We start from the raw sequence: 54697 nt of genomic DNA on the forward strand, positions 1-54697 counted from the left end.
AAAAACTCCGGGGATGCCGGAGCTTTTTCTAAATCGAATCGTCGATTACTTAGCGGAGTTTTCAGCTTTGTCAGCGTTGTCAGCAGCAGCTTGTGCGTTGTCAGCAGCAGCTTTTGCGTTGTCAGCAGCAGCGTTAGCTTTTGCAGCGTTGTCAGCTTTGTTAGCAGCTTCGTTAGCAGCGTTGTTAGCTTCTTGAGCAGCGTTGTTAGCAGCGTTCTTAGCGTTGTTTGCAGCGTTTTCAGCTTTGTCAGCTTTGGGTTGGCAAGCAACGAGACCGAACATAAGGGTACCTACTGCCATAGCGCTAGCGATTTTCTTTAAGTTTTTCATTTCGAAATACCTCCTAAAAGATTCATATCATTGATGTAGCCTTAGTATAACCGCCTCATGTGATAGAATCGTGAAGGAATGGTCAAAATTTTCGGATTCGATCGAAGAAAGGTCTAAGGGATCTGTTTCTCGTCGGGACCTTTTCATGTATACTAATAGCCGGAGGCGATTATGCAAGCACTGTACAGAAGGTATCGGCCCAAGACATTCGACGACGTCGTCGGCCAAGAGATGACCATTACCGCACTGAAAAATCAAATAAAAGAAAACCGCGTTCACCACGCCTATATTTTTTCCGGTACCCGAGGCACGGGAAAGACCTCGGTGGCGAAAATTTTTGCCCGCGCCGTGAACTGTTTGTCGCCGGTAGAGGCCAATCCATGCAATGAATGCAAGGTCTGCCGCGGCATTTTAGACGAGAGCCTCTTCGATGTTATGGAAATCGATGCGGCCAGCAACAATTCCGTGGACGACATACGGGAGATTCGCGAACACGTGGCCTATGCGCCGGCGGTGGCGAAGAAAAAGGTCTACATTATCGACGAGGTCCATATGTTGAGCAAGGGGGCTTTTAATGCCCTCTTGAAAATTTTGGAAGAGCCCCCGGCCCACGCCCTGTTTATTTTGGCCACGACGGAGCCGGAAAAAATTCCCGCCACGATTTTGTCCCGCGCCCAACGCTTTACCTTCTTCCGTTTAAAAGAAGAAGCCATTCAAGGGGAGCTCGCCCGGATTTTGGATCTGGAAGAGAGAAGCTACACCGACGAAGGCCTGGCGGTCATCGCCGCCCACAGCGACGGCAGTATGCGAGACAGCCTGTCTATTTTGGATCAGGTCCTTTCCATGGGGGAAGGCGTCGTGGACGGGGAATTGGTACAAAACGCCCTGGGTCTTACGGAAGAAGAGGGGATTTTCCGCATTGTCGACGGCCTCATTGCTTCGGACGGCGCCCTCATCGTCGATGCGCTGAACAGCGCCTACGACCGGGGGAAGAATTTTTCTCTTCTCCTCGACGCGTTGATCGACTACTTCCGCGACCTTTTGTTTTACGGCTACACCCACGCCATTCCCAAAGGCCTTAGCGAAAAGGAAGGGGCGGCTTTCGAAGCCCACGCAAAGAATTTAGAGGAAGGCTACGGTTTTCAAGTCCTTCAGCTTTTTCAACAGGGGCGGGAGCAGTTTCGCTATGCCAAGGATCCCAAGACCGTGGTGGAAATTCTACTATTAAAAGCCCTTCACTTAAAAGAAGGGGGACAATTGCCCGATGAGGCGGCCCTTCGGCTGACGCCGCGAAAACCGGCGGCAGTGAAAGCCGATGAAGAGAAGAAAGAAAGAGCCCCAGTGAAGGAAGAAACGCGCCCCGAAGCCCCCGAGGTCGAGCAAGGCGAAGCGGAAGAAGCTTTGAGGGATGATGGGGGCCGTGATATAATCGAAGGCGAAAAGACGGCCCTTTCGGCAGAGACCTGGCAAGGGGTACAATCGGCGGTGCGCGAGAAAAGCGTGGCCTGCGCGGCCCTCTTAAAAGATGCGCAAACCACGAAAATGGAGGGGAGCCAGCTCACCATTCTCTTCGAGCCGAAGTTTACATTCCATTTGCAGATGCTGAAAAAAGCGGCCAACGAAAAAGCTTTGCTTGAAGGCGTAAAAGAAGCCCTCGGGCCGGAGACCACGGTGGCGGTGGAAGCCATCGGCGATGATGACGACGAAGTGCTTCGGTCCATTGAGCGCGTATTTAAAGATGTAATTATTGAAAAAGAATAAGGAGGCATTATGGCTAAGGGATTTCCCAATATGGGCGGAAAAAACATGAACAATATGATGAAGCAGGTACAAAAATTCCAAAAGGATATGGAAAAAATGCAGGCGGATCTGGACAAACAGGAATTTGAAGCCACATCAGGCGGCGGCGTCGTTACCGCCGTGGTCAACGGAAAGCAAGAGCTCCTGCGCCTTTCCATCGATCCCGACGTGGTGGATCCGGAAGACGTGGAAACCTTGGAAGACTTGATTCTCGCCGCCATTCGCGAAGCCATGAACAGTGCGAGAGAAAAGACGGAAGGGGAAATGTCCCGCTTAACCGGCGGCCTCAATATGCCGGGCCTGTTTTAGCGATGGATAAGCCCCTGGAAGAGCTGATCTATCGCTTGAGCCGTCTGCCGGGGATCGGCACGAAAACGGCCAGGCGCCTCAGCTACTTTTTGTTGGATTCTCCGCCGGAGGAGGCGGAGCAGTTGGCTCAGGCCATTCAGGAAGCCCGCGAAAAAATAAGGGAGTGCAGCATCTGCCACGACTACACCGATTCCGATCCCTGCCGCATTTGTAAAAGCGACCACCGGGACCGCACGGTGATTTGCGTGGTGGAGCGGCCACAAGATGTACAGGTCATGGAAGCCACAGGCAAGTACAACGGCCTGTACCACGTGCTCCACGGCGTCATCGTGCCGGAGCGAGGCATTGTGCCCAACGACCTGAGGATTAAAGAACTTCTGGAGCGTCTCAAGCACGAGCCCATTAAGGAGCTCATACTCGCCACCAATCCCACGAAAGACGGCGACATGACCGCCCGCTACATTACTCGCACCTTGGCCGATGTGGACATCCACATTACCCGCATCGCCCACGGCATCCCCGTCGGCGGCGATTTGGAGTATTACGACGAGCTCACCGTGGCCACGGCCCTCGCCCATCGCACGGATTACAGAGAAAAATAAACAGAATTTTCAGATTCTCTTACGAACAAGTCTCCGAAAAAGGGGGCTTGTTTTATTATGCAGAAGCGCATTAAACAAATTATTGCAATGAAAAAGCGGATTCGTGGTATAGTGAAGTCAAATGAGAGGAAGACATTTTTAAGACTTATGGAGAAACGCCATGAAAGAAAAAATCCTTATCGTCGATGATGAGAAAGAAATTTGCGAACTGCTTGCGATTTATCTTCGTAACGACGGCTACGCCGTGGAAACGGCATTTGACGGCAAAGATGCCCTCGAAAAAATCAAAGCGAATCCGCCGGACGCCATGATTTTGGACATTATGCTGGAAGATTTAGACGGTTTCAGTCTGTGCCAAAGGATTCGGGAAAACTACTTTTTTCCTATTCTTATGCTTACGTCGAAAATTGATTTTGGGGATAAAATTCTGGGCCTCACTGTCGGGGCCGATGATTACATGACCAAGCCCTTTAACCCCTTGGAAGTGGTGGCCCGAGTGAAGACGCAACTTCGCCGAAGCGGCCGATACAATCAGGGGATCGGCGGGCCGGAGGAAGAGATTTCCGTTCGCGGCTTGGTCATCAACAAAAGGGAGCACAAATGCACCCTAAATGAAAAGCCCCTTTCCCTGACGCCCATCGAATTTGAAATCGTGTGGTATTTGTGCGAGCACATGGGAGATGTCGTGTCATCGGAGGCGCTTTTCGAAGCCATTTGGCGGGAAAAGTACATGGATAACAACAACACGGTGATGGCGCACATCGGGCGGATTCGAGAAAAGATGCATGATTCCGGTCGCCATGCCAAGTACATTAAAACGGTTTGGGGCGTAGGCTATGTCATCGAAAATTAACAACGACTTTTTGCTCCGCGGAATTTTTAAGCGCTACGTGATCCGAGTTGTTGTCATAACCGCCGCGGTGTTTTTCGCCACAATATTCATCAGCGTCTGTTTGCGTCGATGGCTGAACGGCCATGATCCTTTCAATTACTTATATTACCGGGACCTTTACTTGCTCTATCCGGCGCTGGGCATTTGGGTGCTTTTAATTGTGCTTGCCACTTACCGTTTATTTAAGCAATTGGTTCACTACGTCGATGAATTGCAGGAAGCCACAAGCCTTCTTTTCGATAAAGAAGCAGGCGCCATTGAATTGTCGCCGGAACTCGCCGCCATTGCCGAAAAAATCAATGCACTAAAGGCGGAATCCATTCGAAACGAAGCCTTGGCAGCGCAGAGGCAGAAGCAGAAAAATGATTTAATCGTGAATTTGGCCCACGATTTAAAGACGCCTTTGGCATCCATTGTGGGCTACTTAAATCTATTGTGCGGCGATGTAAAATTGTCCGACGAGGAGCGGGAGAAATACCTCGATGTCGCCTTGAGAAAGAGCCGGGCCCTTTCCGATTTAATCGATGAATTTTTTGAAATGACGAAATTTAATTTGTCCGATTTAAAGCTGGAGGTTGCCGAATGCAATTTGAGCCTTCTCTTGGAGCAGATTATTTTTGAATTTAAACCCCTCTTCGACGAAAAGGGCATGGAATGTAAACTCCACGTACCGGGAAAAGTATACCTTTCCTGTGACGGCGACAAAATGTCTCGGGTCTTCGGCAATCTATTAAAAAATGCCTATTTGCATGGCGATCAGGACAGCACCGTTCAAGTGACCGTCGAAGAAAGTGAGGCGGGGGTGACCATCGACTTTATCAACGCCTGTAAGACCATTCCCGAGGACGCGTTGGAGAATCTTTTCGAGCCATTCTACCGCATGGATCCGTCGCGACACGCCGCCGGCGGTTCCGGTTTAGGCCTTGCCATTGCGCGGGAGATTCTCCGCGCCCACGGGGCGGCGATCACAGCGGAAAGCGCAGATAACAAAGTGTGTTTTCGATTGACGTTCAGAAAGTAGGAAAAAAGTAAGAATATCGTAGAAGGGAATTAAAAACTCTCAACGGGAGCCATGCTATTCTTTGAGATGTAGAAATGCTTTTACATTGAAAAGGAGATTGATATGAGAAAAACATTTAGGCGAATCCTGTGCGTGTCCTTTATCCTCGCCCTGGCTCTCGGCCTTTGCGCCTGTCATAGAGGCAATCCGGAAGGCCTTCATTCCTACGATGTTGCAAACAAGGAATTTAAAGAAACGGTAGCCGATTTAAATTGGCCCGACAATTACACCTTGCCGACGGAATTAGACGGCGAGAAAGACGCCGAATATCAAGCGGGCTATGGCGACACGCGGGCGTCCCAATATTGGGAAGAAGCCTGGGAAAAGGAATGGTTGGATAATTACAAGACGGACAAAGCACGGGCCGACAAAGCCATCGAAGAATTGGAAAAGGCACCGACGATGAACTACATGAGCCCGAAAAAATGCGACGACGCGACGCGAAGCTTTTTCAAGGAAATGCTGGACAAGGCAAAGACGGGCGATCCGTCGGCGGTGGAAGAAAATTTAAAACTCAACGGACCGACGTCTTAAAGCCACGGGGGGAATCCCCTTGGCTTTTTTCGTTGGAGAATTTTTTGCGATTCGTGACCCTTTGAAGACGCAAAAAAAGAGCCCGGTTTTCGCCGGACTCAAGGGTTCTTTTCGATTACAGATTTTTCGTAAAGGGTTCGGAAATATCCACGTGGCCCATAAGGCTTTCGGCCTTTTCGCCATTGATGGTAAATTCCACGGCCTTAATGCCGTCCACGGAAAGCAAACTGTTGACGATGGAACGTGCCAGCACGTCCTCTTCCAGGGAACCGCCGGCAACATCGCCTGAAAGATCCACGATAGCGGTGGTGCCGTCTAATTTGGATTTGGAGAAATCAAATTTATCCAAGCCTACGGATTCGGCGCCTTCGGCCTTCGGGCTTTGGGCCAATTGTTTCAATACTTTCGTAACGATGTCGTCTTTCGACGCCTTGATCGTCGCTTGTTCCGTGACTTTTTTATTTTCTTCGTCGCCGTTGACGATGTAGTCGGAGGAGGGGTAGGTCAAGGTGACTTCATAGCTTTTTTCTTCGCCCTTCTTGTCCTTGTCCTCTTTGCCTTTCGCCTCTTTTTCTTTGGCTTCATTGGCCTTGTTTTCGGCGGCTTCTTTGTTTAAATCTTCCGATGTCTTTTGGTTTTCAACGACTTCCACCTGATTATTCGCTTCTTCCGCTTGTGCAGCATTTTTGGCACAACCCGTGGCCACGAGAAGCAGGCCCAGGCAGGCGCCTGTGATGGCGGTTAATTTTAATTTTTTCATCTTTCCTCCTCAGTCATTAAAACGTTGTTGTTATTGGTTATTTTACCACAGCGGCAGGGGATTGAAACAAATCGCGGTGCCAACGGGGTATTTCTTTACGAGACTTTACTATTGCCCTCAATGGCAAAGATGATGATAAGTTTTTTGTACCGACGCTTAAAGATCCGAAGGCTGTGGTAAGATCTATCCATCGCCGGATTGCATAATTTATTCATAGATGGATATACATAGAAGATAGAATGATTGGAGGAGTCGATGAAAAAAGATATAAATAAACCGATGTTTATATATTACGCCATCGGAATTGTACTGGTCTTTTTGATCTCGTTTATGCTGATGCCGAAGATGTTGCGGGATCCGGTAAAGATCAAAAGCGTCAGCTACAATGAATTTTTGTCCGATGTGGATCAAAAGAAGGTAAAGGAAGCCCATATTGCGGATAAGCAAATCGCCTTTACCATAAAAGGGGAAAAGGATGTGCGCTATGAAACGGCCCGTTTCCCCGACGAAAGTCTGGTCAATCGCCTCTACGACAATGGCGTGGAATTTGATCGCAAGTTCCCCAGCGAAATGAATCCGATTTTGCAAAGCCTCTTGAGCTTCGCCCTGATGGTGGTGGTTATGGTGGCCGTGGGACAGATTTTCCTGCGCTCCATGACGAAATCCATGGGCGGCAAAGGGGGCGTGGGCCCCATGAGCTTCGGCAAAAGCAATGCGAAGATTTACGATCAGAGCGTGGAGGGAATTACCTTCGCCAATGTGGCGGGGCAGGACGAGGCCAAGGATGATTTAACGGAGATCGTTGATTTTCTCCACAACCCGAGCAAGTACACGGAAATCGGCGCCAAGCTTCCCAAGGGAGCCCTTCTCGTCGGCCCGCCGGGTACGGGGAAGACCCTCCTGGCCAAAGCTGTGGCGGGAGAAGCCAGCGTGCCCTTTTTCTCTATTTCCGGCTCGGAATTTGTGGAAATGTTCGTGGGACTCGGCGCCGCCAAGGTGCGTGACCTGTTTGAACAGGCGAAGGACAAAGCGCCCTGCATCGTCTTTATCGACGAAATCGACACCATCGGCAAGAAGCGCGACGGCGCCGGTTTTTCGGGCAACGACGAGCGGGAACAAACGCTGAATCAACTCTTAGCCGAAATGGACGGTTTTGAAGGTAACGGCGGCGTGGTCATTCTCGCGGCCACGAACCGCCCCGAGTCCTTGGACCCGGCCCTCTTGCGTCCCGGCCGTTTCGACCGCCGCATTCCCGTAGAGCTGCCGGATCTCGCCGGCCGCGAGGCCATTTTGAAGGTTCACGCGAAAGATGTAAAGAAGGAAGAGGCCATCGACTACAATGCCGTGGCCAAAGCCACTGCCGGCGCCAGCGGGGCGGATCTCGCCAATATGGTGAATGAAGCGGCCCTTCGCGCCGTTCGCTGCGGTCGCAGATTAATGAGCGAAGAAGATTTAATGGAAAGCGTGGAAGTGGTTATCGCCGGCCACCAACGGAAAAACAGTGTCATCAGTCAAAGGGAAAAAGAAATCATCGCCTACCACGAAGTGGGCCACGCTCTGGTTGCCGCCATGCAAAAGGAATCGGCGCCGGTGCATAAGATTACCATTATTCCCCGAACCAGCGGCGCTTTAGGCTACACCATGCAGGTGGACGAAGAAGAAAAATTCCTCATCAGCAAGGAAGAGGCCTTCAACAAAATCGTCACCTTTACCGGCGGTCGCGCGGCGGAAGAATTGATCTTCAATACCCGCACCACCGGGGCATCTAACGACATCGAGCAGGCCACGAAAATTGCCCGCTCCATGATTACCCGCTACGGCATGACCGACGAGTTCGGCTTCGTGGCCATGGAAACCCTAACCAATCGCTATTTAGGCGGCGACACCACTTTGGCCGTTTCCGACCGCCGTGCCTTCGACATCGACATGGCCGTAAGCGCCATCATCACCAAGGCGCAGGAAAAGAGCCACAAGATCCTTACGGAAAATGTGGACAGCCTTCACGCCATTTCCCACTACCTTTTGAAGAAAGAAACCATTACCGGCGCGGAATTTATGGAAATTTTAGAAAAAAATCGCGGCGGAAATGGGGCGGAAGATGCACCGGAAAGGTCGAAAGAGGAAAAAGGGGAAGAAGATCTTCATTGACAGCACCGCTTTTTTCTAGGAAAATAAATACAATGCATGCCCTGCTTTTGCAGGGCTTTTTTTTCGAGGATGCCCACGAGGGTAGAGAGGCCGCTGCCGAACTTCTCTGATTGCCCGAGGGCAGTATCATGATTAGACAAACGGAATTAGGACTATACAAGAGCAGGTGATTCGATGACTTTTGCAGAAAAAGTAAAAACCCTTCGCACGGAAAAAGGCTGGATTCAACAGGAACTGGCCGACGCCTTGGGGGTAAGTGTCCGCACGGTAAAGAACTACGAATCCGGCGACAGCTACCCGAAAAACCAGCTCATTTACAAAAAAATGGCCCATGTTTTTTCCGTGGATGTGAATGATCTGCTCCACGAAGACGAGGAATTCGCCACGCCGGAAAAAGACGATGCGGCCTACGACGATTACAAAATCTTGCGCCAGTCCTTTAACGGCATGAAAAAAGCCCTGGCTTCAGAGAAGATCGGGCAGCGGGACAAAGATATTCTGATGAAAAGAGTGTGGGACCTCTATTGGAAAAACAAAGACAAAAGCGACGTGTAACCGTTGCTTTTTTTGTGGGAAAAAGACATAAAAAAACGGAGCCGAAGCTCCGCGTATCTGGTGCATCTTCAGGGACTCGAACCCTGGGCCCACTGATTAAGAGTTCTATAATTAAAACAAAATTATTTTTTCGGAACGGCTTGTTTTCAGTGTTTTCAATGCTTCGAGCCGTTTTCTATTTTGCGAATGTTCGTGGGCGGTGGTGGAAAATCGTGTGCGTAGCACCACAATAGCACCACAATATATAGGCCGCGCCCCGATTGTTATTTTGCGTTTAATACACTTATCGCGTCTTGCAGTGATTTTGATATATCCCCGGTGTAATACTTATTCGTCGTCTCAAAACTTGCGTGCCCGGCGATCCGCTGCAGGGCGATTTTATCAATACCCATATTTTGATAGAGGGTTATTCCCGTTTTGCGGCAGGCTCGTGGCGTTAGGCGTGTGATCCCCAAGCCCTCTATGACCTCGTAATATCTATCTAAAAAATAGCGATACGTGACGGGCTTGCCATTAAATGTGACTAAATATTCGGACCTTGATTTTTTGTAAAAGTACGTTATCAGGGGCTTTACATCTCTATAAATCGGGATATAGCGATCCGTTCCCGCGTCGGTTTTACAGCCCGCGATGATATAATTGTCGTCTAGGTGTACATTAAATTTTAGCGTCTTTAAAAGCTCGGAAGGGCGCATAACTGTATAAATTAAAGCGACGATCATTTTAGCCCAAACGTTCGTTCTGGATGCCGCCTTTAGTTTTTCGATTTCGTTTGCGGTAAAGGTGCGATTGTCGGGCTTCGGCTTTTTCGGGAGGGTGACAAACTCGGCGTAATTTTTACCCACGTAGTCGTCGGCAAGGGCCATTTTGTAAAGTTGCGATGCCAAGACCTTTGTTTTTTGTGCGGTGGAATAGCTTAGCCCGCGATCCTCGTATAGTTCATCGATAAGATCCTGGATGTGGCGTGATTTTATATCTGTTATTTTTTCGTCGGCAAGGTCCGCGTAGTAGGTCCATGACGTGACATACATAAGCCGCGTTTTTTCCGTGTTAAATTTTTTCGTCCGCATTAAGCGGTCATAAAGTTCGGCAAGCGTGGGCGCCTCAAAAGGTTTCGGGTTACGGTCATAATCTAAAAGCAGCTGTTCGCCTTCTTTTTTCGTGGCGACATAGCCGAGGTTCGTGCGCTTCGGCGGCGGGCCGATTACCCGCCACGGCTTGCGCAGCTTGCGGCCCTTGACCTTGTAGACAGTCCCGGCGCCGTTCGGTTTTTTCATGGTATCGCCCCCTTATATCTTGCTTAATTTGTAAACAGCTTTCCCAAGGATAGACACCGCCGAAGAATCGTCTAGTTCGATCGTTTTAAATCGTGGATTTTCCGCCCGAAGCTCTATTCGATCACCAAATTTATGGACCTTTTTTAGTGTTGCCCGCTCGTCGATTAAAACGGCGGCAATCTCCCCATTTTCCACGTCCGGCTGGCGCCGAATAAAAACAACATCGCCATCAAAAATATGGGCCAATACCATGGAATCACCGGAAACGCGGAGGCAAAAATCCGCGTTTATTTTTTTGTCTAGGTTTATATACTCTTCGATATTTTGTTCGGCTAAAATTGGGACGCCCGCGGCAATCGTTCCTAATAGCGGGTAGGATTTTTTCGTTATAGGTCTAAAGATATTTTTTATACCGTCGATGCTTGTTTCGTAGCCCATAAGCCACGTTTCACTTACGCCAAGAATTTCGGATAAGAGCGTCAGCTTTTCTTGATCCGGTTCGCTTTTACCGCTTACATACTGACTTAAGGCGCTTTTGGATAAGTAGCCGCCTACATTCTTTGCCTTATTTAAAATATCGACCTGTTTTAAATTTCTTTCGGCCATTAAAAAGCGGAGCCGTTCCGATGTATTTGACTTTTTCATTTTCCCCTCCAATCTGATTTTATTATACTACATTATATACTTATGTTCAAGCATCAAAAACAAAAGTTCAAATAATAAAAACTTTGCCCTTGACAAAAGAGTTCAAGGGGTGTAAACTAAAGATAGTTCAAGAAACGTGAACAACAGAAAGGCGGTATTGATGAAATATAATTACAGAAAACTAGAAGGAAGGATCGTTGAAATCTGCATAAGCAGAACAAATTTCGCAACGGAGATGGGGCTTTCGGATCGCTCTATTTCGTTGAAGCTTAACAATCGCGTACCCTGGAAGCAAACCGAAATTTCCAAAGCGATGGAAGTGTTGAGAATTGATCCGTCGGAAGTACAAGAATATTTTTTTAACCAAGAAGTTCAAGCAATGTGAACCGCGAGGTGAAACATGACTTACACAATAAGCGTCGAGAGGGCGGCGGAAATCTTAGGGAAGCCCGCGACGACAATCCGAACAGGGCTGCAGCAAGGCGTTTTCCCCTTTGGCGCAGCCATCGAAATGAAAGGCCGTTATTCGTATGTGATTTATAAGAAAAAGATGGAGGACTACGTTGGAAAGATCGACACGGAAGAAAGTACTAGTACAGCGGCGCTTTGATTACCGCGACGCGAACGCAGTTGCGAACCGTCGACTATTTGCATTTGTCATACTTGCCGCGGTGTTTTTCGCTGGAATGATCGCAGGCGTAAAAGCCGACGCATACGCGGAAGCGATGAGTATGCAGCCGGTAAACAAGGCAGCGGCGGCGGTGGAATATAGCAAGGCGCGCGGTGAATACTATGAGCCGTAATCTAGTACCCGCCGAGACGGCCGCAAGACAACTTGGTCATATGTACGAAAACGGGGTTCCGCTGGACTATATGGCCGCATCGGTCGCTACCATAACACTTGAGGGCCTCAAAAAGATAAAAAACAGGGTGAGGGAGCGGACAAACGCGCAAAACGCGAAAGGCGTCGAAACGCTTTATCGGCACTTGCTATTCCGGGCGGGTCTTGACGACGTGACGATCGACAGCATCGTGTATGCAAGTCACCGAAACGATCAAGAATTTAAGGAATTTTTGAAAGAAAACGCAGCCGACTCTATCGACTTCGGGGAATTTGAAACACCGAAGATCGGAAGGCCGAAGGCGGAAGCAGTGGCAGAGCCCTACAAGTCATTTTATAGGCCGTTAGAGGTCGGTGAGGCGTACACAGTGGAATTGCCCCACGAAAGTGGCGGAAGGCCGAGAATCGACTTTGGCACCGTTACAGGCAAGGTTATTGACGAGACGCGGCGGTTTTACTTGATAGAGGCCGCGCACGGACTAAAAACTACAGTCCTAAAAAACGACTTATGCCTGGAAAAAACGAAAATAAAAAAAATCGCACAGCGATGAGCCGCCGCACGATTAAGAAAAGATACAACGTAAGTATACCACAAAGGAGCAAAAAATGTATTTTGAAAACACCAACGGTCCGACAACGGGCGAAAGACTACAAGAAAAATTATCCGAACTCAACCGCTACGACGAGCAAATCAGAATCGGCGAATGGGCGAAAGAAAAGAAACCCGAGCTTTTAATCGAGATACAAGGCCTATGCCGCGAGCTGATGGAGGAGGAGGAAATCCAATGAAATTATACGAAATCGCCGAAATGTACGAGGCCATGGAGAGCCTGGACGACAACATTGACATCACCGCAGCCCTGGAGAATATCGACGGCGCCCTGGAAGAAAAGCTGGAAAACGTCGCAAAGCTGGTCAGAAATTTAGAAGCGGAAGCGAAAGCCTACGAGGAAGAGGAAAAGCGCCTTCGGGCGCAAAAGCAAGCGGCGAAAAACCGCGTCGAAAGCATAAAACGCTACGTCAAAGAAAACCTGGAAGAGATAGGCCGCGACAAGGTCGAAGCAGGGATCTTTAAATGGTCTCTGCAAAACGGCCCGGGGCGCGTGGAGATCACTGACGAAACAAAGATACCCGAGGAATTTTTTGTCAAGGAAATTAAGCCGCTAAAGGCCGAAATCAAGAAGGCAATCGAAAGCGGCGCAATAACGGAAGGCGCGGAAATCGTCCGCGAAAAATCCCTTAGATTGAGATAGGAGAACATCATGGCAAACATCGAAAAATACAACGCAGGCGGAACAGAAATTGAACTAAATAACAATATCGTTAAGCAGTATTTGGTAAGCGGCGATCCCTCAAAAGTAACCGACGCCGAAGTAAAAATGTTTGTGGAATTATGCAAGGCGCAACGGCTTAACCCGTTTTTGCGGGAAGCCTACCTTGTAAAATTTGGAAACAATCAGGCGCAGATAATTGTCGGGAAAGACGTATTTTTAAAGCGTGCGAAAGCTAACCCTAAATTTAGAGGTTTTACCGCTGGAATCATAGTACAGACAGACAATGGCGCATATCAAAACCGCCCGGGAACTTTTTACACTCCGGACGAAAAAATCGTCGGCGGTTTCTGTAAGGTCGCAGTCGAGGGCTGGGACTTTCCACTAGAACATACCGTCGCCATGAGCGAGTTTTCGCGTAATACGGCGACATGGAAGTCGATGCCCGCCGTCATGATTCGCAAGGTGGCCTTAGTACAGGCTTTAAGAGAGGCCTTCCCCGACGACTTCCAAGCTATGTATAGCGAAGAGGAGATGCCCGTCGACGATGAAGCCCTAGACAGTGACCACGTTGTCATAGACGATGCAGTGGCCGAAACTGACGCCGAAGAAATCGCCGAAGCCGAAGTCGAAGAGATCGTCAGGGCGGAAACCATAAGCGACGCGCAGCGAAAACGCATGTTCGCCATCGCAGGCGATGAGGGCCTCGTACGGGCCGCCATGGCGCGTATGGGATACGAGCATACAAGCGACATAATCGTCGCCGACTATGACGCAATAATCGACGATATTGAGGCGGCGAAAGAAGCGCTGGACGGTAAAGCACTTTAAGATATGCAGCGGCGGGTGGCGCGTTCCGCGTGAGGGTGGGCGCGTCCTTCGCAGGCTGTATAAATGGGGGTGTATATGGCAAGGCCATTGCTAAAATCCATTGAGTACTACCCGATGGATACAGACTTTTTAAGCAACATAAAAATCAGGCGCATTTTACGCGCATGTGGCGCAAGTTCTATCGCCGTTATAATTCACCTGCTCGGTAATATTTACGGTGACGAGGGATATTACATGGACTGGAACGAAGACGTGGCGTTCTTGATTTCTGATTCGCTCGGGATCAAAGAGGGCGTAGTGGCGGAAATAGTAAACAAGGCGCTGCAAGTTGATTTTTTTAGCCAACAAATGTTCGACGATTACAACGTTTTAACGTCCACAGGGATACAAAAACGGTATTTCAAAGCGACGGAGAAACGCAAGAAAGAGGGATTGAAGGCCGAGTTACTGATGATAAATGTAGAAGTAACTGGAGTTAATGACGCAGAAACCGGAGTTACTGAATCAGTAACTCAAGATAATGTTCCCGTAAGTACACAAAGTAAAGGAAAGAAAAGAAAAGAAAAGGAAAGTAGAGTAGAGGAAAGGAAAGGAAAGGCAGAATTGCGCATACGGAATCTTTTATCCGTACCCAAGGATCAGCCGCTGCCATTTCTGGAGACGTTGACCGAGACCGAGACAACAAAAATCGCAGAAGAGCTTTCGAAAAGTCGATGGTTGCGCGAGAAGCTATATATATCGCGTCCGCTTGCCGATAGTTTCAAAGCCGATATACTCTCGGGCAAATTTAGGGACTTTACAAGCAAAGAGAAGAAAACGGGCGAAGCAGATAAACGCATTGCGGATAGGTACACGCCCGATGAGCTGGATGCCATGGCGGAAAGAAAGCGCGATGAATTTATCCATGGAAGCAGCGGTCAGCATAGTGGCGCAAGCGTATAGTAGCGCCGAAGAGCGCGATGCCATTGCGCGCAATTTTACCGCCGAGGGCTACAAAGTCATAAGCGCCGTCGGCGGGGTCATTATCGGCGAAAAGAATGTGAGGTGGAGCGTTGAAAGAATCGAACATACAGAAAAATATTAAAGACGCCATAAATGCAGCGGGAATCGGCCGCTGCTGGGTGGCCTCTAGTGGCACCTTTAAAAGCCTTGACGGCAGACGATACATTCAAGGGATGCCCGAGGGTTTCCCGGACCTGTTCGGATACCGCAGGCGTGACGGAAAAATGTTCTTCATCGAGGTTAAGCGTCCGAAGCAAACGCGAAGCGACGAGCAAATAGCATTTGGTGATTCGCTCCGCGGTGCGGTGCTTTATGGCGTGGCCCGCAGCGTCGACGATGCCTTCGAAATTTTAGGCTTCGGGGACTTGATCCGTGGGTAGGCAACGCGGCTGCTACAAATGCAAAGACCGGGCCGTCGGGTGCCATGCCCGTTGTGAGATATACCGGGCCGAGCGTGAGCGCCTGGATCGCGCCCGAGAAAAGCGCATGGAAGAAAGTATGCTGCGCGGGTACGCGGAAGAAAACCGTGAGCGCATGAGGAAGAGAGGAGATATAAAGTCATGAGATATAAATTACGCGGCGAAGGATCCATGCCGCCGAAATACGCAAGCGAAGAGGCCGCAGGCCTTGACCTGTACTATAACGGCGACGAGGCCGTGACCATTGCGCCGGGAGAAATCGCGGACTTAGAAACGCGGCTATCGGTGGAGATACCCGACGGGTGTTTTGGGCTGGTGGTGGTCCGAAGCGGGCTGGGACGTAAGGGCCTGGACGTGATCAATTCCGCGGGAATCATTGACAGTGACTATAGGGGAGAGATCGGAATCAGAGTTATCAACAGGGGTGTGGATAACTTAACTATAGAGCCCAAGACGAGAGCGGCGCAGATGGTGATTATGCCCTACTTGACTGTACCTTTAGAGCAAAGTGAGCATTTAAGCGGTACACAGCGCGGCGAAGATGGATTTGGAAGTACGGGGGAAAGATGATGGCAAATGATTATGTTAAAGAGTTAGGCGAGGCGTTAAAAACGCGGAGCGTAGAAGCATTGAAAGAATTTTACATTAAAAAACAATCAAAATAAAAAAGCCCGTGAAAGGGTTAATGACCACGGACACAGGATTTATCGATCATGAATTTTGGGTGCAACTTACAAAGGACGAGGATGGCATGACGCTTAGCATTGACGATTACACCATTCCACTAGAGCCTTTGGGAATTGAGATAAAGGAGAAAAAATGACAGAATTATCCGACTTAATCAGTCGCAAGAGAATCCGATACGAACTCGGAGAATCGACCATGCCAAAAAAATATAGAGATTTTTGTTTGCGAGTAATTGATGATGTAAGTTTGACACCATCAATAAATATAAACACGCCAAAAGAAGATTTTAGAGATTGGATTATAGATAATTGGACTACCACAGTTTATGACGGTATTGATTACGGATTAGAAACAATGGTGGTCAACGCTAAAAAAGACATGAACGACGTGGTGGATAGAGATGAAACAGTAGATTATATATCAGAAATATTAAAAGAGGGGTTGTTAAATGTGCTAGATACTTATGAGGCGGAATTATCATGAACTTTAAAAAAGGCCAATTAGTGCTTTATAAAGGGATCAACGGTTACGAGATAGGAAAGATTAAAAGAATCAGAAACGACGGTAAGGCGTTTGTTTGGTACCACAGTGGAGATACTGCCGCACTAACTGATTTTGATTTACTACAGCCGATCATCAATGACTATTGCATACAGGATCTAATAAATAAAGAGGTAAGCGACGATGAACAATTATTTTAGAGAAGACACGATCGCCTTTGAAAAAGCGAATCCGGCAGAAAAGCAAAAAATGATTGACGACGCAACAAGCGAGGGCGACAGAAAACTTTGCTATTCGCGGGAATGCATACTGGCCATGGTTAAGTGGCAGCAAAAGCAGCTGGTAGAGGCATACGACGCCTTTTGCTATGAGCAAGCCGCCAAAGCTGGAAATTTTGAGTATTAGATAGGGGGAAGCATGGCAGCAGGCGAAACATACGAGGAATTTGTCGAGAAATTTAAGCCGAAGAAAACGACCGATGATTGCTATACACCGGACAAGGTATATGACGCCATCCGCGATTGGGTGGTGTCGGAATACGGGATCAACGCCGCCGACATTGTGAGGCCGTTTTATCCGGGCGGTGATTATCGCGCGCAAGACTACACGGGGAAGGCCGTTGTAGATAACCCGCCCTTTAGTATCCTTGCCGAAATTGTAGATTTTTACTTAGACAACGAGGTGCCGTTTTTTATCTTTGCGCCCGCCTTGACGCTTTTTAGCCACGGCAAACGAATCGAAAGGGGGCTGTGCCTTGTATCGTGCACCGCGAATATTACCTACGACAACGGTGCAAACGTAAAAACATCTTTTTTAACTAACATGGACGTGGCAGCCGTCCGCACCGCCGTCGACTTGCTGGACGCCATAAAAGAGGCGCAGGAAGCAGAAGAGGGCGCCGTGATTAGATACGAGTACCCGCCGCACGTGATAACCGGCACGAGGGTGGGGCGTATCCGGCCACAGCATGGCGATCTAAAATTTAACCGCGGCGAGATTAAATTTATTCGACGACTGGACGCACAAAAGCCGCATAAAAAAACAATTTTCGGCGGCGGGTTTTTAATATCCGACGACGCAGCGGCGCGACGCGTGGAAGCCGAGAAAGACACCGAAGCGTGGTTATACGCCAAGGCGATGGGACAGGCCGACGGGATAAATGACCGCGGAGAGGCGGTCCACGAATGGCAGCTGTCCGACGCAGAAAAGGAAATTGTGAAAAAGTTAGGGGGAAATGATGAGTGATTACCTAAAAGCCGAAATCATACGTGCAGTATCAAACGCAGCGCTTTTAATTGCGTGGGCGTCATTTGTGTACTGGAGAATTAAAAACCTAAAGTAAAGGGGGAAATGATGAAAGTTTTTGTAGTGCTGGATACAACGGGAGCATCCGGTAAAGAATCAATTATCGGTGTTTTTGAATCACTGGGGAAGGCAAAAACGGCACTTGCTGATTATGTACTAAACACAGAGGCGGATAGAATCGTGCCTTTTTGTGTGAATATTGCAGAATTTGAGGTGGAAAAATGAGCAAATTTAACACGCCTTCGCATTATGTTTTAAGCGACGGAAGCGACAGCATGGACGCACTGGAAAAAATCTTAGGATCCGAAGAATTTAAGGGCTTTTTGCGAGGTAACGCCATTAAATACTTGATCCGCTACAAGCAAAAGGGCGGTATCGAGGATTTAAAAAAGGCGATGGACTATATCGCAAGGCTAGAGGCGGTAGAAGAGGCGGAAGAAAAAGAACGGGAATTTATAAAAAAATCGAATCCGTTGCTGTATAAGGACGAGGCAGAAAGAGAGGCAGCCGAAAAATGAATTTAGTAGCACTTTACGGGCGCTTAACGCGTGACCCGGAACTCAAATACAGCCAAGGCGGCACGGCGAACTGTTTCGCCGTTATCGCAGTAAACCGCCCGATGAGCAAGGAAAAGCGGCAGGAAGCGGAAGCGAGCGGTCAGCCGACAGCGGACTTTATCAGCATAAAGGCATTTGGAAAAACCGCGGAAATGCTTGCAAATTATTTCCACAAGGGAAACCGCATCGCCGTGGAAGGCCGAATCAACACGGGCAGCTACGAGAAAAACGGCGAGCGCGTCTATACCACCGACGTTGTGGTGAACCGCGTGCACTTTGTAGAGGCCGCAGCGGAGAACGGTGGTGGCGGAAATAACAGTGGGGCAGGAGGCGGCGGCTTTGCACCGCAGGATAACAACGCAGGCTATTATCCGATAGACAACGCGGACGTGCCATTTTAGGGGGGAGAAAATGAGAATTAAAATTTATTTAAGCGACGGCGAAGTCGTGGAAACAAAGATCGAAACCCAAAAACACAAAAGCGAAGAAAAAATAATGATGAACGTATCAGGGACCTTGATGGAACAAATCGAGGATACCGGATTCGTGTGCATCCCCGAAAGCGGCGGCTATCGCGTAATAAATGGCGACGAAATCAAAGAAATAAGAATTATTGGCGATGAAAAAGAAATGAGCATCATTGCCGATGAAGAATAAAAATAAAACGCCGACCTATAACCTCACCTGGGCGCAGATCGAGCAGATCAAGAAAGACGCAAAAGCCGAGGTAGCGGCCGAGGTGGCCGACGATATAGGCGACGGGCGCATCAGCCTTGACGATATCACGGGCGCGCTGGAAGAGGAGATCGGCCTGGAATTTACGTGGAGGGAAAAATGAACACAGCAGAAAAACAAGTATTATATATAGCAGCGTTTAGATACGCGCTGGGGCGGAGCACGTATATCGTGGATATTATCGCGCAGATTCTAAAAGACAACAGCGACGAATTGACGGAAAAGAGCAAGGACTTAATCATAAAAGAAATCGCCGAGTGCAAAAACCTTGGGATGGATTGCGACGCGAAAGCATGGCGCGGTCTTTCCGAGCATTTATCGGACCGGTGAAAAAAATGGTGGCGACGGCAGAAAGCAAGCACAACATCTTTTTCGACTTTACGTTTAGTGGGCGAAAGCCCGAGCAAGCCGTCGCGGGGCGCTACGCGGCACAATGAGCGCGGGGTGGGACCTTGCCGCGATACATAACACAGGGAAAAGCATAAGGGGGGAGCATGGATAAAGCGACGCTGGGACAGTATCGGTATTTACTCAAAGAGATAAAAAGCCTTGAAGCCCGTATCAAAAAACTGGAGCGGGTATCGTCGGACAAAGTAACCGCATCTAACGTGGAGTTTCCATATCAGCGTATATCAGTAACTGTTGAAGGCGTAGAATCGACGCAGGCGGCGGAGAAACTCAGGGCCATATTAAGACATAGGCGAATGGAGTGTGAGGCCGCAAAATTGAGCATAGAAAGCTTTATCGCGGGTATAGACGACAGCCGCACCCGCTTAGTCTTTGAGCGTCGTTATATTTACGGCTGGAGTTATCAAAAAATCAGCATTTATTTAGGCAGCCGACACGAGAGTTATGCGCGCTATATACATGACGAGTACCTAAAAAGTACCGCCGAAGAATAAATTTTGCGAAAATCCCGCATTTTACGTTATACGCTGGTATTGTCAAAGACTATATCCTTATGCAACATTTTTCTAACAGGGCCCGCGGGTTATACCGTGGGCTTTTTCGTGGCCACGGAAAGGGGGGAGCGATGGCCAAAAAACAAAGATTGACACCACAGCAAAAGCGTTTCGCGGAGCACTACGCCGCTACAGGCAACGCCAAGCAATCCGCGATAGCCGCAGGATATAAGGCGTCAAACGCAAAGCAGCAAGGCTGCAACAACCTTGCAAAGCCGCACATCATGGCCTACATCGCCGAGCTTTCCGCGCCGGGAGAAAACAAGCGAATTATGGCCCTGGAAGAGGCGCTGGAAATATCGTCGTCTATCGCCCGGGGCGAGCTGCAAACGGCGGTTAGCCGGAAGGTTGACAAGGCGACGGGCGAGGTTTTAAAAGACATCGAATATACGTTTACGCCGTCCATCGAGGACCGGCAGAAGTCGCTGGAGCATATTATCCGATGCAATGGCGGCTTTATCGACCGCCAAGAAACCGAAATCGACATGGATCTCCACGTGGTGGTGGACTATGGCGACGATTAAGGCGGAATTTAACCCGTCATTTAAGCCGGTACACCAAAGCCGATGCCGCTACATCGCTTTAAAAGGTTCAGCGGGCAGCGGAAAAAGCGTCGACACGGCGCAGGCGTATATTTTACGGCTTATGCAAGACAAGGGCCGCAACCTGCTTGTTATGCGCAAGTCCGAGGTCACCAACCGCGACAGCACCTTTTCCGAGCTTTTAGGCGCCATCAATCGCATGGGCGTCGGGAAATATTGGAAAGCGACTTTATCGCCGCTAAAGATCACGTGCGCCAACGGTAACACAATTATTTTCCGCGGATGCAATGACGAAAGACAACGGGAGAAATTAAAATCAATCACCTTTGAAAGTGGGAAGCTAACCGACGTATGGCTGGAAGAGGCAACAGAATTTACGCAATCGGATTTTGAAATCATTGACGACCGCCTTCGTGGAGAGCTACCCGCCGGGCAGTTTTACCAAATAAAGCTAACTTTTAACCCGGTATCAAAAAATCACTGGATAAAAGCCGCATTTTTTGACGTGGACGACCCGAACGTCATGACCCATCAATCCAACTACACGGGCAACCGCTTTATAGATGCCGCATACCATGAGCGCATGGAGCGGCGGAAGAAACTAGATCCCGACGGCTACCGCATTTACGGCCTCGGCGAGTGGGGCGAAGTCGGCGGCTTAGTCCTGGAGAATTGGGAAGTAAAGAAAACATCTTACACTTTGCGCGATATGGACGCCGTCGCCATCGGCCAAGACTTTGGATTTAATCACGCGAACGCGATATTGCTTATCGGCTATAAGGACGGGAACCTTTATATCCTTCGCGAGCTTTATGTTTACGAAAAAGACACCGAAGAGATCATCGACATGGCGGAAGGCCGCTTCCCCGTGAAGTCGCCCATGTGGTGCGATTCAGCGGAGCCCGACCGGATCCAAATGTGGCGGAAAGCAGGCTACAACGCGCGACCCGTCAGCAAGGAAACAACGCGGGGAATTAAGTATCAAAAAACGCAAATCGACTGGCTAAAGCAGCGGACGATTTACATCGACCCGTCCTGTACAAACACTTTGAAAGAGATAGGACAGTGGAAGTGGAAAAAAGACGCAGCAAGCGGCCAATACTTAGATGAGCCCGTGGACTTTTTCGACGATGCCATGGCCGCCCTTCGCTATGGCGTGGAAGGCTGGAGAAAGGGCGACCGCGGCAGAGTACAAACTTTTAAGCACTCACTATAAGAGGGGGGAGACATGGAGATTAAGGCAACAGCGGACAGCCGCGAATTTAACATCGACAGCAAAGACGATTTTACTTATGAGGTACTAAAAGACTTTATCGGCCGTCACAAGCTACTGGCGGCGCGATACATGGACCTAAAAAATATGTATATGGGCAAACATGCAATCTTACTGGAGAGCAGCAACAAGCCCGATTACAAGCCCGACAACCGCCTGGTGGCCAATCATGCAAAATACATCGTCGACACGCTAAACGGCTTTTTTACGGGGATACCGATTAAGACAACGGCCGAGAGCGACGCGGCGAACGCTTTTATCCAAGACTTTGAGCGGCTAAACGACATCGACGACCTAAACAGCGAGTTAAGCAAAAAATGCAGCATTTACGGGCGATGCTACGAGCTTTTATTCGTGGACGAGGACGCCCGCGTCGGAAGCACGTACATCGACCCGACGAACGCCTTTATCATTTACGACAACAGCATTAGAGAGCGGCCGCTTTATGGCGTGCGATACACCACAAACGCCGACGGGCAGCTTATCGGCACGGTATCGGACGACACGGCCATCGAATACTTTGAGCAAAACGACGACGGCGACCTTATCGTCACGGACACGGTCCCGCATTACTTCCGCGCCGTCCCCATCATCGAGTACGTGGAGAACGAGGAGCTGCAAGGGGCCTTTGAAAACGTGGAAACACTGATAAACGCCTACAACCGCGCCATCAGCGAGAAGGCCAACGACGTGGACTATTTCGCGGACGCCTACATGGCAATCTTAGGGGCGCTGGTGGAAGATAAGGACCTTTTAAATATCAAGTACAACCGCATTATCAACATGGAAGCCCCAATCGGCGGCGATAACGTCGAGGTAAAATTTTTAGAAAAGCCCAACGCGGACGAGACGCAGGAAAACCTGATCAACCGCCTGGAAACCTTGATTTTTAACCTCTCCATGGTGGCAAACATCAACGACGAGAAATTCGGGGCCGCGTCTGGAATCGCCCTAAAATACAAGCTCCAAAGCATGGCCAACCTTGCCAACGTCAAAGAACGGAAGTTCGTCCGAGGATTGAATCGCCGCTATGAATTGATATCGAACATTCCCAACACGCCAATCCGACCCGAGGACTTAACGGGAATCAAATTTATCTTTACGCGCAACATTCCCAACAACACCGCCGAAGAAGCACAGACGGCGGCGCAGCTTATGGGGATCACGTCGAGAGCAACGGCCTTGTCGACCCTATCGGTGGTGGACGACATCAAGCAGGAAATGGAAATGATCGACCTTGAAGCCGCGCAAGGTGACGCCCACTATCGCGAGTACATGGACGAGCAGCACAGGGAGTTTTAGGCCATGGACGTGGAAAAAGACCGCGCGAAAATGAGGGCTTACGCCGCCAAGCGTGAGCAAGCGGCCATAAGGCGCAGAAAAAGCGAGGATAAAGCATTTAATAAGCGCGTGGAAAGCATCTATAAAGACCTACGCACGGGCATCCAAGATGAAATATATCGCTTTATGGGCCGGTATGCCGATAAAAACGGCATCACGCTGGGCGAGGCAAACAGGCGCATCGACGCCATCGACTACCGCCGCACGCTTGAAGCCGTGCGCCGCATGAACCTTCGCGGCAATTTGACGGAAGAGCAAAAGCGGCAGCTGGATAGATTAAATATCACGAGCCGCCTCACGCGCATGGAAGCGCTGCTAGAAAATGTGAATTTGTCCTTGATTGACACCTACGGGCAGCTGGAAACCACCGTCGGCGACTACATCGTAAAGACCGGGGAATCGGAGCTACGCGAGCGGGCCGAGTTTTTAGGCGTCGAGCCGTTGAGCGTGGAGCGCATCAACCGCGATATTAAAACCATCGCTCGGGCAGACTTCCACGCGGCGGACTTTTCCGACCGCATCTGGGCGGACCAACGGCGCCTGAAAAGCAAGCTGGAAGAGGGCATCACGCGGTCCATTATCCGCGGACAAAACCCGAACAAGTGGAAGCGGACGCTATACAGTGCCATGAGCGCGGACATCGAATACAGCGAGTACGCCGCCCGAAGAATCGCTATCACCGAGTCCGCGCGAGTGCAAGGCGAGGTGGCCAAAGAGTGCTTCGAGGTGGCGGGCTACGAATATTACGAGTACATCGCCGAGCCTACCGCTTGTCCCGTTTGCGCAGATTTAGACGGCCAAGTCTTCGAGGTGGCGAAAGCCATGCCGGGGGAAAATTACTTTCCCATGCACCCGTTCTGCAAGTGCGGAGCGGCGGCGCATTATAAAGAGTGATTTTATCGTCCGAGCCGTCATGACGTAAAAAGGCCGGGGGGAAGTTAAGCATTGAAACTATAAACACATGGGGGAGACAACATGGACGACGAAAAATTATTAGACGACGAAAAACGCGACGAGAGCCAAAGCCAAGGCCAAGACAGCGGCCAAGAAGAGCAAGCGCCGAAAGAGGACGAAAAGAAGTACACAGACAAAGACGTGGACGAAATCGTCAAGAAGCGTTTAGCCCGGGAGAAGAAAAAGCAAGAAGAAGAAATCGCCGAAGCCCTAAGAGAAGCGGACGAGGCGCGGAAACTTGCAGAGATGGACGAGGACAAAAAACGGGAGTACGAGCACCAAAAAATGGCCGAGGAGTTGGCGGCACTGAAAGCCGACAAAGTCCGCAGCGAAATGAGTGCCACCGCCCGAAAAATGCTATCCGAACAGAATATCACGGTATCGGACAGCATCGTCCACAGCTTAATCACCGAGGACGCAGAAAGCACAAAGGCCAACATCGACGCGTTCGCCGAAGCGTTTAATGACGCCGTCACCAAAGAGGTGGAGGCCCGACTGAAAGGGCAAACACCCAAGAAGCTGGGCGGAAATAAACCGCTTACCAAGCAAGATATTTTAAGCATCAAAGACGAGGGCGAACGCCGAAGGGCAGTCGCCGAGAACTTAGAATTATTTAGATAAAGGAGTGAAAGAATTATGGCAAAACCTGAAAAACTCACCGAAAAATTAGGCACAGCGAACGCGATTGTCGTCACCAATAAATTTGGGGACAGCCTCAAAGGCTTACTTGACGCGCTGGGCGTACACCGCCAATTCCCGATGCGCGTAGGCGACAGGATCCAAGTATACAAAACCGTCGCAACCATCGACGGCGCACCTGTAGAAAAGGGCGACATTATCCCGCTTTCCGAGGTAAAAGTTGAGCCCGCAGAAGCGAAAGAACTCACATACCAAAAAGCCCGCAAGGCCGTTGCCTTTGAGGACGTGCAAAAATACGGCATCGAACGCGCCATCACCATGACCGACGCGGCATTGATTAAGGAAGTACAAAAAAAGATTAAGGCGGACATCTTCACCAACATCAAAGCGGCACAAAAGACCGCCGAAGGCGTGGGTCTCCAAGGCGCACTGGCGCAAGGCTGGGGCAACGTGCAAACCATCTTTGAGGACGACGGCGCGGAAGTTGTCGCCTTTGTCAATCCGCTGGACGTGGCCGACTACTTAGGCAACGCATCCGTGACCATGCAAAAAGAATTTGGCCTTAACTACCTGACCAATTTCCTGGGCGCAGACGTGGCCATCGTCACGCCGCAAGTGGAAAAAGGCGTCGCATACGTCACCGCGGTTGAAAACCTAATCTTTGGATACGCCGACCTACAAAACGGCGAAGCGGCCCGCGAATTTAACCTTATCACCGACGAAACGGGCATCGTGGGCATCCGCCGCGAACAAACGGGCGACAGATTGACGAGCGAAACCACCGTCGTGGCGTCGGGCGTACTGACCGCCGAAAGACTGGACGGTATCGTAAAAGTCACCATCAAAGCAGCGGTGACGGCATAATGCTTGTACGAGTAACGCGCGACTACTACGACAAAGACGCGGGGAAAAAGCTACGTAGCCGCGGCGCCCTTTTAGATTATGAGGACGCCAAGCGGGCCGAAGAGCTAATCGCCAAGGGCGTGGCAGTCGCCGCAAACGTCGAGACCGTGGCCAAAACAAAAGCCGCGCCGAGAGCCGCGAAAAAGTAAAGAAAGGGGGGCGGCCGTGAATATCTTAGAAACGGTAAAGAATCTTATCTTTATTGACGGGAAAGCCGCGCCTGAGAAAGAAAAGCTGCTGGAAACCGTCATCGACTTGACGGAGCGGAAGCTATGTTCGCGCATCGGCGAGGAGAGCGTGCCGCCCGCCCTTGATTACATCGTGGCGGAAGTGGCGATCATACGCTTTAATCGCATAGGATCCGAGGGCATGGCGCGGGAAGCCCAAGACGGCCGAACGATTGAGTTTAACGCCGACGATTTTGCCGCGTACAACGACATCATCGACGCCTACCTTGCCGACAAAGCCGACGGCCCGGGCAAAAGAAAGGTGCGTTTTTTATGAGGTTCGAAGCGCGTGTGAAATTTGTCAGCGGCCGCGAAAAGCGATACAACCGCAAGACCGGGAACTACGAAACCACGGGCGGCCGCGTAGATTACCGCATGGCGGACGTCACTGACGTGGGCCTGGAACGGGAACAGCTGCTTTACGGCACCGTGGGCATCGACGCCATCACCGTGCGCCTAAAATCGCCCGTCACCGCGGACTTCGACTTTTTAGAAATCGCCGGGGAGCGGTACGACCCGAAATCAGTAAAAACCTACCGCAACCGGCAGACCATCGAGGCGGTGAAAGCGCAATGAAAATAACGTTAAGCGGCATCGATAGCCTATTAAAAGCGTTAAGCGGCGAGGAAGTGAGGGGCAAGGTTTCCAAGGTGGTGCAAAAGCACGGCGCAGCCATGCACAAAGCCGCCTTGCGAAACGTCCCGGTCGACACGGGGCACCTAAAACGCAGCATCACGCTGGAGGTAAGCAGCATGACGGCGAAAGTACAAGAACACACCGAATACGGTAAATGGGTAGAAACAGGCACCCGAAAAATGGCGGCGCAGCCATTTATGAAGCCCGCACTACAAAGCGTAGAAGGCGCATTTGTCGCGGATTTAAGAAAGGCGGTCAGATAATGACACCGGAGTTGGATTTTTATAATCTTTGCCGGGACGTGGCCGTCGACTTAATCGGCGAGGCCAATGTTTACAGCTACCTACCGCCCGCGGGCGCGGCTTATCCCTTTATTTATTTAGGCGAGCAGCAGCACGTGGACGGCACCTGGCAAAACAAAAGCGTCATTTTTCCCACGCTTTACCAAACGGTCTATATTTACGACGACAAGCCCGACGAGCGCGGCAGCATGGTAGACATCGCCACGCGGTTTATGGCAGCCATACGGCAAGCAAGCAAGACAGATTTTTATAATTATCATATTGTCAACATCGACTATAGGCAGCGCGCCGACACATCAACATCGGTGCCGCTATTGCAGGCGATTATTGACATACAAGTAAAACCACATTAAGGGGGCATACAATGGCAGATACAAAGGCAGCAGAAATTTCGGCAGTCATGGGCGTGGAGCTTATCCTGCTTTTCCGCGACCTGGACGAGGCAAAAACCAAACCCGCCACGAAAATGGCGTTCCAAACCGAACACAGCGTCGAGGCAAGTCGGGACAGCGACACCACCGCCACAAAAGACGGTGGCGTCACATCGTCCGCAACGCTGGAAGAAGAAGTCAGCATCAAGACCATCATGGCGCGCAATGACCCGACCGGGGACTTTGTCGAGCGCGCGTTTTACGACAACCGCACCATCGAAGTGTGGGAAATTGACCGAGGCGCAAAAAATGAGAAAGGCTTATTTAAAGCGGAATACCGCCAAGGCAAGGTGACGGACTACGCCCGCACGGGAAGCGCAGAGGACGCCGCGGAAATTGAGTTTACCTTTAAGACAAACGGCAAGCGGCAAAAAGGCTATACGCCGCTATCGGAAGAACAAGAAGAGCTTATGCAATATGTATTCCGCGACACCGAAGTTTACACGGGCGAGGAAAACGAGAAAAACGCAGAGAAAGAAAGCAAGTAATCAACGGGGGCGCAAAACGCGTCCCTATTTTTTTGTTTAGGGGGAAATCATGGGAATCAAAAAAGACGGCCGAGACTACACGCTGGAAACTGGAAAAGGAACCTACCCGCTACGTATGACCTTTAAGTCGCTAGACTACTTAGATGGCATTTATAAAATCGAGGACGACGGCGTGGACTTTGGTGTCGGCGTGCGGTTATTGATCGCAGAAATCACAATGCAAAACCTAAATGCGGTCTTACATTTTATCCGCGCAGCTACCTTACATCTAGGCAGCAAGCCGCCCGAAAACGACATCATCGACATGATCGGGGCCATGACCGATAAAGAGTATGACGCACTTTTTAAAGCGGCACAGGATTTTTTATCCGAGGCGGCACTTACAAAACACGCCGCGAAGAACTACAAGACGGCAGTGGAAAAAGCAAAGAAGGCAGCAGAGAAAGCCTAACCTACTACGATTACCTGGTTAAGATTTTAAAATTGCGCCCGGACTTTACCGTGGAGCAGGCGTCCAACACGTCGATTAGAGATTATGAGGTTATGACGCAAGCCTACGTCGAGCGCGAGCAAGACAGGCAGCTGGACGCCAAATTTATTGCATCATACACCGCATGGCAGTCGGCGCAGATGGAAGCCACAGACAAACGCGGAAAGCGTGTCATCAAGCGGTTTTCACAGCTTTACGACTACGACAAAGAGCGGCGCGCAATGACCAGGGAAGAAAAACCGATAAAGCAAAAAGCACGCGACGCAGGCGTGCTGGAGAAATTGGCAGAAATCAACGGAAAGGGGGGAGAGAATGGCGGAATATAACGTAAAAGCGATACTCACAGCCAACGCAACGCAGCTTATCGCGGGCATGAGGGAAGCCAAGGCGAGCGTCGAGCAATTCGGACAAGCCACAACGCACATTAAAGGCGACGTCCCGGCCATGATTGGCGGCGTAGGTAAAGCCCTTACCAAAGGCGTGACCTTGCCGCTTGCAGCAATCGGCGGGGCATCGGTAAAGACGGCCGCAAACTTTGAGGCGGGCATGAGCAAGGTGCAAGCAATTTCCGGGGCATCGGCCGCGGATATGCAGCGGCTAAGCGACATGGCCAAGCATATGGGCGCGACGACCAAGTTTTCGGCATCGGAATCCGCCGAGGCCCTATCCTACATGGGCATGGCGGGGTGGAAAACGGATCAAATGATCGCGGGCCTTCCCGGGGTTATGAACCTTGCCGCAGCGAGTGGCGAGAACCTGGGCATGGTTTCGGACATCGTCACGGATTCATTAACGGCCTTCGGCATGACGGCCAACGACACAGGCCGCTTCGTCGACGTTTTAGCCGCAGCGGCTACCAACTCCAACACAAACGTCAGTTTAATGGGCGAGACCTTTAAATACGCCGCACCGATCGCCGGGGCGTTAGGTTATAGCGTCGAGGACACGGCCCTTGCCGTCGGCTTAATGGCCAACGCGGGCATCAAGGGGTCGCAGGCGGGTACCGCCCTTCGAGGCGCCTTAACACGCTTAGAGGCGCCCACAAAGGACGTCCAAAAAGGGATGAAAATGCTGGGTCTCAACGTCAAAGACCTACAAGGCATGACGCTAGACCAAAAGCTGCAGACCCTTCGCGGGGCCTTCGCGGGCCTGGACGAATCCCAAAAGGTACAAGCGGCGAGCTTGCTTTTCGGGAGGCAGGCCATGAGCGGCATGCTTGCCATCATCAACGCGTCGGAAAGTGACTACAACAACCTAAAAAACGCCATCAACAACAGCACGGGCGCCGCCCAAAAAATGGCGGACGTCATGGAAGATAACCTGAAAGGATCGCTAACCATCCTAAAATCCGCTTTAGAAGGCGCAGGAATCGCCATCGGCGAGATATTGGCGCCTAAAATCCGCGTGGCAGTGGACAAAATCACGGAGCTGGTCAGCGCATTTACAAACTTAGACCCGGCAACGCAAAACACGATTGTAAATATCGGGCTAGTAGTCGCGGCCATCGGGCCCGTGCTTGTTATCATCTCCAAGGTGATATCCACGTTTATGAAAGCAAAAGCGGCATTTACAGCAATAAAAGACGCAGCGACCATATTGTCGGGCGCGGGCGGCCTTGGAGGCTTAGGCGCCGCATTTACAAAGTTAGGCGGCCTTGCAAAAGCGGCCTTTGGCCTTATTGCGGCCCACCCATTTGTGGCCATCGCGGTGGCGGCGGCTGTGGCCGTCGGGCTAATCATCGCCAACTGGGACAAAATCGGCCCCAAGGTAAAAGCGGTATGGGAGCAAGTAAAGACGAGCGCGTCCGAGGCGTGGGAAGGCATCAAAGCCGACTGTGCGGCATTTGGTGAGTTTTTTACAACGCTATGGGACGGTATCAAAGAGGGCGCCGTGCAGGCCTTCACGGGCCTAAAAGAGGGCATCGTGGAGTCGTGGACAGGCCTTACAGAGGCGCTATCCGCAGTGTGGGAAGGCATCAAGGCGGGCATGGTGGCCGCATGGCAAGGCATCGGCACCGCCGTCGGCGAAGTCGTCGGAACGATGAAACAATACATCATGACGACGCTCCAAAACATAGCACCCGAGCTGGGCGGTATATGGGACGGCGTAAAATCCGTGACAAAAGGCGCCTGGGACTTTATAAAAAATATTGTCATCGGATCAGCGCTTATTATCCTACAAGCCATCACGGGAGATTTAAGCGGTGCAGCGGACAGCGCACGGCAAATTTGGAACAACCTCAAAAAGGCCACCCAACAAATTTGGGACGGCATGAAACAAATTATCAGCAACGAGCTAAAAGCCATGGCAAAAGTTGCGGCGCAGGTCACAACCGACATCAAAAACAAGGTGCGGCAAGCGTGGGAAGGCATAAAAAACACGACCCAATCCGTGTGGAACGGCATAAAAACCGCGATACAAACGGCCTGGAACAACATTAAGCAGGTAGTGACCACGGCCATGGAAGCCGTAAAAACCGCCATAAAAACGGGCTGGGATAACGCAAAAAATGCAGTAACAAACGCGATGAACGGCATTAAAACGGCCGTGCAAACGGGCTGGAACAATGCAAAACAAAATGTAAAATCAGCAATCGACAACATCAAGTCAACAGTGCAGAGCGGTTTTTCGAACGTCGTAAGCACTGTAAAAGCCAAGGTAAATGAGATCCCCGGGGCCGTGAAAAACGGCTTTACCCGTGCAATATCGCAAGCAAAAGGCGCTTGCAGTCAGGCCGTTGGTGTAGGACGTCAGCTTGTAAACGGCTTTGTCAACGGCGTAAAAGCAGCCGCAGGACGATTGGCAGCAGCCGCGCGAAGTGTAGTTGCCGGAGCAATTAGAGCGGCGAAGGGCGCGTTAAGAATCCACTCGCCGTCCCGTGTTTTTATGGACATCGGCTGGTACACAGTTAAAGGCCTTGCGATCGGCTTAGAGGACAACGCCGACATGGCAGCCAAGGCCATGGGAAAAGTCATCGACCCGCTTACAGGCCAAGAGATCGACATCGGAAGCAATCTTGACCGCATAAACAAGCAAGGTAACGCCGCCGTCGATTATGTAGTAAGCGACAAGTTAGGCGAGCGGAAACAAAGCCAAACGGTCATTTTACGCTTAGGCAATCGCGACTATAAGGCATTTATCGACGACATCACAAACGCACAAGGCCGTGAGATCAGGCTGGCCGAAGCCTATGGAATATAAAGGGGGTGGTACTATGTATGATTTTATTAGGACAGACGAGCCGACAATCGCATCGACGAGCTCCACGCAGATGGAGATTGACGGCGAAAACATTGATAAGGCGCTACGGGGCTATCGCACCCTTGCCGTAGACGGCAGGGAGACCATCGGGCGCAATATCAACGCCCACGAGCGGGAGAATTACAGCATGATCACCAACCCCGTATTCGACGGCGCAATTTTGCTGGGCGGAAATATTCCGCCCCGGACCATCAAAGTGACCTATCAAATCAGCTTAGAACGCTACGGCGAGCGGGCGGAGCTTTACGAGGTTTTAAACCGTCGGCTGCATCGTCCGCAAGTGCGCTTGCGCTTTACCGACGACCCGCGGTTTTACTACATGGCCACGCTCCAAGGCATGGGAGACATTCCCGTAGCCCTGGAGCATACGGGGGAATTGGAATTTGTCGCACACGACCCGTATAAGTACAGCGTCGAGCCCGAGGTATTGACCATCAAAAAATCGGGCACGCTAAAAAAGCGCGTGTTATGGCCTATCGCCATCGAGGACATGACCATCACGGCGGAAGCAGCCACGGAAAAATTAATCATCAAAAATGAGAGCAACGGCCAAAGAATCATTATCGACCACGCCATCAAGCCCGGCGACAAAATCGGTATCAGCTTTAAAGAGTACAAGATACTTTATAACGGCCTAACCGATATTACGGGCGCAATGGATATCCGCAGCAATTACGAGGACATGGCCATCGAAACAGGCGACATCATCAGCACCAACATCGACGCAACCGCCGTGGTCGGATACAGGGAGCGGCGCCTATGATTTATGTATTTGATAAAAACGATGACTTTATCGCGAACCTTGCATCGTCCGAGTTGTTAGACGCAACGCAGGACGAGGGCATCAACACCATGGACGAGTTAAGCATCGAGATAAAAGCAGCCGCCCGAGAAAAATTATCCGGGGCAATGTTTTTAGCCCACGAGGCAGTAGACGACCCCGAAAGATTTAGATACTACAAGATCATCACCGCAGAAAATACCGACGCAGGAATCGCAGTAAGAGCCATCGCCGCCCAATTTGACGAGCTATCCGCTTATGGATACTTAAGAGAGTACCGCCGCGAGAACGCCACGGCAGCGGAAGCCGCGAGCATTGTTTTCGGCGGAAGCCGCTGGGACGTTATCAGCGTAGACGATACACCGCAGCGAGCTTTTTATATATATGACCTAACCCGCCTGGAAGCCTTGAAAAAGCTGGTGGAGACCTACAACGTGGAATTAAAGTTCGCGGTAGAAATTGAGAAAAACAAGATCACCCGCCGCACCGTGGAAATCCACAATCGCCTCGGGCAGGACACAAACAAGCGCTTTTATTACGGCACAAACGCATTGAAAGTTACCCGCGAGGAATCGCAGGAACAGATCGTTACCGCCGTCATCGGCAGAGGACGAGGCGAAGAAAAGTTTTCCGCCGACGGAGAAGCGACTGGTGGATTTGGCCGCCGCATCAATTTTAAAGACGTAGAGTGGCGGAAAGCCGACGGCAAGCCGTTAGACAAGCCAAAAGGGCAGGAATACATCGAGCTACCCGAGGCCACAGCCCGCTACGGCTACAGCGACGGAACACCACGCTTTAAAATCCAAGTGCATGACCAAATAGACGACCCCGCCGAGCTCCTACAAGCCTGTTACAGCGACTTAATCAGGCTATCCCGCCCACTGGTACAGTTCGCGGCGAGCGTCGTACAAACGGGCCCTGTAAGCCTCGGCGACGGCGTGCAGATTATCCGCCGCGACTTAGATATCTTTTATACCGCCCGCGTCTTTAAAATTAAGCGTAACCTTTTAAACGCAGCCTTAACGGAAATAGAGTTAGGCGACAACCTTGCCTATGGGCAGGCGGACAGAAACCGCGAAATCGTCAATCAGATCGGGTCACTAAACGAGCGCGTCACGGAAGTGGCAAAGAGCGCAAACCTTGCATTTAATCAGGTTTTTGTCGAAATGAGAGAGGGCCTAAAAAACAGCGCCTTGAATCAAGACGGCTATAACTACGAGCTACGCGCGGGCAATGAGTACGGCCTACCCGCGGGGTATTACAGCTTTAACGCACCTATCGACAAAAATCCGACGAAGGTCATTTATGTGGGCGCGGGCACCATGGCCATCGCTAACCGCAAGGACAGCGGCGGCAAGTGGGACTGGAAAACATTCGGGACGGGCGACGGCATCCTTGCCGAGGCTATCGTCGGCCGACTGGGCGAATTTGCGAGCGTCAACGCCAATCAGATCACGGTTAACAACGAATTCGGAACTACGCCAATAGGCCGCGTCATCGGCGGGAAACTAAAAGTATTAGACGATAAAATCGTAGACGAAACGGGGGAAATCCGCGACGACCTTAAGCTTGTAGACGGCAAAATCGTTGACCTTGAAGGACGCGCAGTTATCCAAGACACGCTATATAACAACGTAAAAATCACGCAGGCCAAGGGCGTGCAAGTCTTAGACAACAACAACCGCGAGCGCGTGCAACTGGGAAACTGGGCGGCGGACCGCTACGGTTTAAAGCTAACCGACAAGACAGGCGCCCGCACCGTCTTAGACGACGAAGGGATCCTCCAATCATGGCAAGATGGGCGGTGCGACAACGTGGACGCACAAAACCCGCTAAAACTCCATCTATACGTACCAAAAGAGACAAAACGCCTATATAAAGCCGCCTTGCGCATTTATACGGAAGGCTTTAGAGCGTACAGTAAAGCGACAAAAGGCGGCGGCGGCGAGGTCCCGACGACATCGTGGGAGCCGTCAAAAAGTAAGACGTCATCATCTGGCGGCGGTGATTATGGCACTACTCACGGAGAGGCGGATGTTTCTGGCAGCATAGTCAAGGTTTATGTGCAAAGTGCAAGTGGGATTGATTATACGAAGTGGGTTGAGTTTTGGCAAACGCAGAGCCACGAACACCGCTTAAACATCGACGCCCACTACCACGATTTTGAAATCCCGGGACACGATCACACCGTAAGAATCGACCCGCACGCCCACGATATCGAATATGGCATTTATCAAGAATACGTAGGCAACGTCCGCACGGAAATCTATATCAACGGCAGCGACAGAACAAGCGCTATAAGCGGCGGCGGCTACGTTTACGGCGATAATGCCGAGATGGATATGACAAACTATCTTAGGACAGGGTGGAACGAAATCCAAGTCCGCAGCAACGGGCGGTGCCGTGTAGACGCCACCGTCTTTATACAGGCGCTGGTACAATACGCGCCCATGTAGAGAGAGGGGGAGACCATGAAAGAAATTAAAGCAACGCCGACAGGAAACGGCGTCATCGTAAAGGAAGCCCGAGTCTTTGAGGCTACGCGCGAGGACATCAGGCGCAAAATTGAGGGCTTAGAATATCATCGGCGCAGCTTAATTGCACAATCCGCGGAAATAAAAAGCCAATACGACAGCACCACGGCAGAATTAAATGAGTATAAACGCATTTATGAAGCCAACTTTCCCGCGGAAAATACCGACTTTGTGGAGGTAAAAGACAATGAATAATGTAAAGCCTACCCGCCTAAAATTTGATCGCTACTATCACGCCGAGTTGTTCGCGACGCAGGGCGACACGGGAAGAACCTTTGCCCTTGAAATCCTGGACGACTACAACAAGCCCATGAACTTGACGGGGGCGACTTTGCGGCTTTATGTGGCAGCTGGCGACGAGGTAACCTACGCCGACGGCACAATCGACGACGCGGAAAAAGGCAAGGCAAGCGTCACGCTTTACAATTCGCAGTTAAAATTCCCGGGCAAACAAAAAGCGCAATTTGTATTGACGGGCGCCGACGGTCATAAAATCGGATCAAAAATCTTTGACCTTTACGTGGAAAAAGAGCTTGCAGCGGGCCCGACGCTAGGGAAAAACCTGTATGTAGACTTTGAGACCATCGAAGAGACGCTAACTTTAATCAAAAACTACGACAAGACGCTGGAAGAGGCGAAGGAAGTCGACCTATCCCTCAAAGTAAAAATCGAGGAAGGCGTAGACACCCGCGCAGACCTTGCAGCGTGCAAGGAAAAGGCCCTAAAGATTAAAAGTGAGCTAGAGGACAAAACCGCAGCGGGAACGCGGGAAAAAGACGCCCTGGACGCCACGAACGCAACAGCAGCAGAGCTACGCACGGACTTAACCCGCGAGAACAGCGCCGCCACGAATAACATCGCCACATTGGGCGATAAAATCACGGCAGGCGACAAGACGGCGGAAGGCTTAACGCAGGCAACAAACGCAGCGGGAGCCGCCGAAGCCATTTTAAAGACCACCACGCAGGGAGCGACGGCAGCGGAAAAGACGCTAAAAGAAACCAACGCCGCAGCGGGAGCGACGAGGAAGAATCTATCCGCCACCAACGAAGCGGGCGGGACATTGTCCGCCGAGCTATCGCGAAAAATCAGCACGGGCGCAACACTCAAAAGCGTACTAGACGAGAGCACCGCCGCAGCGGGCGACAAAAAAAGCGCCCTTGATAACACCATCAAGACCGCAGAAACCCGCGAAAGCACGCTAAAAGCCGCCGACACGGAAGCTAAAGATACCGAAGCCGCTATCCGCGAGCTTATGAACAGGCTAGACGCTACAAAGGGCGAGGTCAACGCCATCATCGCGAGCGGCGACCTCGGAAAATACGTCACCGACCCCGTGCTGGAAGAAAGACTAAAAGCCTACGCAACTAAAGGGGCGATATTAGATAAACAATATTTATATGATATTTTAATGGGCGAAAGCCTTGTAACAAAAAAAGCGGGCGAGTGGCCCGTGGTGCATGGCGAGCCGACAAGCATCGAGGCGAATGCTTTTGCAGACAACCAATTAACGAGCGTCGTTATCCCGCCGAGTGTAACAAGTATCGGGAGCAATGCTTTTGCGAACAACCAATTAACGAGTGTCGTTATCCCGCCGAGCGTAACAAGTATCGGGTTGGGCGCCTTTGTGTATAACCAATTAACGAGCGTCGTTATCCCGCCGAGTGTAACAAGTATCGGGAGCAATGCTTTTGCGAACAACCAATTAACGAGCGTCGTTATCCCGCCGAGTGTAACAAGTATCGGGAGCCGCGCTTTTGCGAACAACCAATTAACGAGCGTCGTTATCCCGCCGAGCGTAACAACCATCAAAAGGCACGCCTTTGTGTACAACCAATTCACGAACGTCGTTATCTCATCGAGTGTAACAAGTATCGAGATGAGCGCTTTTGCAAAAAACCAACTCACCGAAGTAAAAGTCCCTAAAAATTGTACAGTCGCAGACAACGCCTTTGACCCTGGCGTAAACATCATCAGATATTAAGCAAGGGGGACACATGCAATACAAAACAATACAGGAACTTTACCTTGCAGTGGGGGTGGCGGGGGCTATTGTCGTGGTCTTTTTAGCCCTTTTCACCTACCTTGTCGTAGCAAGTGATAAAAAGCGGACGCAACAAATGGACGACGTCGTGGATAAATTATCCACGTTACAGATCAACGACAACGATTTTAAAGTCTTAATGCAGGGTTTAACCGAGACCGTAAAAGAGCTATCCACAACTAACCGCATTGTGGCGGACACGGTCAGCAAGCTAGACTTTTACAGCAAAGACCTGCACAAAAAGCTAGACAAGCACGACGCGAAAAGTGAACGAATCCTTGAAGAAATCAGGCATTAAGAAAAGGGGGAAGCCGTGAAATATATATACAAGCAAATCACAAACGGCCGCCAAATGGGCCGCAAACGTGGGCACAATGAGATCCGCTTTATCGTCATACACGATACGGGCAACAAGGGCAAAGGCGCGGGAGCTATGGCGCATTACAGGTATTTACAAGGCGCAACGCGTCCCGGGTCCGCGCACTACTACGTCGACGACAAAGAGATTATCCAAACCATCGGCGACAGCCGCGTGGCATGGGCAGTCGGCGACACGTGGGCACGCAAGCACCGCACCCGCAGCGACGTGACGAATTACAACTCCGTCAGCGTCGAGCTTTGCATCAACAGCGACAGCAACGGGGCTGCAGCGTATAAAAACATGCTGGAGCTAACAAAAAATCTAATGCGGAAATTTAACATTCCCGCCGATAGAGTGGTCCGACACTTTGACGCGTCGGGGAAGCCTTGCCCCATGACGTGGCAGGCGAACAAGTGGGCCAAGTGGTGGCAATTTAAAGCCGACATCAAAAAGCCCATCGAGTGGCAGATCGACCTATCCAAGACATCGGACTTCGGCCCGGGAGCAGCAGGAAAAGCAGCAGAAAAAACGAAAGGGGAAAAAGCAATGGCAGAAAGAGACATCAACAAGGTGAGCCCGTGGGCAGAAAAAGAGTGGAAGGAAGCGCAGGAAGCAGGAATCACAGACGGAACCCGCCCCGGGGCAGTGGCAACCCGTGAAGAAGTGGCCGCCATGATCTTGAGAGCCACGAAATGCAAGTGCGCGGGCGGAAACGACTGAACAGAGGCAAGGGATAACACCTATAACGAATTTAAAGCCCGCAAATCGCCTCTCAGAGCGTCGGGTGAAGAAACGGCTAGAAATAGCCATTTAAAGGGGGAAAGAATGACAAAAAAAGATTTGTTGCGTAAAATCGGCAGCCGTAAATTTTGGGCGTGCATCACGGCGGTGGTCATCGCCTTGATCGCCTTTTTTAATGCCACGCCCGAGACCACCGAGCGCGTGGTGGCGCTTATATCGGCCATCGGCGGCCTATGTATCTATATGTTAGCCGAGGGAATGGCCGACAGTAGCGGCGGCGGCAGCGACGAGCAATAACCGCACAGAAAAAGCCTACCAACGGACAGCAGCGTCCCGCGGTGGGCTTTTTTTATTGCGCGTAAAATCAAAAAACAGCCGTTTTCGCAGATTACGGCACGGTGGGCGGCTTGTAAATTGCGAAAAGCGGCGTTTTTAGAAATAAGGAAATATGAACTATTGCAAAAAATGCAACAGTTGAAAAAAAGGAAAGGCGCCGGGAAAAGGAAGCCCGACGCCGAGAGTGCAGCCGGAGAATGGCCGCTGTTTATAGTATAGTGTAAGATTTAAAATAGAGCAACAAAAAAGGGATCGAAATCGACCCCTTTTCTGCACAAAGTACTTATAAACAAATATGTTTCAATCCACGGGGCAAGATCCCCGAAATCGTACTCTATAAAAATATTTTTCAATCCGCAGGGCGGAAGCCCTGAATTTTGAAGGAATGTATTTCAATCCGCAGGGCCGAGACCCTGACAACGAGTTTCCCCGTTGCTATGGTTACAGTATATACAGGATCCCGAAAAAAGTCAAAATAATTTTAAAAAAGGGTTGACAGGATATATACCATGGTATATACTGTAATCACAAGATAAGGAAAGGGGAAACACCCCGAGAGTTGAAAAAAGGAGAACAACATGAAAAACTTAACCGCAGCAATCGAAAGAATCACCGAAGAAAACAAAAAAGAAATGGTCAGCCAAATCGGCTGGCGGCTTATGGAAATCATCATTTACAACGACGGCGAAATCGACACCCGCGAAGCCGGGTGCACGGGCGACTACGAGGATGAAATCGCAGGCCACATTACCCTTGAAATCGAATACTGGCGCGAATACCTCGAAGAAATCGGCGCATACGACGAGGAAAACGACACAATCGCCGACGACCTGGACGACGAAACGATAGAAAGAATCGCCGAAGCAATGTTCGAAGCAGCCGAAGAAAACTAGAAAGCCGGGCGGAAATCGCCCGACAAAACCCAAAGAGAAAGGATGAAGAAAATGAAAAAAACAATTAGCTACAAGACCAAAACAGGGACAACCGGGGAAATCTTTTTAGATACCGCAGAATTTACAGATAATCACAACGAATTTACCGTCACGTCTAGCAAGATGGAAGCAATCAGGGGCCGAGTGGTAGTCAGTAAAGACCACGGCGGATGCCTAAAAGTGATACCCGCGAAACCAATCGAAATTAAGGGCAAAAAATACGGCCACATTATCATCGCCGACCCCGCAGCGGCAAAAGAATTTAAACAAACCTTTGACGAAATGTATGAGGTTTACAAGTGGGAAAAACAAACCGTAGTCACCGAAACAGACAAAGAGCAACTAGCAAAACCCGCATACTTTTTTTACGACGGCTGGGAATTTAAGGCCGATATGTACGAGCATCAAGTGGATGCAAGAGTGCGCAGGTACTTTAGCACCCACCCGACCGACCGCATGGTTAACTGGTACGACCTACACGATGCCTTTTTAAAAGACGACGAGCTACGCAGAAAGGCGATGCAGGAAGGCGAAAGTGTCGGAAACGGATATAACAAAGTGGAAATCACCGATGCCGACGTGGCGCGGATCATCGAAAAATACTTTGCCGACATCGACGCCGCCGCAGCAGCGGAGAAGGAAGCGGAAGAACGCGAAGAAAACCGCCGAAAAGAGCTTATAAACAAGGCGAAGGAAACGGGAGAGCCGCAACTGTTATTCCGCCGCTTTGCATGGTGCGACGATCCGAAAGAAGAGTGCGACGTCGACGTTATCGAAGGCTACATCGACGCGGACGGAAATGTGGAAGTAACAAAGCAACATTTGTATTAAGGGGTAGCAAAATGACAAAAAGAAAAACATCGGATGCGCAAATCCGCGCCATCAAAAAGTGGCGCGACGATAACAAAGAAGCGCATAGAATCGCATCGTATCGATCCACGGCGCGGACGTTTGTTCGCCACTACGCCACGGAAGAGGACATGGAAGAGCTGCGGGAAATCTTCGAAAAAGAAAATGAAAACTTTACAAAAAACAGTTGACAGGCACTATACCATGGTATATAATAAGATCAAGAAATGAGGAAAGGGGAAACACCCCGAGAGAAAAAGGAGAATGAAAATGAAAACAATCAAAGAAGTACGCGAACAACTGGACAAGAAAAATTTATACATCGTTGAAAGCGAATACGTTGAAAAAGGTGAGTTTTACGAAAGCCTAACCACCTACGACCGCGAAGAGGCCTTGAAGGAAGCCCGCGCAATTAAGGAAAATGACGACGAAAAAGAAGGCCGCAGAATCGTAGTGACGTCGTACAAATACGACGACATCACCGACGATGCCATCGAAAGATGGATCGAAAGCGGAAGCGAACACGTTGAAGATATTTACATCGATAATTGCGAAGCGCAGGAAGAATACATCTAAGAGCATAAAAAAGGCGGGGCACGAACCCCGCTTTTTGAATGCAAAAAAAATCACGGGTGCACAAGTGCGCCCGCTACAAAACAAATGAGTTTTTAAAATCCCCCTTATGATTACATACTTGATTATATCATATTTTATCTTTTCGCGCGACGATATCCCGCGGCTTGCGCTTGCGCCTCGGTCTCAAAGTAGACAATGTTCCCTGGCGCGATTTTGTCGTAGCTTGCGCCGCCCGGCATGTGGTAAATGTGCGACTTGCGATTCCCGCGAATATTCCCTTGCCCTACAGGGCCGCTGGGAGCGGGTGCAGGTGCAGGCGCAGGTGCTGGCGTGGGTGCCGGTGCATCGCCCGCGGCCCATAGTCCGGCATTTTTCCCGCGTGCTTCCCGCTCTAGCGACCTAAAGAGGTCAACATATTTGACGTCGGGCGGGAATGTGGATAACTTAGCGTAGCCGCCTAAAAGCAAGGCAGCATTAAAGCATTTATCACGCACTTCGGCGTTCGTCGGGTTATTGCTGGACGGGCGGGCGGTCCATACATAGCGCAGCAAGCGGCCATAGCGATCCACTTCGGAAACGTCTTTTTGTAAATACACCGTCTTACCCTCTAGCGCGTTTTTAGTAAAGGCGGAAGCCTCGCGCCCGTAAAATTCCACGCCTTTCTTCGGGTGTTTCGTTTCGGGCGTATCGACGAGGATCAGGCGGACTTTTTGCCCACTATCCAAGACGATGGTGTCGCCGTCAACTACGCGGGCCACCTTCGCGGCCTGGAAGGTGTTAGACGACTTTTCAGGCGTGTATCCCGTGCCGACGATAGCGGTATAAGTGGTAGCGTCCCACGATACGGGCTTTCCCATGGCCTCGGCGATAACCCGCAGCGGAAGGAAGGTGCGATCATTGCGAATGATGGTTTCCGTGTCCATCGGCACCTTGACGTCCCCGGCGGCGTAGAAGGCTTTCCCGGGCATAAAGGCGTATGTAGCCCCGTTTATATTGATAAGCGCCTGGCGCGCATCATTGTCCCATTCCACATCTAGGCCCAAGGCCTCGGCGACTTGACGCAGCGGGACGAGCGTGCGGTCTTTGTGTATGACGGGCGATACGTCCCCAGTGACATAGCGGCCTTCCACCCACAAGCGCGGCGTCCTGGCGTGCGCAGGTTGAGGGACAAAGCCCGCAAGCATGGCGACGGTAAGCATAATTGATAATAACCTTTTTTTCATTTTTCATGTACCCCTTTCTTTCCATGAGTATATCAGGGAGAGCGTCGCGCGTGTTACATATTCAATATCTTAATGCATTTTAATATTCTAAAAATAAAAAACAGGCGAAAGCCTAAAAAAGACTTTCGCCTGGTTGCACCACCGTAGCACCACAATTCATAGAGTGGCCGCCACGAATGGCTTTATTTGGTGCATCTTCAGGGACTCGAACCCTGGGCCCACTGATTAAGAGTCAGTTGCTCTACCAACTGAGCTAAAGATGCAAACGTCGATAACAGAAACAATTATATAGCCCGGGCGTAAATTTGTCCAGTCTTTTTTTTAAAAAGAAATCGACAAAAATCCGCACCGGGTAAAGAACAGGTCAAATTCTCACGTTTGTGGTAAAATATTACCATCAAAAAAAGGAGTCGTTTATGTCCATTAAAGAAAGAAAGACGGCAGAGGGCGTCAAAGGATTTGCCCTATGCTTTATTTTACTATACATGGCCTTTAGCCGCGTTTTCTTAGGCGGTCATTTGGGTTATCAAATGCTCTTTGTCCTCATGGGCTATGAGACCTTCAGGGGATACATTCGCGATAAAACATACCCCGGTCCCTTCTTGGTAGAAAAAGTGCGGACGTATTGGCCGGAGCTTTTCGCCATGGTGAGCATGGTTACGGCGTTATATGCCTTGTTTTTTTACGCCGAATTGCCCATGGTGCGCGGGCAGGCCCTGTGGTCTTTAGTATTCGCCAATAATATTTTTCAAAGCCTTGCCGGTCATCCCTTAAGCATCGAGCAGCCCTCGCCCTTCGGCCATTTGTGGTTTGTGTCTTTGCTTATGCAATGCTACCTTATTTTCGCTCTGGCGTCAGCAGGGAAGCGGACGCGGCAAAAAATTATTTCCGTGGCCTTTTTCGGCGGCGCCATCACCTTGATCTCCGCCCTCATAATGGGGATCTTCGGCGGATTGGATTTGGCCGAGGCGAGAATCTTCTACAGTCCTGAGAGTCGGCTCTTCAGCTTCTTTATCCTTTTTCCCTTCGTCCTCTACGAGCTCATGGGAAAAGGGCGCAGACGCACAGCCAGTCGGGACATGGCCATGCTGGGGATTATGATCGTCTTCGTCATTTTTCTTTTATTTATGGCGGAATCCACCCCGGCCTATTTAGGTGGGCTGTTTTTTGTCAGCATCCTACTGAGCCTCTTTATTCTCTTTTTGTTTCGCGACGGCAACGCCTTTGAAAGCGTGTTTCAATTCCGACTCTTCACCTTTATCGGCGAGCGGGCCTATTCGATTTATCTCTACAGTTTGCCGGTCTTCTTTTTTACAAATGCGCTGGCTGAGCGCATCCATCTGAAGGGCGGCCTTTGGATTCCCTTGGCCCTGATCATCCTTATTATCGCCGCCCAAGGTTCCTATTATATTTTTCAGGTGAAAGGTCTGAGCAATAAATGGGTATACGCCATCTTAGCCACGCTTTTCGGCGGGTTGATGGTGATTACCTACACCGCCCAGGCGCCGGAGATCATGAAGCGCCAAGCACCGGAGAAGACGACGGTGAAGAAAGTGGAGCCGAAAGAAGTGGCGTCGAAACGAAAGAAGGCTTCGTTGACGGAGCGCTTCGAGCCGTCCAACGAATTGGCGGCGGCCATCGAACAGGTGAACGCACAAAAGCCCTATTACAAATTAACCAACGACGATCTGGGCAAGCTCCAGTCTCAAAAGGGCTTGCTTTTAGGCGACGGCGCCGCCCAATCGGCGCGGGAAGCCTACTTGCGTCTCATGCCCGATTTACAGGTTATGGGTTCCAATAATCTGAATCCATCGTGGTATGTGAGCCGCATCAAAGAATATTCCGCCGACGGGCCCATTATTCTTCAAATCGGAAACGACGCGGCCCTTACCTTCGATGCCGTGGACGAAATTGTAAAAACCGCCGAGGGACGGCCCCTGTTTTTAATTAATGTGGTGGTCGATCCTTCCTACGAAGACAAAAACAACGATATTCTACAGCGCATCGCCGATAAATACGCCAACGTGGCCCTCATCGATTGGCACAAAGACGGAAAGAACCAAAGCGGCTTTTACGACGACGAAGGGCACATGAAAGATCCGGCAAAGCGTTTAATGTCCCATATGTTGGGTCACTGCCTGCTTTACAATATGCCTGCGGCGGTGACGAAGCCCGACGACGGAGACAAAGACAAACACGCCAAGACGGAAGAAAATTTAGCGGCTAAAGAAAACGACGACGTCCCCGATGTAAGGGACGCCAACTGATGAAAGGAGCATGGAATGGAAAAGAAAGTCATTTACTGGGACAGAAAAGAAGAACACGATGCCATTATGGCATTTTCTGAAGACTACAAGGCATTTTTAGACCGGGCGAAAACCGAGCGCATGGCGGCAAAAGAAATCGTCCGCTTGGCAGAAGCGGCGGGCTACAAAAATTTCTACGACATGGATAGCTTAAAGCGCGGCGACAAAATTTACTTTTTAAACAAAGGAAAATCCGTGGTGCTCTTCGACTTAGCCGCAGATTTCGAAGAAGGCATGGCCATTGTAGCGAGCCACATCGATTCGCCCCGCTTGGATATTAAACCTGCGCCCCTTTACGAAGAAGAAAATGTGGCTCTTTTAAAAACCCACTACTACGGCGGCATTAAAAAATACCAATGGACGGCGATCCCCTTGGCCATTCACGGCGTAGTCGTCACCAAAGACGGCAAGAAACACGAAGTCAACATCGGCTCCGATCCTGCCGATCCCGTCTTCACCGTGACGGACCTCTTGCCTCACCTGAGCAAGAATCAAAATAAAAAGACCCTGGCCGAAGGCATCATCGGCGAAAATTTAAACGTGCTCTTCGGTCATCGCCCCTTAAACGGCTCCGTGGAAGAAGCAGTAGCCGACGAACTGAAGAAAAAATACGGCATGGATCCCGACGATTTCGAAACGGCGGAATTGGAAGTAGTGCCTGCCTTTAACGCCAGAGATATTGGTCTGGACCGAAGCATGGTAGCGGCTTACGGCCAAGACGACAAAGTCTGTGCCTATGCATCCCTCAGGGCCCAACTGGACGGCAAGAACCGCACGAAAACCTGCGTCGCCGTCTTCGCCGACAAAGAAGAAATCGGCTCCGTAGGCAACACCTCCATGAGTGCGAAATACTTTGAAAACGCCGTGGCGGAAGTGCTCTACAAATTGGGCGTGGACTCCAATATCGCCGTGCGTCGGGCATTGGCCAACAGCATGGTCCTCTCCGCCGATGTCACGGCAGCGCTGGATCCCAACTACCCCGAAGTCATGGACAAGAAAAACGCCGCCCGCTTAGGCGAAGGCGTCTGCATGATGAAATACACCGGCTCCAGAGGCAAGAGCTCCACCAACGACGCCAATGTGGAATTTGTCGCTGCCATTCGGGATCAATTTGCCAAAGACAATGTGTTGTGGCAAACGGGCGAAATGGGCAAAGTCGACGAAGGCGGCGGCGGTACCGTGGCCTACATCCTCGCCGAAACCGGCGCGGAAGTCGTGGATCTGGGAACGGCCCTCTTCTCCATGCACGCCCCCTTTGAAGTGGCGTCTAAGGCCGATATCTACTCCACCTACAAAGCCTACAGCAGCTTTTTAACCATGAAATAAAATGCCCCTTTACACGCGGCCGACAGATATGTTATACTATCGAAGTATCAGTTGGCCGAAGTGATGGAATTGGCAGACGTACTGGACTCAAAATCCAGCGGTGGCGACACCGTGCGGGTTCAAGTCCCGCCTTCGGCACCAATAGAAAAAAGGCGAAGTTGCAGATGACTGCAGCTTCGCCTTTTTTGTGCCTTAATACAGAAGTGTCGTCCCCGAAAATCGACCTGAATGATTATTTCAGGTCCTCAATATTGTAGGCCTGCATGTTTTCGTAGAGGTAAGATGCTTGAATCCCTCGCATGTAGACCTGGCGGTTATGGATGTCGTCGGTGGCGGCGTGTTTTAACAATGTCTTTATTTCCAAGCTGTTCACCGGGGAACGCTCCATGGCGGAGAGGTAATCGTATTTGTCGATTTTCGACCAGTCGATGCAAAGTGCCAATCGATTTTTCAAAAGGGCATCCAGCCATAGGCGCGTGGCCCGTCCGTTGCCTTCGCGGAAAGGGTGTGCGACGTTCATTTCCACGTATTTGTCGACGATCTCCTCAAAGGTTGCATCAGGCATGATGTCGATAAGTTCGAGGTTTGATTTTAAAAACAGAACGGGGGCGAAGCGAAAATTCCCCTTTGCCAAGTTCACGGTTCGAAGCTTTCCGGCAAAATCAAAGACGTCTTGAAAAAGGTAGGCGTGAATTTGAGAAAGGCCTTTGAACGTGCCGACGTCAAATGTGGAGATTATGTCCTTGTCCCACAGCTCCATGGCGCGCTGTTTTGATTTCAGTTCTTCGATAGTGTCCATGATTCATCTCCTTTTCTTCCATCCTGCTTTTGCGGGATGTTTTTTTATTTTACCGGGATGGGAATTATTGTCCTTCTTTAAACGAGTAGGGTCGATCTCCTTATTGGCTATATTTTAGCATTGGGGTGAAATAAATTCAAAAAGCGAGGCGGGAAAAGATACACTTAATACGTATCCCTCCAATGGTTATAAAGGCTTTTCCGCGGCTTCTCGTGTATAATAAAAGCAAGGAGGACTCATGAAAAAAGATACGATTTTAATCATCGACGGAAGCAGTTTGTTTTTTCGGGCCTTTTACGCCTTGCCTTTGTTGAAAACGAAGCGGGGCCTGTACACCAATGCCGTATACGGCTTCGTGTCCATGATGGAAAATGCCGTGGATCGCATCGATCCCAGCTATTTGCTCGTGTGTTTCGATCAAAAGGGGCGCACGTTCCGCCACGATCTTTACGCTGAGTACAAGGGCACCAGGCAGAAGACGCCCTCGGAATTAGACGAGCAGTGGCCTTATTTAATGAAGATTTTAAAAACCATGGGAATAAAAACCGTGGATTCCCCTGAATACGAAGCCGATGACTTGGCGGGCACCGTGGCGAAAATGGGCCGCGCCGCCGGCAAAAAAGTCTATTTGCTTACTGGGGATCGGGATTATTTTCAATTAATCGAAGAAGACATCGACGTCCTCATGACGAGAAAAGGCATTACGAACCTGGAAGTCTACGATGTGGCCCGCATCGAAAAGGAATACGGCATGACGCCGGCACAGCTCATCGACCTGAAGGGGCTTATGGGAGACAGCAGCGACAACATTCCCGGCGTGCCCGGCATCGGCGAAAAAACGGGCATGAAGTTGATTCAGGACTTTCACTCCATGGAAGGGGTTTACGAAAACCTGGATGCCATTAGCGGCAAGAAGCGAAAAGAGAATCTGGAGAATTTTAAGCAACAGGCTTTTTTGAGCAAAAAGCTCGGCACCATTATTACGACGATTCCTTTGGATTTCGACATCGACGCCCTCCGGCGCAAGCCCTATGACCTGGATGCCCTGCGCGCCCTTTACAGCGAGTATGAATTTTTTACGCTCATGCGGCGCCTGCCCGGCGAAGAAGAAGAGGCGGAGGCGGAGGTAAAGGATTTATCCGTCGTGTCCATGGACGAGGCGATGAAAGCCATAAAAGGGGCGAAGCAGGTCATGATTCACGTCATGGCGGAGGGCAGGCCCTATTTCGGCGGCAAGGTGGATTACTTGCTGCTTTCTGCAAATGGCAAAGGCGCCATCGTCAAGTCTCCCGATGAAGGGGCCTTTCGGCAATTAAAAGACATGATGGAAGGCGAGGATGTGGCCATTGTGGGAAGCGACTTGAAAGACCTCTTTCTTTTCGCCTTCCACTACGGCATCGAGCCGGTCAATGTTACCTTTGACGCATCCATTGCCGAGTATTTGCTGGATCCAACGAAATCCAATTACGAAGCGTCTCACTTAATCGGTTTGTATGAAAACCAAACCATTACCCCGCCGGAAGAGTTTTTGGGAAAGGGCAAAAGCAAAAAATCTCTGCTCGAGGCGGAAGAGAGCGTCGTGGGCTATTTGTCTCGCCTTCATCATTACCTGCCCAAGGTGATGGCCGCACAAGAAGAGAAGCTGAAGGACTTAGATATGTGGGCGTTGTTTTCTACCATCGAAATGCCCTTGGTGGAAACCCTGGCCTCCATGGAACACGAGGGGATGATTGTGGACGAAAAGGTGTTGGATGAAATCGGCGACGGATTGGCTGAAGAAATTCAAGGCCTGGAAGCGTCTATTTACGACGATGCGGGCAGGGAATTTAACATCAACAGCACGAAGCAATTGGCGGAAGTGATTTTCGAAGAATTGAAATTGACGCCCATTAAAAAGACGAAGACCGGCTACAGCACCAGTCAAGACGTGCTGGAGAAAATCCGGAAGGAACACCCAATCGTCGAGCGCATATTAAAGTACCGCCAGTTGTCGAAAATCCAATCCACCTATGTGGAAGGGCTCAAGGCGGAAATCGCACCGGATGGAAAGATTCACTCCCAATTTCAACAGACCATTACGGCTACGGGAAGAATCTCCTCAACCAATCCCAATTTACAAAACATTCCCATTAAAACCGATGTAGGCCGAAGCATTCGAAAGGCCTTTTTGCCTCGCGACGGGGCGGAATTTATCGACGCGGATTATTCACAAATCGAGCTTCGGATTTTGGCCCATATTTCCGGAGATCAGGTCATGCAAAAAGCCTTTAACGACGGTGCGGACATTCACACCACCACGGCCTCCCAGGTCTTTCACGTGGAGCCGGAGGATGTGACAAGCCTGATGCGCTCCAGGGCCAAGGCGGTAAACTTCGGCATCGTCTACGGCATCAGCGATTACGGCTTGTCTCAGGACCTGGACATTTCCAGAAAAGAAGCCAAGGAATACATCGACAATTACCTGCATAAATTCAGCGGCGTGCACCAATTTATGGAAGACATTGTGGAAACGGGCAAGGCCCAAGGGTATGTGGAAACCCTGTTCCACCGTCGGCGCTACATTCCCGAGCTGGCGGCGAAAAATTTCAGCGTCCGCTCCTTCGGCGAGCGGGTGGCGCTAAACATGCCCATTCAGGGAACGGCGGCGGACATGATGAAAAAAGCCATGGTGGCCGTGTACAGGAAATTAAAAGACGAAGGCCTTCGGGCCAAGCTCCTGCTTCAGGTCCACGACGAATTGATTATCGAAGCAGACAAGGAAGACGGCGAGCGGGTAAAAAAATTGCTGGTTGAAACCATGGAATCGGCCTTGCCGCTGGCGATTCCCGTAAAAGTAGAAGTAGAAACGGGGGAAAATTGGTATGAAACAAAATAAAATCGGCATCACCGGCTCCATCGCCTCGGGAAAAAGCGTGTTAACCGCCTATCTGTTGGGCTTAGGCTTTCCCGTCATCGACGCCGATGCCATTGCGCGGGATCTCGTTCAACCGGGATCGGAGACATTAAAGCAAATTGCCGAAACCTTCGGCGAAGACATGATTCAGTCGGACGGTAATTTAGACAGAGACAAACTGGGCAAGCGCGTGTTTAAAGACGAGGATGCCCGCCGCAAGCTGAATCAATTGATGCATCCGGCCATTGCCTGTGCCATGCTGGATCTGTCTGAAAATTTCCACGGCCCGGTATTTTACGATGTGCCTTTGCTTTTTGAACAATTCGACGAATTAAAGGCAAGCGGCCTGGCGTTTGACGCCATTTGGCTCGTAGATGCCAATGAAGAGGTACAACTCGCCCGACTCATGGCGCGGGACGGGATCGATGAGGCCTACGCCAAAGAAAAGATCGCTTCTCAAATGCCTCTGGCTGAAAAGAAGGAGAAGGCGACCATCATCTTTGATAATTCCGGCGATTTAATGAACCTTTACAATCAAGTGGACGACGCATTGGAGGCCCTGCCCGGTGAAAAAATGTAAGGGAATCATCCTCGCCCTGTGTCTTTTGCTTCTAACGTCTTGCGGCATCGGGGGCTCAAAAACCGTGGTAGAGGAAAAAGGGGCCGACGACGATTCCCGCGGCGGCGGCACGCTCACCGTGCCCCTTACAAATTTCGACACCCTGAATCCCCTCTTGACCCAAAACCGCTCGTATTTTTACTTGAGCCACCTGCTTTTCGATCGACTCTTCGAATACGAAGGCAGCGGCCGCATGGTGCCTGCCTTGGCGGAACACGTGGAGACATCCGACGAGGGGCGGCGCGTCAGCGTCACATTAAGAAAAGGCATCTACTGGCAAGACGGCACGCCCATTACCACGAAAGATGTGGCCGCCACCTTTAATGCCGTGAAACACGCCCCGGCCGATTCGCCTTATAACCGCCTCTTTCACCGCACGCCGGGAATCGGCGCCGGCGCCGACTTGGATAGGGTGGCCAAGGCCGTGATCTTCGACGAGCGCAACATCGATTTCGAATTCAATCAAAGCTACGGCAATTATCCGGAACTCTTGAGCTTTCCCATCCTCCCTGCCCATATCTATTCGGAAGAGGCCATGCTCGACGGTGAGGACTTCGACGTGGTAGGCTCCGGGCCTTTTCTATTGAAGAAATGGGAAAAGAACAAAAAAATTTACTTGGAGAAAAATCCGAATTACTACGGAAATCTGCCCTATATCGACGGCATTGTGGGCCTGATCTTATCGGATAAAGAAGCCATTCGCCAAGCCTACGACGCGGGACAAATCGACCTGTTTGTCGTCGACGACTACACATGGGATCGCTATAAAAGCGACGAAAAAAGCAATGTGGAGCCCTACGAAACCCAGCGGGTGGAAGTGGTGTGCATGAATACCCAAGACCCGGTGTTAAACGATGTGAACCTGCGTCGGGCCATGGATCTCGCCATTAACAAGGAGCGCATCATCGACAGCCTCTATCTGTCTCAAGGGACCATGGCAAACTTCTTCATGAATCCGAAACTTTCCGCCGGCGCCTTTACGAAAGAAGAATCCTATTTAAGCGTGGACGGCGCCATGGACGTGTTGGACCGCGCCGGTTATAAAGACATGAACGGCGACGGTTTTCGCGAGGGGAAAAACGGGGAAGCCCTCATGCTTACAATCCTCACCAACGGCGAAAACCACCGGTTAAAAACCGAGGCCCAACTGGTGTCGGAAGATCTGAAGAAAATCGGCATTCGCTCCCACGTTCGCGATGCGGCCGAGGCGCCTAACAACGACGGCAAGGACGAAAAAAAGGCTGTATCCCAAACCGATGCCTTTGCCCGCGCCCTTCAGGGGGGAAACTATCAAGTGGCGGTGGTCGGCATGGATTTTTCCGCCATGGTCAATCTTTCCTCCGTGCTTTCATCCGGCGGCATCGGCGGTATGAACATCAGCCGCTACAGCAACCCTGCCATGGATGAAGCCCTCAATAAATTAGCGCGGGCTCAAAGGGAAAGAGAGCGCAAAGAAGCCATCGACAGCGTCTACAAACAATTTCGCGAAGACGTACCCTACATTCCTTTGGTCTTTAAGCAAAACGTCCTCGTCACCGGGCCGCGGGTGAAAGGACGCCTAAGACCCAACGCTTTTAACGTCTTTAAAGGCATCGACGATGTGACCTTAGGAGGCAGAGAAGAGAAACAAGCTGCGGAGAAAAAATAGCCCTCGCCCTTGCGGCGAGGCATCTTTTCCTGCAGGTAAAAGAAAGTACGAAAAACGTAAAAAGTGATTTACAAAGCAAAACCCCTATGTTATAATTTATTCCTGTGATGAGCGGAGATGCTGGAATCGGCAGACAGGCATGTTTGAGGGGCATGTGTGAGTCATCACGTGAGGGTTCAAGTCCCTTTCTCCGCACCATGCAATGAAAGGCCGTCGACGGCATGCTGTCGACGGTTCTTTTTTTATAAAAGCGTAAACTGTGAGTTTACATTTTTATTTTGCCGTGTTATAATATATTATCGTGAGCGGGAATGCTGGAATTGGCAGACAGGCATGATTCAGGATCATGTGTGTGTATGCACGTGGGGGTTCAAGTCCCTTTTCCCGCACCATTTAAAGCCGTACGTTTATCGTGCGGCTTTTTGCGTATAATAAATGAAGGAGGTGGTCTCATGAAAGAAGTTTATCGTCGAATCGAAGCCCTTGCCGATGAAGGAAGCATTCACTACATAGAGAAAAACCAATCGGCCGTTGTGGTGACTTCAGCGAAAATTGCGGAGAAGCCCGTGGTGTTGGCGGCTTTTGACCCGGCGAAAAAAGGCGGCGCCCTGGGTTATTTCGAAGGCGCGTCTCTGGTGCGTGCCATTCATTTGGCCGGGGAAGGGGGAGCCCCTTTGGTCCTGCTATCTCAATCGGCAGGAGCCGACATGGTTGGCGGCCAACTGTCTCTTTCCGGTGCCGGGTCGGTTTTTCGCGCACTGAAAGCATTGGACACGCCGCGACTGTATTTGTCTTACGGGCCCTCAATCGGTGCGGCGGCCTACATGGCTGGCCTTTGTGATGTGGTGCTGGCCGTGGAAGGGGCATCGGCCTTTTGCCTCACCGGCCCGAAAATCGTGGCACGTGCTATTTACGAAGAGACGAATCTTGCGGCCATGGGCGGGGCGAAAGCTGTGGCTGAAAGGGGCGGCATTCATCTTCTGTCGGATTCGGAGGAAGGCATGGCGGAAGACTGTCGGTCGCTCATGGCTTTTCTGAGACAAAAGCAGGCGACTTCGGCTTCAGGCGGCGAGGCCCCGGCGACGGGAGACATGGCGGGCATCATTCGTGCCATTGTCGATGAAGGGAGCGCCATTTACTTGTGGCCCCAATGGGCACAAAATGCCACGGCCCTTTTGGGACGCATCGGCGGCATGCGTGTAGGCATCTTTGCCAACAATCCCAAGGTGGCGGCGGGTGTGTTGGATAAAGAGGCGGCGTTAAAAGCCGCGGCTTTCTACAATCTTTGTCGCCGCTTTCGCCTGCCGGTGATCAGCTTGGCGGATACGCCGGGCTTTTTGCCCGGAACGGCATCAGAAGGCGAGGGCGTGTTGCGGGCAGGCAGCGCCATGATCGAGGCCTACTTCAATCACGATGAGAAAAAAATTACCGTCGCCGTGGGCAATGTTTTGGGCGGCGCCTACATGGCCATGGGGTGCAGGGAAATGGGCGCCTCCGCGTACTTCGCCTTGAATGAGGCAAAAATCGGCGTGATGGGGGCGGACCTTGCGGCGGAAATTTTGCATCTCGACAAGGAAAATTTAGCGAGCTACCGCGCCATGCATCTTTCTGCGGCGGCAGCTCAAAAAAACGGGCTGATCGATGAGATTCTCACCGCGGATGAACTCAGATATAAATTAAGGGAGGTACTGGCATGATCGTGCGGGCGCCCTTGCCGGGAAAAATGCTCCGGCGCTGTTTTCAATCGGGAGCGGCAGTCAAAAAAGGCGACGTTCTCTGTGTCCTCGAGAGCATGAAAATGCAACTGCCTGTTTGCGCACCGATGGACGGCATTCTTCAGTGGAAGGTAGAAGAAGGAAGCGCGGTAATGAGAGGGGAAATCATTACCGCGTTGGATCCGCGATAAATTTTTCTCTTTCGAAATTTTTATTTTGTATAAAAAATTCCTCGGCCCTTGTCTTTTCCACGTTTTCGGAAATGACTGCCGTATTTTATACGTTCATTTTAGACAAATACTAGATTTTTTATAACGATTTTGATAAGATAGGGAAAGATGAAAGCTGAAGAGCCGAGCGACGGAAAACTGAAAAGTATGTCCGTTGTAGTTGCAGGCAAAACGCTTGCCCGGCGATTCATTTCTTAGAATGCAAGGGGTGAAAGAATGGCAAAGACGAATCTCACTTTTTCTGTGGGCGGCGTTCACTTTGATGAACACAAAGAGCTGACAGAAGGAGTCGCTATTGAAGTTCTGCCTTCACCGAAGTTGGTTCGAATTCCTATGAGCCAACACATCGGTGCGCCGTGTAAACCTACGGTTGCCGTAGGGGACCACGTACTGAGAGGGCAAATTGTCGGTAATTCCGACGCGTTTATTTCCGCGGCCGTACATAGCAGTGTATCGGGCGAAGTTATCGCCATTGAAAAAGGTTATGCTGCCAACGGTATGTACACGGATATGGTCGTCATCGAAAACGACGGCAAGGATGATTTAGATCCTTCCGTTAAACCGGTGGAAAATTACAAAGACATGAGTATCGACGAAATTGTATCCTTGGTTAAAAACGCAGGGATCGTCGGTATGGGTGGTGCCGGCTTCCCGCTTCACGCAAAATTGAAGAGTGATGACCCGGTATTGGACATCGTTATTTTAAACGGCGCTGAATGTGAACCGTTCTTGACTTGTGACCACCGCCTCATGTTGGAACAAGCCGATGAATTATTTGCATCCTTAAAATTGTTCCAAGACCTTTATCAAACCGATGAAGCCTATTTGGCCATCGAACAAAACAAACCGGACGCCATTGAAAAGGCCAACGAAATGGTTAAAAACGAATACCCGACCTTAAAGGTTGCTACGATGCAGACCAAGTATCCCCAAGGGGATTCCAAGCGTCAATCGGAAGCGATCTGCGGTCGTATTGTTCCGCAAAACGGCGTCACCAACGACGTCGGCGTCTTCTTGACCAATGTTCAAACGTCGAAAGCCTACTACGATTTAATCGCCAAAGGCATGCCTTCCATCGAACGGATCCTGACCGTATCCGGTTCCGGTATCGAACATCCGAAGAACCTTTTGGTTCGTGTCGGTACGCCGGTACAAGATATTTTGGATTACTGCGGCGTGAAAGATAATGTCGTCGAATTTATTTGCGGCGGCCCCATGACAGGGAAGTCCATTTTCGACTTTACTTCGCCCATAACCAAGACGACCTCCGGTAT

70 protein-coding genes and 4 tRNA genes (1 of these 74 cut by a window edge) are annotated in these 54697 nt (G+C 50.6%); 67 read left to right on the top strand and 7 right to left on the bottom strand.

Features of this window, described 5'->3' with window-relative positions; translation table 11 throughout:
• Positions 1-45: 45 nt before the first annotated feature.
• Positions 46-330 carry a hypothetical protein gene (locus WKT05_RS02575; protein WP_340412771.1) on the bottom strand — a complete coding sequence of 95 codons (285 nt, stop codon included), beginning with the start codon at positions 328-330 and terminating at the stop codon, positions 46-48.
• Between the two features lie 171 nt (positions 331-501).
• On the opposite strand from WKT05_RS02575, the gene dnaX reads away from it, so the two are divergent.
• The 6 genes from dnaX to WKT05_RS02605 all read left to right on the top strand — a co-directional run bounded on the left by dnaX (position 502) and on the right by WKT05_RS02605 (position 5527).
• Positions 502-2091 (top strand): DNA polymerase III subunit gamma/tau, encoded by a 1590-nt coding sequence (dnaX, locus tag WKT05_RS02580; protein WP_340412772.1) that lies wholly within the window; start codon positions 502-504, stop codon positions 2089-2091.
• Positions 2092-2100: 9 nt separating this feature from the next.
• The gene (locus WKT05_RS02585) at positions 2101-2439 is read left to right on the top strand and encodes a YbaB/EbfC family nucleoid-associated protein (protein WP_340412773.1); all 339 of its coding nucleotides are present in this window, start codon (positions 2101-2103) and stop codon (positions 2437-2439) included.
• 2 nt (positions 2440-2441) lie between these two features.
• Positions 2442-3041, top strand: a complete 600-nt coding sequence (gene recR, locus WKT05_RS02590) for a recombination mediator RecR (RefSeq protein WP_215508269.1) — start codon at positions 2442-2444, stop codon at positions 3039-3041.
• 160 nt (positions 3042-3201) lie between these two features.
• Positions 3202-3894 (top strand): response regulator transcription factor, encoded by a 693-nt coding sequence (locus WKT05_RS02595; RefSeq protein ID WP_340412774.1) that lies wholly within the window; start codon positions 3202-3204, stop codon positions 3892-3894.
• Complete coding sequence (locus tag WKT05_RS02600; protein WP_340412775.1) at positions 3878-4954, top strand: sensor histidine kinase; 1077 nt, start codon at positions 3878-3880, stop codon at positions 4952-4954. Before WKT05_RS02595 ends, WKT05_RS02600 begins: the two co-directional genes overlap by 17 nt.
• Before the next feature lie 102 nt (positions 4955-5056).
• A complete protein-coding gene (locus tag WKT05_RS02605) occupies positions 5057-5527 on the top strand; it encodes a hypothetical protein (RefSeq protein WP_340412776.1) in 471 nt (156 codons plus the stop codon).
• A gap of 115 nt (positions 5528-5642) precedes the next feature.
• Here the strand turns inward: WKT05_RS02605 and WKT05_RS02610 are convergent, their stop codons facing one another.
• A complete protein-coding gene (locus WKT05_RS02610) occupies positions 5643-6287 on the bottom strand; it encodes a GerMN domain-containing protein (protein ID WP_340412777.1) in 645 nt (214 codons plus the stop codon).
• 255 nt (positions 6288-6542) lie between these two features.
• Here WKT05_RS02610 and ftsH point away from each other — a divergent pair, with 255 nt between their 5' ends.
• Entirely contained in the window at positions 6543-8435 is a 1893-nt protein-coding gene (ftsH, locus tag WKT05_RS02615) for an ATP-dependent zinc metalloprotease FtsH (RefSeq protein ID WP_340412778.1), read from the top strand.
• Positions 8436-8609: 174 nt separating this feature from the next.
• Entirely contained in the window at positions 8610-8990 is a 381-nt protein-coding gene (locus WKT05_RS02620) for a helix-turn-helix domain-containing protein (RefSeq protein WP_340412779.1), read from the top strand.
• 263 nt (positions 8991-9253) lie between these two features.
• On the opposite strand, the gene WKT05_RS02625 is transcribed toward WKT05_RS02620, so the two are convergent.
• Together WKT05_RS02625 and lexA are read right to left on the bottom strand one after the other, a co-directional pair.
• Complete coding sequence (locus WKT05_RS02625) at positions 9254-10267, bottom strand: tyrosine-type recombinase/integrase (RefSeq protein ID WP_340412780.1); 1014 nt, start codon at positions 10265-10267, stop codon at positions 9254-9256.
• Positions 10268-10279: 12 nt separating this feature from the next.
• Positions 10280-10912: a transcriptional repressor LexA gene (lexA, locus tag WKT05_RS02630; protein WP_340412781.1), complete on the bottom strand. Its 633-nt coding sequence runs from the start codon at positions 10910-10912 to the stop codon at positions 10280-10282.
• Positions 10913-11072: 160 nt separating this feature from the next.
• Between lexA and WKT05_RS02635 the strand changes: the two genes are divergently transcribed.
• The 48 genes from WKT05_RS02635 to WKT05_RS02870 all read left to right on the top strand — a co-directional run bounded on the left by WKT05_RS02635 (position 11073) and on the right by WKT05_RS02870 (position 40664).
• Positions 11073-11297: a DUF739 family protein gene (locus WKT05_RS02635; protein WP_340412782.1), complete on the top strand. Its 225-nt coding sequence runs from the start codon at positions 11073-11075 to the stop codon at positions 11295-11297.
• Positions 11298-11312: 15 nt separating this feature from the next.
• A complete protein-coding gene (locus WKT05_RS02640) occupies positions 11313-11522 on the top strand; it encodes a hypothetical protein (protein ID WP_340412783.1) in 210 nt (69 codons plus the stop codon).
• Complete coding sequence (locus WKT05_RS02645) at positions 11476-11715, top strand: hypothetical protein (RefSeq protein WP_340412784.1); 240 nt, start codon at positions 11476-11478, stop codon at positions 11713-11715. Before WKT05_RS02640 ends, WKT05_RS02645 begins: the two co-directional genes overlap by 47 nt.
• Positions 11705-12304: a hypothetical protein gene (locus WKT05_RS02650; protein WP_340412785.1), complete on the top strand. Its 600-nt coding sequence runs from the start codon at positions 11705-11707 to the stop codon at positions 12302-12304. The genes WKT05_RS02645 and WKT05_RS02650 overlap by 11 nt, the downstream gene beginning before the upstream one ends.
• 55 nt (positions 12305-12359) lie before the next feature.
• Complete coding sequence (locus tag WKT05_RS02655; protein ID WP_340412786.1) at positions 12360-12542, top strand: hypothetical protein; 183 nt, start codon at positions 12360-12362, stop codon at positions 12540-12542.
• The gene (locus WKT05_RS02660) at positions 12539-13006 is read left to right on the top strand and encodes a siphovirus Gp157 family protein (RefSeq protein ID WP_340412787.1); all 468 of its coding nucleotides are present in this window, start codon (positions 12539-12541) and stop codon (positions 13004-13006) included. The genes WKT05_RS02655 and WKT05_RS02660 overlap by 4 nt, the downstream gene beginning before the upstream one ends.
• Positions 13007-13015: 9 nt before the next feature.
• Positions 13016-13855, top strand: a complete 840-nt coding sequence (gene bet / locus WKT05_RS02665) for a phage recombination protein Bet (protein ID WP_340412788.1) — start codon at positions 13016-13018, stop codon at positions 13853-13855.
• Positions 13856-13930: 75 nt separating this feature from the next.
• Entirely contained in the window at positions 13931-14797 is an 867-nt protein-coding gene (locus tag WKT05_RS02670; RefSeq protein WP_340412789.1) for a DUF4373 domain-containing protein, read from the top strand.
• Positions 14748-14939 (top strand): hypothetical protein, encoded by a 192-nt coding sequence (locus tag WKT05_RS02675; RefSeq protein WP_340412790.1) that lies wholly within the window; start codon positions 14748-14750, stop codon positions 14937-14939. The genes WKT05_RS02670 and WKT05_RS02675 overlap by 50 nt, the downstream gene beginning before the upstream one ends.
• Positions 14908-15237 (top strand): VRR-NUC domain-containing protein, encoded by a 330-nt coding sequence (locus WKT05_RS02680; protein WP_340412791.1) that lies wholly within the window; start codon positions 14908-14910, stop codon positions 15235-15237. Before WKT05_RS02675 ends, WKT05_RS02680 begins: the two co-directional genes overlap by 32 nt.
• Before the next feature lie 180 nt (positions 15238-15417).
• Positions 15418-15846 (top strand): dUTP diphosphatase, encoded by a 429-nt coding sequence (dut, locus tag WKT05_RS02685; RefSeq protein ID WP_340412792.1) that lies wholly within the window; start codon positions 15418-15420, stop codon positions 15844-15846.
• 249 nt (positions 15847-16095) lie between these two features.
• Positions 16096-16446, top strand: a complete 351-nt coding sequence (locus WKT05_RS02690) for a hypothetical protein (protein ID WP_340412793.1) — start codon at positions 16096-16098, stop codon at positions 16444-16446.
• Complete coding sequence (locus tag WKT05_RS02695; protein WP_340412794.1) at positions 16443-16664, top strand: hypothetical protein; 222 nt, start codon at positions 16443-16445, stop codon at positions 16662-16664. The genes WKT05_RS02690 and WKT05_RS02695 overlap by 4 nt, the downstream gene beginning before the upstream one ends.
• A complete protein-coding gene (locus WKT05_RS02700) occupies positions 16648-16869 on the top strand; it encodes a hypothetical protein (protein ID WP_340412795.1) in 222 nt (73 codons plus the stop codon). Before WKT05_RS02695 ends, WKT05_RS02700 begins: the two co-directional genes overlap by 17 nt.
• Before the next feature lie 12 nt (positions 16870-16881).
• Positions 16882-17709, top strand: coding sequence for a hypothetical protein (locus WKT05_RS02705; protein WP_340412796.1), 828 nt, complete (start codon positions 16882-16884; stop codon positions 17707-17709).
• 108 nt (positions 17710-17817) lie between these two features.
• Positions 17818-17994 (top strand): DUF7336 domain-containing protein, encoded by a 177-nt coding sequence (locus WKT05_RS02710; protein WP_340412797.1) that lies wholly within the window; start codon positions 17818-17820, stop codon positions 17992-17994.
• Positions 17991-18287, top strand: coding sequence for a DUF3310 domain-containing protein (locus WKT05_RS02715; protein WP_340412798.1), 297 nt, complete (start codon positions 17991-17993; stop codon positions 18285-18287). Before WKT05_RS02710 ends, WKT05_RS02715 begins: the two co-directional genes overlap by 4 nt.
• Positions 18284-18727 carry a single-stranded DNA-binding protein gene (locus WKT05_RS02720; protein WP_340412799.1) on the top strand — a complete coding sequence of 148 codons (444 nt, stop codon included), beginning with the start codon at positions 18284-18286 and terminating at the stop codon, positions 18725-18727. The genes WKT05_RS02715 and WKT05_RS02720 overlap by 4 nt, the downstream gene beginning before the upstream one ends.
• A gap of 10 nt (positions 18728-18737) precedes the next feature.
• The gene (locus WKT05_RS02725; RefSeq protein WP_340412800.1) at positions 18738-18983 is read left to right on the top strand and encodes a hypothetical protein; all 246 of its coding nucleotides are present in this window, start codon (positions 18738-18740) and stop codon (positions 18981-18983) included.
• Positions 18973-19164 carry a hypothetical protein gene (locus tag WKT05_RS02730; RefSeq protein WP_340412801.1) on the top strand — a complete coding sequence of 64 codons (192 nt, stop codon included), beginning with the start codon at positions 18973-18975 and terminating at the stop codon, positions 19162-19164. Before WKT05_RS02725 ends, WKT05_RS02730 begins: the two co-directional genes overlap by 11 nt.
• Positions 19161-19391 (top strand): hypothetical protein, encoded by a 231-nt coding sequence (locus WKT05_RS02735; protein ID WP_340412802.1) that lies wholly within the window; start codon positions 19161-19163, stop codon positions 19389-19391. Before WKT05_RS02730 ends, WKT05_RS02735 begins: the two co-directional genes overlap by 4 nt.
• A gap of 164 nt (positions 19392-19555) precedes the next feature.
• On the top strand, positions 19556-19963 hold the full coding sequence (locus WKT05_RS02740) for a hypothetical protein (RefSeq protein WP_340412803.1): 408 nt from the start codon (positions 19556-19558) through the stop codon (positions 19961-19963).
• Positions 19964-20112: 149 nt separating this feature from the next.
• Positions 20113-20547: a terminase small subunit gene (locus WKT05_RS02745; RefSeq protein WP_340412804.1), complete on the top strand. Its 435-nt coding sequence runs from the start codon at positions 20113-20115 to the stop codon at positions 20545-20547.
• Entirely contained in the window at positions 20534-21781 is a 1248-nt protein-coding gene (locus tag WKT05_RS02750) for a PBSX family phage terminase large subunit (protein ID WP_340412805.1), read from the top strand. The genes WKT05_RS02745 and WKT05_RS02750 overlap by 14 nt, the downstream gene beginning before the upstream one ends.
• Before the next feature lie 12 nt (positions 21782-21793).
• Positions 21794-23140 (top strand): phage portal protein, encoded by a 1347-nt coding sequence (locus WKT05_RS02755; RefSeq protein ID WP_340412806.1) that lies wholly within the window; start codon positions 21794-21796, stop codon positions 23138-23140.
• A 3-nt stretch (positions 23141-23143) separates the two neighbouring features.
• A complete protein-coding gene (locus tag WKT05_RS02760) occupies positions 23144-24073 on the top strand; it encodes a minor capsid protein (RefSeq protein ID WP_340412807.1) in 930 nt (309 codons plus the stop codon).
• Positions 24074-24154: 81 nt separating this feature from the next.
• The gene (locus WKT05_RS02765) at positions 24155-24754 is read left to right on the top strand and encodes a DUF4355 domain-containing protein (RefSeq protein ID WP_340412808.1); all 600 of its coding nucleotides are present in this window, start codon (positions 24155-24157) and stop codon (positions 24752-24754) included.
• 15 nt (positions 24755-24769) lie between these two features.
• On the top strand, positions 24770-25636 hold the full coding sequence (locus tag WKT05_RS02770) for a hypothetical protein (protein WP_340412809.1): 867 nt from the start codon (positions 24770-24772) through the stop codon (positions 25634-25636).
• Positions 25636-25824 carry a hypothetical protein gene (locus WKT05_RS02775; protein WP_340412810.1) on the top strand — a complete coding sequence of 63 codons (189 nt, stop codon included), beginning with the start codon at positions 25636-25638 and terminating at the stop codon, positions 25822-25824. The genes WKT05_RS02770 and WKT05_RS02775 overlap by 1 nt, the downstream gene beginning before the upstream one ends.
• A gap of 16 nt (positions 25825-25840) precedes the next feature.
• Positions 25841-26179, top strand: a complete 339-nt coding sequence (locus WKT05_RS02780) for a phage head-tail connector protein (RefSeq protein ID WP_340412811.1) — start codon at positions 25841-25843, stop codon at positions 26177-26179.
• Positions 26176-26478 (top strand): hypothetical protein, encoded by a 303-nt coding sequence (locus WKT05_RS02785; RefSeq protein WP_340412812.1) that lies wholly within the window; start codon positions 26176-26178, stop codon positions 26476-26478. Before WKT05_RS02780 ends, WKT05_RS02785 begins: the two co-directional genes overlap by 4 nt.
• Entirely contained in the window at positions 26475-26801 is a 327-nt protein-coding gene (locus WKT05_RS02790; protein WP_340412813.1) for an HK97-gp10 family putative phage morphogenesis protein, read from the top strand. The genes WKT05_RS02785 and WKT05_RS02790 overlap by 4 nt, the downstream gene beginning before the upstream one ends.
• A complete protein-coding gene (locus WKT05_RS02795; RefSeq protein WP_340412814.1) occupies positions 26801-27193 on the top strand; it encodes a hypothetical protein in 393 nt (130 codons plus the stop codon). Before WKT05_RS02790 ends, WKT05_RS02795 begins: the two co-directional genes overlap by 1 nt.
• Before the next feature lie 11 nt (positions 27194-27204).
• Positions 27205-27759, top strand: a complete 555-nt coding sequence (locus WKT05_RS02800) for a phage major tail protein, TP901-1 family (RefSeq protein ID WP_340412815.1) — start codon at positions 27205-27207, stop codon at positions 27757-27759.
• A gap of 49 nt (positions 27760-27808) precedes the next feature.
• Positions 27809-28210, top strand: coding sequence for a tail assembly chaperone (locus WKT05_RS02805; RefSeq protein WP_340412816.1), 402 nt, complete (start codon positions 27809-27811; stop codon positions 28208-28210).
• Between the two features lie 92 nt (positions 28211-28302).
• Entirely contained in the window at positions 28303-28575 is a 273-nt protein-coding gene (locus WKT05_RS02810; RefSeq protein WP_340412817.1) for a hypothetical protein, read from the top strand.
• Positions 28562-31450 carry a phage tail tape measure protein gene (locus WKT05_RS02815; RefSeq protein WP_340412818.1) on the top strand — a complete coding sequence of 963 codons (2889 nt, stop codon included), beginning with the start codon at positions 28562-28564 and terminating at the stop codon, positions 31448-31450. Before WKT05_RS02810 ends, WKT05_RS02815 begins: the two co-directional genes overlap by 14 nt.
• A gap of 13 nt (positions 31451-31463) precedes the next feature.
• Positions 31464-32273 carry a distal tail protein Dit gene (locus tag WKT05_RS02820; RefSeq protein WP_340412819.1) on the top strand — a complete coding sequence of 270 codons (810 nt, stop codon included), beginning with the start codon at positions 31464-31466 and terminating at the stop codon, positions 32271-32273.
• Entirely contained in the window at positions 32270-34747 is a 2478-nt protein-coding gene (locus WKT05_RS02825) for a phage tail spike protein (RefSeq protein ID WP_340412820.1), read from the top strand. The genes WKT05_RS02820 and WKT05_RS02825 overlap by 4 nt, the downstream gene beginning before the upstream one ends.
• Before the next feature lie 15 nt (positions 34748-34762).
• On the top strand, positions 34763-35020 hold the full coding sequence (locus tag WKT05_RS02830) for a hypothetical protein (RefSeq protein ID WP_340412821.1): 258 nt from the start codon (positions 34763-34765) through the stop codon (positions 35018-35020).
• Positions 35013-36809: a leucine-rich repeat protein gene (locus WKT05_RS02835; RefSeq protein ID WP_340412822.1), complete on the top strand. Its 1797-nt coding sequence runs from the start codon at positions 35013-35015 to the stop codon at positions 36807-36809. The genes WKT05_RS02830 and WKT05_RS02835 overlap by 8 nt, the downstream gene beginning before the upstream one ends.
• A gap of 13 nt (positions 36810-36822) precedes the next feature.
• On the top strand, positions 36823-37167 hold the full coding sequence (locus tag WKT05_RS02840) for a hypothetical protein (protein WP_340412823.1): 345 nt from the start codon (positions 36823-36825) through the stop codon (positions 37165-37167).
• Positions 37168-37182: 15 nt separating this feature from the next.
• Complete coding sequence (locus WKT05_RS02845; protein WP_340412824.1) at positions 37183-37950, top strand: peptidoglycan recognition protein family protein; 768 nt, start codon at positions 37183-37185, stop codon at positions 37948-37950.
• 105 nt (positions 37951-38055) lie between these two features.
• Positions 38056-38268: a hypothetical protein gene (locus WKT05_RS02850; protein WP_340412825.1), complete on the top strand. Its 213-nt coding sequence runs from the start codon at positions 38056-38058 to the stop codon at positions 38266-38268.
• A 617-nt stretch (positions 38269-38885) separates the two neighbouring features.
• Positions 38886-39200, top strand: a complete 315-nt coding sequence (locus WKT05_RS02855) for a hypothetical protein (RefSeq protein ID WP_340412826.1) — start codon at positions 38886-38888, stop codon at positions 39198-39200.
• Between the two features lie 51 nt (positions 39201-39251).
• Positions 39252-40070, top strand: a complete 819-nt coding sequence (locus WKT05_RS02860) for a hypothetical protein (RefSeq protein ID WP_340412827.1) — start codon at positions 39252-39254, stop codon at positions 40068-40070.
• An 11-nt stretch (positions 40071-40081) separates the two neighbouring features.
• Positions 40082-40279 carry a hypothetical protein gene (locus tag WKT05_RS02865; protein ID WP_340412828.1) on the top strand — a complete coding sequence of 66 codons (198 nt, stop codon included), beginning with the start codon at positions 40082-40084 and terminating at the stop codon, positions 40277-40279.
• A 79-nt stretch (positions 40280-40358) separates the two neighbouring features.
• The gene (locus WKT05_RS02870; protein WP_340412829.1) at positions 40359-40664 is read left to right on the top strand and encodes a hypothetical protein; all 306 of its coding nucleotides are present in this window, start codon (positions 40359-40361) and stop codon (positions 40662-40664) included.
• A gap of 134 nt (positions 40665-40798) precedes the next feature.
• On the opposite strand, the gene WKT05_RS02875 is transcribed toward WKT05_RS02870, so the two are convergent.
• A complete protein-coding gene (locus tag WKT05_RS02875; RefSeq protein ID WP_340412830.1) occupies positions 40799-41887 on the bottom strand; it encodes a stalk domain-containing protein in 1089 nt (362 codons plus the stop codon).
• A gap of 187 nt (positions 41888-42074) precedes the next feature.
• Positions 42075-42150: transfer RNA gene (locus WKT05_RS02880), tRNA-Lys, on the bottom strand.
• A 153-nt stretch (positions 42151-42303) separates the two neighbouring features.
• Between WKT05_RS02880 and WKT05_RS02885 the strand changes: the two genes are divergently transcribed.
• From WKT05_RS02885 to WKT05_RS02895, 3 genes are all read left to right on the top strand, one after another.
• The gene (locus WKT05_RS02885) at positions 42304-44154 is read left to right on the top strand and encodes an acyltransferase family protein (RefSeq protein WP_340412831.1); all 1851 of its coding nucleotides are present in this window, start codon (positions 42304-42306) and stop codon (positions 44152-44154) included.
• A gap of 15 nt (positions 44155-44169) precedes the next feature.
• On the top strand, positions 44170-45519 hold the full coding sequence (locus WKT05_RS02890) for an aminopeptidase (RefSeq protein WP_340412832.1): 1350 nt from the start codon (positions 44170-44172) through the stop codon (positions 45517-45519).
• A gap of 54 nt (positions 45520-45573) precedes the next feature.
• Positions 45574-45660, top strand: a tRNA-Leu gene (locus WKT05_RS02895).
• 91 nt (positions 45661-45751) lie between these two features.
• Here WKT05_RS02895 and fic read toward each other — a convergent pair.
• Entirely contained in the window at positions 45752-46318 is a 567-nt protein-coding gene (gene fic, locus WKT05_RS02900) for a protein adenylyltransferase Fic (protein ID WP_340412833.1), read from the bottom strand.
• 238 nt (positions 46319-46556) lie between these two features.
• Between fic and polA the strand changes: the two genes are divergently transcribed.
• The 8 genes from polA to rsxC all read left to right on the top strand — a co-directional run.
• The gene (gene polA, locus WKT05_RS02905; protein ID WP_340412834.1) at positions 46557-49193 is read left to right on the top strand and encodes a DNA polymerase I; all 2637 of its coding nucleotides are present in this window, start codon (positions 46557-46559) and stop codon (positions 49191-49193) included.
• Entirely contained in the window at positions 49180-49791 is a 612-nt protein-coding gene (gene coaE, locus WKT05_RS02910; protein ID WP_340412835.1) for a dephospho-CoA kinase, read from the top strand. The genes polA and coaE overlap by 14 nt, the downstream gene beginning before the upstream one ends.
• The gene (locus WKT05_RS02915; RefSeq protein ID WP_340412836.1) at positions 49778-51478 is read left to right on the top strand and encodes an ABC transporter substrate-binding protein; all 1701 of its coding nucleotides are present in this window, start codon (positions 49778-49780) and stop codon (positions 51476-51478) included. The genes coaE and WKT05_RS02915 overlap by 14 nt, the downstream gene beginning before the upstream one ends.
• A 111-nt stretch (positions 51479-51589) precedes the next feature.
• Positions 51590-51676: transfer RNA gene (locus WKT05_RS02920), tRNA-Leu, on the top strand.
• Positions 51677-51783: 107 nt separating this feature from the next.
• Positions 51784-51870, top strand: a tRNA-Leu gene (locus WKT05_RS02925).
• Positions 51871-51930: 60 nt separating this feature from the next.
• The gene (locus WKT05_RS02930; RefSeq protein ID WP_340412837.1) at positions 51931-53175 is read left to right on the top strand and encodes a carboxyl transferase domain-containing protein; all 1245 of its coding nucleotides are present in this window, start codon (positions 51931-51933) and stop codon (positions 53173-53175) included.
• Positions 53172-53384 carry an acetyl-CoA carboxylase biotin carboxyl carrier protein subunit gene (locus WKT05_RS02935; protein ID WP_340412838.1) on the top strand — a complete coding sequence of 71 codons (213 nt, stop codon included), beginning with the start codon at positions 53172-53174 and terminating at the stop codon, positions 53382-53384. The genes WKT05_RS02930 and WKT05_RS02935 overlap by 4 nt, the downstream gene beginning before the upstream one ends.
• Positions 53385-53639: 255 nt before the next feature.
• A protein-coding gene (gene rsxC / locus WKT05_RS02940; RefSeq protein WP_215508255.1) for an electron transport complex subunit RsxC crosses the window boundary here: on the top strand, positions 53640-54697 show its 5' portion. 268 nt of this gene lie beyond the right edge of the window; 1058 of the gene's 1326 nt are visible here — the first part of the coding sequence; its start codon is at positions 53640-53642; its stop codon lies beyond the right edge, outside the window.

The organism is Peptoniphilus sp. HCN-40583 (assembly GCF_037892835.1).
GTDB classification, from domain to species: Bacteria; Bacillota; Clostridia; order Tissierellales; family Peptoniphilaceae; genus Aedoeadaptatus; species Aedoeadaptatus rachelemmaiella.

What these genes read in the sequence shown, in the direction of transcription:
- WKT05_RS02575 (WP_340412771.1), bottom strand. Translation starts at nt 330, where the DNA reads ATGAAAAACTTAAAGAAAATCGCTAGCGCTATGGCAGTAGGTACCCTT.
- dnaX (WP_340412772.1), top strand. Translation starts at nt 502, where the DNA reads ATGCAAGCACTGTACAGAAGGTATCGGCCCAAGACATTCGACGACGTC.
- WKT05_RS02585 (WP_340412773.1), top strand. Translation starts at nt 2,101, where the DNA reads ATGGCTAAGGGATTTCCCAATATGGGCGGAAAAAACATGAACAATATG.
- recR (WP_215508269.1), top strand. Translation starts at nt 2,442, where the DNA reads ATGGATAAGCCCCTGGAAGAGCTGATCTATCGCTTGAGCCGTCTGCCG.
- WKT05_RS02595 (WP_340412774.1), top strand. Translation starts at nt 3,202, where the DNA reads ATGAAAGAAAAAATCCTTATCGTCGATGATGAGAAAGAAATTTGCGAA.
- WKT05_RS02600 (WP_340412775.1), top strand. Translation starts at nt 3,878, where the DNA reads ATGTCATCGAAAATTAACAACGACTTTTTGCTCCGCGGAATTTTTAAG.
- WKT05_RS02605 (WP_340412776.1), top strand. Translation starts at nt 5,057, where the DNA reads ATGAGAAAAACATTTAGGCGAATCCTGTGCGTGTCCTTTATCCTCGCC.
- WKT05_RS02610 (WP_340412777.1), bottom strand. Translation starts at nt 6,287, where the DNA reads ATGAAAAAATTAAAATTAACCGCCATCACAGGCGCCTGCCTGGGCCTG.
- ftsH (WP_340412778.1), top strand. Translation starts at nt 6,543, where the DNA reads ATGAAAAAAGATATAAATAAACCGATGTTTATATATTACGCCATCGGA.
- WKT05_RS02620 (WP_340412779.1), top strand. Translation starts at nt 8,610, where the DNA reads ATGACTTTTGCAGAAAAAGTAAAAACCCTTCGCACGGAAAAAGGCTGG.
- WKT05_RS02625 (WP_340412780.1), bottom strand. Translation starts at nt 10,267, where the DNA reads ATGAAAAAACCGAACGGCGCCGGGACTGTCTACAAGGTCAAGGGCCGC.
- lexA (WP_340412781.1), bottom strand. Translation starts at nt 10,912, where the DNA reads ATGAAAAAGTCAAATACATCGGAACGGCTCCGCTTTTTAATGGCCGAA.
- WKT05_RS02635 (WP_340412782.1), top strand. Translation starts at nt 11,073, where the DNA reads ATGAAATATAATTACAGAAAACTAGAAGGAAGGATCGTTGAAATCTGC.
- WKT05_RS02640 (WP_340412783.1), top strand. Translation starts at nt 11,313, where the DNA reads ATGACTTACACAATAAGCGTCGAGAGGGCGGCGGAAATCTTAGGGAAG.
- WKT05_RS02650 (WP_340412785.1), top strand. Translation starts at nt 11,705, where the DNA reads ATGAGCCGTAATCTAGTACCCGCCGAGACGGCCGCAAGACAACTTGGT.
- WKT05_RS02655 (WP_340412786.1), top strand. Translation starts at nt 12,360, where the DNA reads ATGTATTTTGAAAACACCAACGGTCCGACAACGGGCGAAAGACTACAA.
- WKT05_RS02660 (WP_340412787.1), top strand. Translation starts at nt 12,539, where the DNA reads ATGAAATTATACGAAATCGCCGAAATGTACGAGGCCATGGAGAGCCTG.
- bet (WP_340412788.1), top strand. Translation starts at nt 13,016, where the DNA reads ATGGCAAACATCGAAAAATACAACGCAGGCGGAACAGAAATTGAACTA.
- WKT05_RS02670 (WP_340412789.1), top strand. Translation starts at nt 13,931, where the DNA reads ATGGCAAGGCCATTGCTAAAATCCATTGAGTACTACCCGATGGATACA.
- WKT05_RS02675 (WP_340412790.1), top strand. Translation starts at nt 14,748, where the DNA reads ATGAATTTATCCATGGAAGCAGCGGTCAGCATAGTGGCGCAAGCGTAT.
- dut (WP_340412792.1), top strand. Translation starts at nt 15,418, where the DNA reads ATGAGATATAAATTACGCGGCGAAGGATCCATGCCGCCGAAATACGCA.
- WKT05_RS02690 (WP_340412793.1), top strand. Translation starts at nt 16,096, where the DNA reads ATGACAGAATTATCCGACTTAATCAGTCGCAAGAGAATCCGATACGAA.
- WKT05_RS02695 (WP_340412794.1), top strand. Translation starts at nt 16,443, where the DNA reads ATGAACTTTAAAAAAGGCCAATTAGTGCTTTATAAAGGGATCAACGGT.
- WKT05_RS02700 (WP_340412795.1), top strand. Translation starts at nt 16,648, where the DNA reads ATGAACAATTATTTTAGAGAAGACACGATCGCCTTTGAAAAAGCGAAT.
- WKT05_RS02705 (WP_340412796.1), top strand. Translation starts at nt 16,882, where the DNA reads ATGGCAGCAGGCGAAACATACGAGGAATTTGTCGAGAAATTTAAGCCG.
- WKT05_RS02710 (WP_340412797.1), top strand. Translation starts at nt 17,818, where the DNA reads ATGAAAGTTTTTGTAGTGCTGGATACAACGGGAGCATCCGGTAAAGAA.
- WKT05_RS02715 (WP_340412798.1), top strand. Translation starts at nt 17,991, where the DNA reads ATGAGCAAATTTAACACGCCTTCGCATTATGTTTTAAGCGACGGAAGC.
- WKT05_RS02720 (WP_340412799.1), top strand. Translation starts at nt 18,284, where the DNA reads ATGAATTTAGTAGCACTTTACGGGCGCTTAACGCGTGACCCGGAACTC.
- WKT05_RS02725 (WP_340412800.1), top strand. Translation starts at nt 18,738, where the DNA reads ATGAGAATTAAAATTTATTTAAGCGACGGCGAAGTCGTGGAAACAAAG.
- WKT05_RS02730 (WP_340412801.1), top strand. Translation starts at nt 18,973, where the DNA reads ATGAAGAATAAAAATAAAACGCCGACCTATAACCTCACCTGGGCGCAG.
- WKT05_RS02735 (WP_340412802.1), top strand. Translation starts at nt 19,161, where the DNA reads ATGAACACAGCAGAAAAACAAGTATTATATATAGCAGCGTTTAGATAC.
- WKT05_RS02740 (WP_340412803.1), top strand. Translation starts at nt 19,556, where the DNA reads ATGGATAAAGCGACGCTGGGACAGTATCGGTATTTACTCAAAGAGATA.
- WKT05_RS02750 (WP_340412805.1), top strand. Translation starts at nt 20,534, where the DNA reads ATGGCGACGATTAAGGCGGAATTTAACCCGTCATTTAAGCCGGTACAC.
- WKT05_RS02755 (WP_340412806.1), top strand. Translation starts at nt 21,794, where the DNA reads ATGGAGATTAAGGCAACAGCGGACAGCCGCGAATTTAACATCGACAGC.
- WKT05_RS02760 (WP_340412807.1), top strand. Translation starts at nt 23,144, where the DNA reads ATGGACGTGGAAAAAGACCGCGCGAAAATGAGGGCTTACGCCGCCAAG.
- WKT05_RS02765 (WP_340412808.1), top strand. Translation starts at nt 24,155, where the DNA reads ATGGACGACGAAAAATTATTAGACGACGAAAAACGCGACGAGAGCCAA.
- WKT05_RS02770 (WP_340412809.1), top strand. Translation starts at nt 24,770, where the DNA reads ATGGCAAAACCTGAAAAACTCACCGAAAAATTAGGCACAGCGAACGCG.
- WKT05_RS02775 (WP_340412810.1), top strand. Translation starts at nt 25,636, where the DNA reads ATGCTTGTACGAGTAACGCGCGACTACTACGACAAAGACGCGGGGAAA.
- WKT05_RS02785 (WP_340412812.1), top strand. Translation starts at nt 26,176, where the DNA reads ATGAGGTTCGAAGCGCGTGTGAAATTTGTCAGCGGCCGCGAAAAGCGA.
- WKT05_RS02790 (WP_340412813.1), top strand. Translation starts at nt 26,475, where the DNA reads ATGAAAATAACGTTAAGCGGCATCGATAGCCTATTAAAAGCGTTAAGC.
- WKT05_RS02795 (WP_340412814.1), top strand. Translation starts at nt 26,801, where the DNA reads ATGACACCGGAGTTGGATTTTTATAATCTTTGCCGGGACGTGGCCGTC.
- WKT05_RS02800 (WP_340412815.1), top strand. Translation starts at nt 27,205, where the DNA reads ATGGCAGATACAAAGGCAGCAGAAATTTCGGCAGTCATGGGCGTGGAG.
- WKT05_RS02805 (WP_340412816.1), top strand. Translation starts at nt 27,809, where the DNA reads ATGGGAATCAAAAAAGACGGCCGAGACTACACGCTGGAAACTGGAAAA.
- WKT05_RS02810 (WP_340412817.1), top strand. Translation starts at nt 28,303, where the DNA reads ATGACGCAAGCCTACGTCGAGCGCGAGCAAGACAGGCAGCTGGACGCC.
- WKT05_RS02815 (WP_340412818.1), top strand. Translation starts at nt 28,562, where the DNA reads ATGGCGGAATATAACGTAAAAGCGATACTCACAGCCAACGCAACGCAG.
- WKT05_RS02820 (WP_340412819.1), top strand. Translation starts at nt 31,464, where the DNA reads ATGTATGATTTTATTAGGACAGACGAGCCGACAATCGCATCGACGAGC.
- WKT05_RS02825 (WP_340412820.1), top strand. Translation starts at nt 32,270, where the DNA reads ATGATTTATGTATTTGATAAAAACGATGACTTTATCGCGAACCTTGCA.
- WKT05_RS02830 (WP_340412821.1), top strand. Translation starts at nt 34,763, where the DNA reads ATGAAAGAAATTAAAGCAACGCCGACAGGAAACGGCGTCATCGTAAAG.
- WKT05_RS02835 (WP_340412822.1), top strand. Translation starts at nt 35,013, where the DNA reads ATGAATAATGTAAAGCCTACCCGCCTAAAATTTGATCGCTACTATCAC.
- WKT05_RS02840 (WP_340412823.1), top strand. Translation starts at nt 36,823, where the DNA reads ATGCAATACAAAACAATACAGGAACTTTACCTTGCAGTGGGGGTGGCG.
- WKT05_RS02850 (WP_340412825.1), top strand. Translation starts at nt 38,056, where the DNA reads ATGACAAAAAAAGATTTGTTGCGTAAAATCGGCAGCCGTAAATTTTGG.
- WKT05_RS02855 (WP_340412826.1), top strand. Translation starts at nt 38,886, where the DNA reads ATGAAAAACTTAACCGCAGCAATCGAAAGAATCACCGAAGAAAACAAA.
- WKT05_RS02860 (WP_340412827.1), top strand. Translation starts at nt 39,252, where the DNA reads ATGAAAAAAACAATTAGCTACAAGACCAAAACAGGGACAACCGGGGAA.
- WKT05_RS02865 (WP_340412828.1), top strand. Translation starts at nt 40,082, where the DNA reads ATGACAAAAAGAAAAACATCGGATGCGCAAATCCGCGCCATCAAAAAG.
- WKT05_RS02870 (WP_340412829.1), top strand. Translation starts at nt 40,359, where the DNA reads ATGAAAACAATCAAAGAAGTACGCGAACAACTGGACAAGAAAAATTTA.
- WKT05_RS02875 (WP_340412830.1), bottom strand. Translation starts at nt 41,887, where the DNA reads ATGAAAAAAAGGTTATTATCAATTATGCTTACCGTCGCCATGCTTGCG.
- WKT05_RS02885 (WP_340412831.1), top strand. Translation starts at nt 42,304, where the DNA reads ATGTCCATTAAAGAAAGAAAGACGGCAGAGGGCGTCAAAGGATTTGCC.
- WKT05_RS02890 (WP_340412832.1), top strand. Translation starts at nt 44,170, where the DNA reads ATGGAAAAGAAAGTCATTTACTGGGACAGAAAAGAAGAACACGATGCC.
- fic (WP_340412833.1), bottom strand. Translation starts at nt 46,318, where the DNA reads ATGGACACTATCGAAGAACTGAAATCAAAACAGCGCGCCATGGAGCTG.
- polA (WP_340412834.1), top strand. Translation starts at nt 46,557, where the DNA reads ATGAAAAAAGATACGATTTTAATCATCGACGGAAGCAGTTTGTTTTTT.
- coaE (WP_340412835.1), top strand. Translation starts at nt 49,180, where the DNA reads ATGAAACAAAATAAAATCGGCATCACCGGCTCCATCGCCTCGGGAAAA.
- WKT05_RS02930 (WP_340412837.1), top strand. Translation starts at nt 51,931, where the DNA reads ATGAAAGAAGTTTATCGTCGAATCGAAGCCCTTGCCGATGAAGGAAGC.
- WKT05_RS02935 (WP_340412838.1), top strand. Translation starts at nt 53,172, where the DNA reads ATGATCGTGCGGGCGCCCTTGCCGGGAAAAATGCTCCGGCGCTGTTTT.